Annotated in this window: 72 protein-coding genes and 1 other RNA gene (1 of these 73 running past the window's edge); 11 read left to right on the plus strand and 62 right to left on the minus strand. The window is 37.2% G+C overall.

What is annotated here, in order from left to right:
- Positions 1–1,245 precede the first annotated feature (1,245 nt).
- The 7 genes from A9G45_RS11375 to A9G45_RS11405 form a co-directional block, all read right to left on the minus strand.
- On the minus strand, positions 1,246–1,473 hold the full coding sequence (locus tag A9G45_RS11375; protein ID WP_065566671.1) for a hypothetical protein: 228 nt from the start codon (positions 1,471–1,473) through the stop codon (positions 1,246–1,248).
- Between the two features lie 286 nt (positions 1,474–1,759).
- Complete coding sequence (locus A9G45_RS11380; protein ID WP_141672018.1) at positions 1,760–2,098, minus strand: YggL family protein; 339 nt, start codon at positions 2,096–2,098, stop codon at positions 1,760–1,762.
- 17 nt (positions 2,099–2,115) lie between these two features.
- Positions 2,116–3,435 carry an ATP-dependent RNA helicase RhlE gene (gene rhlE / locus A9G45_RS11385; RefSeq protein WP_081297910.1) on the minus strand — a complete coding sequence of 440 codons (1,320 nt, stop codon included), beginning with the start codon at positions 3,433–3,435 and terminating at the stop codon, positions 2,116–2,118.
- A gap of 394 nt (positions 3,436–3,829) precedes the next feature.
- Positions 3,830–4,198: an MmcQ/YjbR family DNA-binding protein gene (locus A9G45_RS11390; protein ID WP_065566669.1), complete on the minus strand. Its 369-nt coding sequence runs from the start codon at positions 4,196–4,198 to the stop codon at positions 3,830–3,832.
- A gap of 327 nt (positions 4,199–4,525) precedes the next feature.
- Complete coding sequence (locus tag A9G45_RS11395) at positions 4,526–4,957, minus strand: hypothetical protein (RefSeq protein WP_065566668.1); 432 nt, start codon at positions 4,955–4,957, stop codon at positions 4,526–4,528.
- A gap of 583 nt (positions 4,958–5,540) precedes the next feature.
- A complete protein-coding gene (locus tag A9G45_RS11400) occupies positions 5,541–5,747 on the minus strand; it encodes a hypothetical protein (RefSeq protein ID WP_065566667.1) in 207 nt (68 codons plus the stop codon).
- Positions 5,748–6,329: 582 nt separating this feature from the next.
- Positions 6,330–6,935, minus strand: coding sequence for a riboflavin synthase (locus A9G45_RS11405; protein WP_065566666.1), 606 nt, complete (start codon positions 6,933–6,935; stop codon positions 6,330–6,332).
- A 212-nt stretch (positions 6,936–7,147) separates the two neighbouring features.
- Between A9G45_RS11405 and crcB the strand changes: the two genes are divergently transcribed.
- Together crcB and A9G45_RS11415 are read left to right on the plus strand one after the other, a co-directional pair.
- A complete protein-coding gene (gene crcB, locus A9G45_RS11410; protein WP_065566665.1) occupies positions 7,148–7,525 on the plus strand; it encodes a fluoride efflux transporter CrcB in 378 nt (125 codons plus the stop codon).
- 105 nt (positions 7,526–7,630) lie between these two features.
- Entirely contained in the window at positions 7,631–8,047 is a 417-nt protein-coding gene (locus tag A9G45_RS11415; protein ID WP_065566664.1) for a cell division inhibitor SulA, read from the plus strand.
- Positions 8,048–8,340: 293 nt separating this feature from the next.
- On the opposite strand, the gene A9G45_RS11420 is transcribed toward A9G45_RS11415, so the two are convergent.
- Positions 8,341–8,922 (minus strand): hypothetical protein, encoded by a 582-nt coding sequence (locus A9G45_RS11420; protein ID WP_065566663.1) that lies wholly within the window; start codon positions 8,920–8,922, stop codon positions 8,341–8,343.
- A gap of 116 nt (positions 8,923–9,038) precedes the next feature.
- Positions 9,039–9,668: a TetR/AcrR family transcriptional regulator gene (locus A9G45_RS11425; protein WP_065566676.1), complete on the minus strand. Its 630-nt coding sequence runs from the start codon at positions 9,666–9,668 to the stop codon at positions 9,039–9,041.
- A 174-nt stretch (positions 9,669–9,842) separates the two neighbouring features.
- Here A9G45_RS11425 and A9G45_RS11430 point away from each other — a divergent pair, with 174 nt between their 5' ends.
- From A9G45_RS11430 to A9G45_RS11460, 6 genes are all read left to right on the plus strand, one after another.
- The gene (locus tag A9G45_RS11430; RefSeq protein ID WP_065566662.1) at positions 9,843–11,054 is read left to right on the plus strand and encodes a Tm-1-like ATP-binding domain-containing protein; all 1,212 of its coding nucleotides are present in this window, start codon (positions 9,843–9,845) and stop codon (positions 11,052–11,054) included.
- Between the two features lie 12 nt (positions 11,055–11,066).
- Complete coding sequence (locus tag A9G45_RS11435; RefSeq protein ID WP_065566661.1) at positions 11,067–11,897, plus strand: phosphoenolpyruvate hydrolase family protein; 831 nt, start codon at positions 11,067–11,069, stop codon at positions 11,895–11,897.
- Between the two features lie 233 nt (positions 11,898–12,130).
- Positions 12,131–12,868 carry a hypothetical protein gene (locus tag A9G45_RS14670; RefSeq protein WP_218057117.1) on the plus strand — a complete coding sequence of 246 codons (738 nt, stop codon included), beginning with the start codon at positions 12,131–12,133 and terminating at the stop codon, positions 12,866–12,868.
- Positions 12,869–13,311: 443 nt separating this feature from the next.
- Positions 13,312–13,803, plus strand: coding sequence for a hypothetical protein (locus A9G45_RS11450; protein ID WP_065566659.1), 492 nt, complete (start codon positions 13,312–13,314; stop codon positions 13,801–13,803).
- Positions 13,804–14,113: 310 nt separating this feature from the next.
- Positions 14,114–14,515 (plus strand): hypothetical protein, encoded by a 402-nt coding sequence (locus A9G45_RS11455; RefSeq protein WP_065566658.1) that lies wholly within the window; start codon positions 14,114–14,116, stop codon positions 14,513–14,515.
- A gap of 30 nt (positions 14,516–14,545) precedes the next feature.
- A complete protein-coding gene (locus tag A9G45_RS11460) occupies positions 14,546–14,809 on the plus strand; it encodes a hypothetical protein (protein ID WP_141672032.1) in 264 nt (87 codons plus the stop codon).
- 144 nt (positions 14,810–14,953) lie between these two features.
- Here A9G45_RS11460 and A9G45_RS13915 read toward each other — a convergent pair whose 3' ends face one another.
- From A9G45_RS13915 to A9G45_RS11660, 43 genes are all read right to left on the minus strand, one after another.
- Complete coding sequence (locus tag A9G45_RS13915) at positions 14,954–15,223, minus strand: DUF4261 domain-containing protein (protein ID WP_081297911.1); 270 nt, start codon at positions 15,221–15,223, stop codon at positions 14,954–14,956.
- A 25-nt stretch (positions 15,224–15,248) separates the two neighbouring features.
- Positions 15,249–15,845, minus strand: a complete 597-nt coding sequence (locus A9G45_RS11465; RefSeq protein ID WP_081297912.1) for a hypothetical protein — start codon at positions 15,843–15,845, stop codon at positions 15,249–15,251.
- A gap of 686 nt (positions 15,846–16,531) precedes the next feature.
- A complete protein-coding gene (locus A9G45_RS11470) occupies positions 16,532–16,717 on the minus strand; it encodes a hypothetical protein (RefSeq protein ID WP_065566656.1) in 186 nt (61 codons plus the stop codon).
- Between the two features lies 1 nt (position 16,718).
- Positions 16,719–17,699, minus strand: a complete 981-nt coding sequence (locus tag A9G45_RS11475) for a phage tail protein (RefSeq protein ID WP_065566655.1) — start codon at positions 17,697–17,699, stop codon at positions 16,719–16,721.
- Positions 17,699–18,280, minus strand: a complete 582-nt coding sequence (locus A9G45_RS11480; RefSeq protein WP_065566654.1) for a YmfQ family protein — start codon at positions 18,278–18,280, stop codon at positions 17,699–17,701. The genes A9G45_RS11475 and A9G45_RS11480 overlap by 1 nt, the downstream gene beginning before the upstream one ends.
- Complete coding sequence (locus A9G45_RS11485; RefSeq protein WP_065566653.1) at positions 18,271–19,329, minus strand: baseplate J/gp47 family protein; 1,059 nt, start codon at positions 19,327–19,329, stop codon at positions 18,271–18,273. Before A9G45_RS11485 ends, A9G45_RS11480 begins: the two co-directional genes overlap by 10 nt.
- Positions 19,330–19,340: 11 nt before the next feature.
- Positions 19,341–19,757 carry a phage GP46 family protein gene (locus A9G45_RS11490; RefSeq protein ID WP_065566652.1) on the minus strand — a complete coding sequence of 139 codons (417 nt, stop codon included), beginning with the start codon at positions 19,755–19,757 and terminating at the stop codon, positions 19,341–19,343.
- Complete coding sequence (locus A9G45_RS11495) at positions 19,758–20,312, minus strand: phage baseplate assembly protein V (protein ID WP_065566651.1); 555 nt, start codon at positions 20,310–20,312, stop codon at positions 19,758–19,760. It lies immediately after the preceding gene.
- A 2-nt stretch (positions 20,313–20,314) separates the two neighbouring features.
- Positions 20,315–21,388, minus strand: coding sequence for a phage baseplate assembly protein (locus tag A9G45_RS11500; RefSeq protein ID WP_065566650.1), 1,074 nt, complete (start codon positions 21,386–21,388; stop codon positions 20,315–20,317).
- On the minus strand, positions 21,381–22,730 hold the full coding sequence (locus A9G45_RS11505) for a DNA circularization protein (RefSeq protein WP_065566649.1): 1,350 nt from the start codon (positions 22,728–22,730) through the stop codon (positions 21,381–21,383). Before A9G45_RS11505 ends, A9G45_RS11500 begins: the two co-directional genes overlap by 8 nt.
- Positions 22,730–24,586 (minus strand): hypothetical protein, encoded by a 1,857-nt coding sequence (locus A9G45_RS11510; RefSeq protein ID WP_065566648.1) that lies wholly within the window; start codon positions 24,584–24,586, stop codon positions 22,730–22,732. The genes A9G45_RS11505 and A9G45_RS11510 overlap by 1 nt, the downstream gene beginning before the upstream one ends.
- Positions 24,570–24,710, minus strand: coding sequence for a hypothetical protein (locus A9G45_RS14505; RefSeq protein ID WP_176700869.1), 141 nt, complete (start codon positions 24,708–24,710; stop codon positions 24,570–24,572). The genes A9G45_RS11510 and A9G45_RS14505 overlap by 17 nt, the downstream gene beginning before the upstream one ends.
- A 4-nt stretch (positions 24,711–24,714) precedes the next feature.
- Positions 24,715–25,056 (minus strand): phage tail assembly protein, encoded by a 342-nt coding sequence (locus A9G45_RS11515; protein WP_065566647.1) that lies wholly within the window; start codon positions 25,054–25,056, stop codon positions 24,715–24,717.
- Complete coding sequence (locus A9G45_RS11520) at positions 25,057–25,404, minus strand: phage tail tube protein (protein WP_065566646.1); 348 nt, start codon at positions 25,402–25,404, stop codon at positions 25,057–25,059.
- 12 nt (positions 25,405–25,416) lie between these two features.
- A complete protein-coding gene (locus A9G45_RS11525; RefSeq protein WP_065572413.1) occupies positions 25,417–26,883 on the minus strand; it encodes a phage tail sheath C-terminal domain-containing protein in 1,467 nt (488 codons plus the stop codon).
- Positions 26,884–26,895: 12 nt separating this feature from the next.
- A complete protein-coding gene (locus A9G45_RS11530; protein ID WP_065566644.1) occupies positions 26,896–27,063 on the minus strand; it encodes a DUF2635 domain-containing protein in 168 nt (55 codons plus the stop codon).
- Entirely contained in the window at positions 27,056–27,607 is a 552-nt protein-coding gene (locus tag A9G45_RS11535; protein WP_065566643.1) for a phage protein Gp37, read from the minus strand. The genes A9G45_RS11530 and A9G45_RS11535 overlap by 8 nt, the downstream gene beginning before the upstream one ends.
- Positions 27,607–28,056, minus strand: a complete 450-nt coding sequence (locus tag A9G45_RS11540) for a gp436 family protein (protein WP_065566642.1) — start codon at positions 28,054–28,056, stop codon at positions 27,607–27,609. Before A9G45_RS11540 ends, A9G45_RS11535 begins: the two co-directional genes overlap by 1 nt.
- Positions 28,057–28,058: 2 nt before the next feature.
- On the minus strand, positions 28,059–28,553 hold the full coding sequence (locus A9G45_RS11545; protein ID WP_065566641.1) for an HI1506-related protein: 495 nt from the start codon (positions 28,551–28,553) through the stop codon (positions 28,059–28,061).
- A 15-nt stretch (positions 28,554–28,568) separates the two neighbouring features.
- Positions 28,569–29,492 (minus strand): Mu-like prophage major head subunit gpT family protein, encoded by a 924-nt coding sequence (locus tag A9G45_RS11550; RefSeq protein WP_065566640.1) that lies wholly within the window; start codon positions 29,490–29,492, stop codon positions 28,569–28,571.
- Positions 29,492–30,694, minus strand: a complete 1,203-nt coding sequence (locus tag A9G45_RS11555) for a phage protease (RefSeq protein WP_065566639.1) — start codon at positions 30,692–30,694, stop codon at positions 29,492–29,494. The genes A9G45_RS11550 and A9G45_RS11555 overlap by 1 nt, the downstream gene beginning before the upstream one ends.
- Before the next feature lie 178 nt (positions 30,695–30,872).
- Positions 30,873–31,340: a phage virion morphogenesis protein gene (locus A9G45_RS11560; protein WP_081297913.1), complete on the minus strand. Its 468-nt coding sequence runs from the start codon at positions 31,338–31,340 to the stop codon at positions 30,873–30,875.
- A 143-nt stretch (positions 31,341–31,483) separates the two neighbouring features.
- Positions 31,484–32,803, minus strand: a complete 1,320-nt coding sequence (locus A9G45_RS11565; RefSeq protein WP_065566637.1) for a phage head morphogenesis protein — start codon at positions 32,801–32,803, stop codon at positions 31,484–31,486.
- Entirely contained in the window at positions 32,796–34,382 is a 1,587-nt protein-coding gene (locus A9G45_RS11570) for a DUF935 domain-containing protein (RefSeq protein ID WP_081297914.1), read from the minus strand. Before A9G45_RS11570 ends, A9G45_RS11565 begins: the two co-directional genes overlap by 8 nt.
- The gene (locus A9G45_RS11575) at positions 34,382–35,974 is read right to left on the minus strand and encodes a terminase large subunit domain-containing protein (protein WP_065566636.1); all 1,593 of its coding nucleotides are present in this window, start codon (positions 35,972–35,974) and stop codon (positions 34,382–34,384) included. The genes A9G45_RS11570 and A9G45_RS11575 overlap by 1 nt, the downstream gene beginning before the upstream one ends.
- Positions 35,974–36,543: a DUF3486 family protein gene (locus A9G45_RS11580; protein WP_065566635.1), complete on the minus strand. Its 570-nt coding sequence runs from the start codon at positions 36,541–36,543 to the stop codon at positions 35,974–35,976. Before A9G45_RS11580 ends, A9G45_RS11575 begins: the two co-directional genes overlap by 1 nt.
- Complete coding sequence (locus A9G45_RS15075; protein WP_065566634.1) at positions 36,536–36,835, minus strand: VpaChn25_0724 family phage protein; 300 nt, start codon at positions 36,833–36,835, stop codon at positions 36,536–36,538. The genes A9G45_RS11580 and A9G45_RS15075 overlap by 8 nt, the downstream gene beginning before the upstream one ends.
- Entirely contained in the window at positions 36,832–37,158 is a 327-nt protein-coding gene (locus A9G45_RS11590) for a DUF2730 family protein (RefSeq protein WP_065566633.1), read from the minus strand. Before A9G45_RS11590 ends, A9G45_RS15075 begins: the two co-directional genes overlap by 4 nt.
- Positions 37,155–37,373 (minus strand): TraR/DksA C4-type zinc finger protein, encoded by a 219-nt coding sequence (locus A9G45_RS11595; protein WP_065566632.1) that lies wholly within the window; start codon positions 37,371–37,373, stop codon positions 37,155–37,157. The genes A9G45_RS11590 and A9G45_RS11595 overlap by 4 nt, the downstream gene beginning before the upstream one ends.
- Positions 37,357–37,521: a hypothetical protein gene (locus tag A9G45_RS11600; protein WP_218057119.1), complete on the minus strand. Its 165-nt coding sequence runs from the start codon at positions 37,519–37,521 to the stop codon at positions 37,357–37,359. The genes A9G45_RS11595 and A9G45_RS11600 overlap by 17 nt, the downstream gene beginning before the upstream one ends.
- Positions 37,522–37,531: 10 nt before the next feature.
- Positions 37,532–37,897: a hypothetical protein gene (locus A9G45_RS13920; protein WP_081297916.1), complete on the minus strand. Its 366-nt coding sequence runs from the start codon at positions 37,895–37,897 to the stop codon at positions 37,532–37,534.
- A complete protein-coding gene (locus tag A9G45_RS11605; protein ID WP_065566630.1) occupies positions 37,890–38,132 on the minus strand; it encodes a hypothetical protein in 243 nt (80 codons plus the stop codon). Before A9G45_RS11605 ends, A9G45_RS13920 begins: the two co-directional genes overlap by 8 nt.
- Positions 38,116–38,388 (minus strand): hypothetical protein, encoded by a 273-nt coding sequence (locus A9G45_RS11610; protein ID WP_065566629.1) that lies wholly within the window; start codon positions 38,386–38,388, stop codon positions 38,116–38,118. Before A9G45_RS11610 ends, A9G45_RS11605 begins: the two co-directional genes overlap by 17 nt.
- Positions 38,388–38,750, minus strand: coding sequence for a D-Ala-D-Ala carboxypeptidase family metallohydrolase (locus tag A9G45_RS11615; protein ID WP_065566628.1), 363 nt, complete (start codon positions 38,748–38,750; stop codon positions 38,388–38,390). The genes A9G45_RS11610 and A9G45_RS11615 overlap by 1 nt, the downstream gene beginning before the upstream one ends.
- Before the next feature lie 85 nt (positions 38,751–38,835).
- Entirely contained in the window at positions 38,836–39,219 is a 384-nt protein-coding gene (locus tag A9G45_RS11620; protein WP_065566627.1) for a hypothetical protein, read from the minus strand.
- Complete coding sequence (locus A9G45_RS11625; RefSeq protein ID WP_065566626.1) at positions 39,216–39,662, minus strand: Mor transcription activator family protein; 447 nt, start codon at positions 39,660–39,662, stop codon at positions 39,216–39,218. Before A9G45_RS11625 ends, A9G45_RS11620 begins: the two co-directional genes overlap by 4 nt.
- Positions 39,652–40,164, minus strand: a complete 513-nt coding sequence (locus tag A9G45_RS11630; protein WP_065566625.1) for a hypothetical protein — start codon at positions 40,162–40,164, stop codon at positions 39,652–39,654. Before A9G45_RS11630 ends, A9G45_RS11625 begins: the two co-directional genes overlap by 11 nt.
- The gene (locus tag A9G45_RS11635; protein ID WP_065566624.1) at positions 40,161–40,748 is read right to left on the minus strand and encodes a gp16 family protein; all 588 of its coding nucleotides are present in this window, start codon (positions 40,746–40,748) and stop codon (positions 40,161–40,163) included. The genes A9G45_RS11630 and A9G45_RS11635 overlap by 4 nt, the downstream gene beginning before the upstream one ends.
- A gap of 1 nt (position 40,749) precedes the next feature.
- Complete coding sequence (locus A9G45_RS11640; protein WP_065566623.1) at positions 40,750–41,400, minus strand: DUF3164 family protein; 651 nt, start codon at positions 41,398–41,400, stop codon at positions 40,750–40,752.
- A gap of 15 nt (positions 41,401–41,415) precedes the next feature.
- Positions 41,416–41,700, minus strand: a complete 285-nt coding sequence (locus A9G45_RS11645) for a hypothetical protein (protein ID WP_141673677.1) — start codon at positions 41,698–41,700, stop codon at positions 41,416–41,418.
- A gap of 29 nt (positions 41,701–41,729) precedes the next feature.
- Positions 41,730–42,635, minus strand: a complete 906-nt coding sequence (locus tag A9G45_RS11650) for an AAA family ATPase (RefSeq protein WP_065566622.1) — start codon at positions 42,633–42,635, stop codon at positions 41,730–41,732.
- Positions 42,636–42,645: 10 nt separating this feature from the next.
- Complete coding sequence (locus tag A9G45_RS11655; protein WP_065566621.1) at positions 42,646–44,622, minus strand: transposase domain-containing protein; 1,977 nt, start codon at positions 44,620–44,622, stop codon at positions 42,646–42,648.
- Between the two features lie 9 nt (positions 44,623–44,631).
- On the minus strand, positions 44,632–44,844 hold the full coding sequence (locus A9G45_RS11660; RefSeq protein ID WP_065566620.1) for a helix-turn-helix domain-containing protein: 213 nt from the start codon (positions 44,842–44,844) through the stop codon (positions 44,632–44,634).
- A 247-nt stretch (positions 44,845–45,091) separates the two neighbouring features.
- On the opposite strand from A9G45_RS11660, the gene A9G45_RS11665 reads away from it, so the two are divergent.
- Positions 45,092–45,787 carry a S24 family peptidase gene (locus A9G45_RS11665; protein ID WP_065566619.1) on the plus strand — a complete coding sequence of 232 codons (696 nt, stop codon included), beginning with the start codon at positions 45,092–45,094 and terminating at the stop codon, positions 45,785–45,787.
- Between the two features lie 843 nt (positions 45,788–46,630).
- Here A9G45_RS11665 and ffs read toward each other — a convergent pair.
- From ffs to thrS, 9 genes are all read right to left on the minus strand, one after another.
- Positions 46,631–46,726: signal recognition particle sRNA small type (gene ffs / locus A9G45_RS11670), an RNA gene on the minus strand.
- Positions 46,727–46,863: 137 nt separating this feature from the next.
- Entirely contained in the window at positions 46,864–47,157 is a 294-nt protein-coding gene (locus A9G45_RS11675) for an integration host factor subunit alpha (protein WP_065566618.1), read from the minus strand.
- 4 nt (positions 47,158–47,161) lie between these two features.
- Complete coding sequence (gene pheT / locus A9G45_RS11680) at positions 47,162–49,549, minus strand: phenylalanine--tRNA ligase subunit beta (RefSeq protein ID WP_065566617.1); 2,388 nt, start codon at positions 49,547–49,549, stop codon at positions 47,162–47,164.
- Between the two features lie 16 nt (positions 49,550–49,565).
- Positions 49,566–50,549: a phenylalanine--tRNA ligase subunit alpha gene (gene pheS / locus A9G45_RS11685; RefSeq protein ID WP_065566616.1), complete on the minus strand. Its 984-nt coding sequence runs from the start codon at positions 50,547–50,549 to the stop codon at positions 49,566–49,568.
- 81 nt (positions 50,550–50,630) lie between these two features.
- On the minus strand, positions 50,631–50,687 hold the full coding sequence (pheM, locus tag A9G45_RS15080; protein WP_141671930.1) for a pheST operon leader peptide PheM: 57 nt from the start codon (positions 50,685–50,687) through the stop codon (positions 50,631–50,633).
- Positions 50,688–50,754: 67 nt separating this feature from the next.
- Positions 50,755–51,108: a 50S ribosomal protein L20 gene (gene rplT / locus A9G45_RS11690; protein ID WP_024496189.1), complete on the minus strand. Its 354-nt coding sequence runs from the start codon at positions 51,106–51,108 to the stop codon at positions 50,755–50,757.
- 32 nt (positions 51,109–51,140) lie between these two features.
- Positions 51,141–51,338 carry a 50S ribosomal protein L35 gene (gene rpmI / locus A9G45_RS11695; RefSeq protein WP_034945602.1) on the minus strand — a complete coding sequence of 66 codons (198 nt, stop codon included), beginning with the start codon at positions 51,336–51,338 and terminating at the stop codon, positions 51,141–51,143.
- 84 nt (positions 51,339–51,422) lie between these two features.
- Positions 51,423–51,962, minus strand: coding sequence for a translation initiation factor IF-3 (gene infC / locus A9G45_RS11700; RefSeq protein ID WP_065566615.1), 540 nt, complete (start codon positions 51,960–51,962; stop codon positions 51,423–51,425).
- A gap of 27 nt (positions 51,963–51,989) precedes the next feature.
- The gene (gene thrS / locus A9G45_RS11705; RefSeq protein ID WP_065566614.1) at positions 51,990–53,915 is read right to left on the minus strand and encodes a threonine--tRNA ligase; all 1,926 of its coding nucleotides are present in this window, start codon (positions 53,913–53,915) and stop codon (positions 51,990–51,992) included.
- A 262-nt stretch (positions 53,916–54,177) separates the two neighbouring features.
- Here thrS and A9G45_RS11710 point away from each other — a divergent pair, with 262 nt between their 5' ends.
- Complete coding sequence (locus A9G45_RS11710) at positions 54,178–54,639, plus strand: YaiI/YqxD family protein (RefSeq protein WP_065566613.1); 462 nt, start codon at positions 54,178–54,180, stop codon at positions 54,637–54,639.
- A gap of 29 nt (positions 54,640–54,668) precedes the next feature.
- Here A9G45_RS11710 and recO read toward each other — a convergent pair whose 3' ends face one another.
- Positions 54,669–55,361, minus strand: coding sequence for a DNA repair protein RecO (gene recO, locus A9G45_RS11715; protein WP_065566612.1), 693 nt, complete (start codon positions 55,359–55,361; stop codon positions 54,669–54,671).
- 156 nt (positions 55,362–55,517) lie between these two features.
- On the opposite strand from recO, the gene A9G45_RS11720 reads away from it, so the two are divergent.
- Positions 55,518–56,816, plus strand: partial view of a Na+/H+ antiporter gene (locus A9G45_RS11720; protein WP_065566611.1) — the 5' portion only. Its footprint extends 330 nt past the window's final position; the window shows 1,299 of its 1,629 coding nt (coding positions 1–1,299); its start codon is at positions 55,518–55,520; the stop codon falls past the right edge of the window.

The raw sequence follows: 56,816 nt of genomic DNA on the forward strand, positions 1-56,816 counted from the left end.
TGTTGTCTGTTGTCTGTTGTCTGTTGTCTGTTGTCTGTTGTCTGTTGTCTGTTGTCTGTTGTCTGTTGTCTGTTGTCTGTTGTCTGTTGTCTGTTGTCTGTTGTCTGTTGTCTGTTGTCTGTTGTCCAAGATTGTACTTCATAACATCCCACCTTACAAATAAAATATTGTTTTATGATTATTAGCCTATAAAAAAGCTAATTTAATTTTTAGCTTTAAAATTATAATGTTAAAAAAAAGCTTGGCTAGTTTTTTTGGTGATTTTTTGTAAAGGAATGTAAAAAAAACATATTAAGCTTTAAAGAAAGCTTTAAGACATTGAATTTTTTGATTTTTGTAAAAAATAACAAGGTAAAAACATAATAAAATCAATACGCACCTGACTGTTTTTATGGTTTTCGGGTTTGGGTGACAGTATTTGACTATAATTTGTGTGATTGGGTTTCGGACATGTTGAGCTTTTTGTAGTGGAAGCAATAGCAACAGTGACAACGGTCGAGTTAGGAAATTAGCAAATTCCTTAACACCCCTCACTTTTTTACTCGTATCATCCTGATACTCGCCTCTTTGATGCCTTCTTCACTTTGCTCAGATGTTCAAATTTATTCCTAACAAAGCCCAAACTCACCAAACATCCATACTTGCCGTGCTAACCTTGCTTAGTTGTCGACGCATTCTAGCGCGGTGAAAGGGCTGCTGCTATATTGTCCTTGCAATATTATAGGAACATTTTTTACTATAAAAACCTTTCATTTATCAATTTGATTTTACTTAACATTTAAAAATAACTACAATGATAATATTCAATCCAATTGTGATCATTTAAATTTCTTTTAGCAACTCATTAATTTGATAAGAAGATTAAAAAATTAAATACATATCCCAAAAAACGTGGTTTTAAGCGTATTTGTTGTAACAACGAAATAAATAAGTGGGTATTTTAAGATAAAAAAATACCCGCTATAAACAGGCTATAGGGATTCGGAAATTGGCTCCTCTAACAGGACTTGAACCTGTGACATACGGATTAACAGTCCGCCGTTCTACCGACTGAACTATGGTTGTGTTGTGTCTTTCTACCATAACCCATTCAATTTATCAATGCATTGTTTAATATAATATTTTTATAGTACATTGGTTAGTTTTTATAAAATCTTTTTTATATTAACGGCTTGCATAAATGGAAATAACTTCTCCTGAATCCATGTCTATATCAACATTAATATCATCTATTACTATTCCTCCTTAACCAATATCCATCCAATTATTTTGTGTTACTTCTTCTGAATAAAACCGTATTGTGTAACATTTGGCTCCATTATTTATCTTTATATGGTGACTAAAAGATATATAAAAATGATCGATATCGTATTTGTGTTTGATCACAAATTCACTTTTCTTTGCTGCTTCTATCGCTTTAAATAGAAAAGATGTATATTTTTTATCAAGCTTGAAAATAGTGTTTTCACTCATAATGTAATTGAGCCCTGCCCAAATAGTAGACTGTAATTATCTTAATGATAGTTTTTTACTCACCGAGGTAATCCACTTATTATTGGATATATTTTATCGTTTGTATGATTGTATTATAAATAGCCATCCTTAAGAAGATGTAAATATAATAGTTGATGTAGTTGATATTAATATAGTTAATAAAAAATAAATTAACCAGTAGCACGATAAAATTCAGTTATAAAAATAGCCACATACGTGACTACTTTTATTTAAGAATAACGTATATTTAAAAATAACGTAATAATTAAAATGCTAGCTCATCCCACCAAATATCAATAAGTTGACTGGTTTTAACATTTTTTAAACCATGATCTTCCAACCATTTTGTGACAACGTCACGATGTTCTTCAGTACAATTTCCTAATTTTTGGGTGCAAATAATACCTTGCCAATTTAAATAACCACTCCCCTCATAAGCTAAACCATTTGGTTGAATGGCTTCAAGAATAAACTGATCAACAATGTTATCTAAAGTCTCTTCGCTTGTGCCTTCGTCAAAAGACCAGCTAACAGTAAAGCCTAATTCTTTGAACTCTTCAATATGTAATTTTTTTCGTAAACGCTTGCTACGATTTACCATAATAGTTTCCTTCTACTTTGTTAAATATTAGTTTTTTTATTATTAGAGTGATTCGATCTATTTGAAGATTTAATACTCTTTTGATTAGAGTGCGACGATCGACCAGCCCCCGTTACATTTGCTCTTTTTGGTGATGCTCGCCTTGGCGATGATTTTTTTACAGGCTCAGCTTTAATTTTTGGATCAACTTCAAACCCGTTAGTTGTTAATTCTGGAATCGGCTTTTTTATTAATTTTTCAATCGCTTTTAATTGAGCCAGTTCATCAATACACACGAGCGAAATAGCCTGCCCTTCATTTTGTGCACGCCCTGTTCGCCCAATGCGATGTACATAATCTTCAGCAACTTGCGGTAATTCATAATTAACGACATAAGGCAACAGCTCAATGTCAAGACCTCTTGCTGCAATATCAGTAGCTACTAATGCTCTAATTTGCCCACTTTTGAAATCGGCTAAGGCTTTAGTTCGTGCCCCTTGGCTTTTATTTCCATGAATAGCAGCTGCTTTAATGCCATCTTTAGTTAGCTGTTCCGCTAAGTGATTTGCACCGTATTTAGTGCGGGTAAAGATTAATACTTGTTGCCATTGGTTTTTACCAATTAAATAAGACAATAGCTCTCGTTTACGGCGTTTATCTACTCTATGTATATATTGGGTTATTTGCTCTGAAGCGCTATTGGTTTTAGCTACTGCAACAGATTCTGGTGAATGTAATAGAGATTGCGCTAACACTTTTATCTCATCAGAGAAAGTAGCTGAAAACATTAAATTTTGGCGTTTTTTCGGTAATTTAGCAATTACACGACGGATATCATGAATAAATCCCATATCTAACATGCGATCGGCTTCATCCAACACTAGCATTTTAACGGTTGAAAGATCCACGGCATTTTGTTGTACTAAATCAAGTAATCGTCCCGGTGTTGCAATTAATATATCCACACCGCCCCGTAATTTCATCATTTGAGGATTTATACTTACACCACCAAATACTACCAAAGATCGAATCGGTAAATAACGGCTATAGTCACGAATATTTTCGCCAATTTGGGCTGCAAGCTCACGTGTTGGCGCTAAAATCAAGGCATATAAAGAACGTTTATTTTTTTTGCTATTTGGATTATTAGCGTCTTTAGTTTTCTGCTCAAGCCATTTTTGTAAAATGGGCAAGCCAAAGCCCGCCGTTTTACCTGTCCCTGTTTGTGCACTCGCCATAAGATCTTTACCAGATAAAATGACCGGTATAGCTTGTTGTTGAATGGGCGTCGGGCTGGTATAGTTTTGTTCTTGAATTGCTTTTAAAATCTCGGCATCTAAACCAAGAGAGTCAAATGACATGAATTGATTCCTAAATAAATGGTAAATGGATTGTCCTTAGGCATTATAATGCAATTGAATAATATTTTCTGATAAATCTTATTTTAAACAATAAGATTTATTGTCCTGTTTGTTGTTCTAAAATAAAATCAAACTTCTATATATAACATAATTCCGTGTGATCCAGTGACTTCTTATTTAAAACATAATGATTTTCAATATGTTTTTATAAAAATACCGGCGATATTTACCTCGCATGCTCTATAGGGGATTTATCATATAACTACTCATAGATTGTGAGAAACAAAAAACAGTTGTTGAGTAACTTGGCTTAGATCACTTTTTTATAGCCGTTTTTCATGAATTACACGGTTATTTATTTGTCGAGACAGTCATTAGATATATCAGTGCAAATTCAAACTTTATCTTTATTCGTTAAATTATAACTGTAGTCTAATAAATGTATTATTTGTTCTAGTGGCACAGATCCATCTAGCATTATGGTAATCCAGTTATTTTTATTCATATGATATGCTGGTAATAAACCAGTGCTATTTTTTATTATAGAAATTAATTCAGGATCGGATTTGACATCAATGATTTCCACAACCTCTTCCGAGTTGAGACCTAATTTATTTTTCTCTACTGACATAATGAGGCCAAACCACTTACCACTACTTTTGTGTCTAAGAACTTGATAGTCAGGAAACTTTTTGAAAGGATTATCAATTTGAACATTATTCAAAGTCTGCGTGTATTCAACTAATCTATTTTTAAGGCTCATCATTGTTTCCCTTTTTCTGGTTCACTCAATATAACATCACCTTAATCACATCTTTAATTAGCAAGATATGCTAATTAGTACATGTTGTGATAATAATCCAAAAAGACGGCGGTAACAATGATAATAAATCAATAAAAAGCGAATATGCAGTACAAAATTTGAAAAGTGAATTATGCTATTATGCAAAGGTTTAGTTATGTAAATAGAAAATCTAAAAAGTTTTTTCAAAAATAACTTAATAAATCAGCTGGTAGTAACTTTGAATAAAGTAAGCTCGCAAAATGAGCGTTAATTTTACGAACTACTTGGAACGATGGCCAAAGCTATTTATTTTGGCTCTTCACAAATTTCATCAATTGACAATGTTGCTGGTACATTTCGATCATCATTGAATTGGAAACGGAACAAGAAGCGAATGTCATAAGCCCGTAATACATCAACCACATCTTGTTTACTACAAAATTGTGCATTGAGCCCAAGCCTAATTCCTTCAGTAATATCTACAATGGAAACGCTTTGGCTATCAGTTGGCATACTATATTCAAATACGACGTTATTCAGATTATAAAAAATATTAGTAACTTCGTAGCCCGCTTCAGTTTTAATAGGAAATTTTCCTCCTTCGCCTAATATTGATCTTTTAGCACTATCAGCGAAAGCTTTTGTGATATTTGCTGACGAGGGTAATTCCGCGCTATAAGCGTTCGAAATCATCAAAAATGAAGAAAGTAGCACAGCCAATTTTATTCGTTTTTTCACTTCGGTATTCCTTAAATTGAAACTTAATCAAGTTATGTTATTTTAATCGCATAAATAGCACAACATCCATTTGCTTTTAGCATAATTTAATTGGTTACTAAAAATTGCCAATACTGAGTCAATATACCCCTTATTATTAATTATTGTTGATTGTAACAATTCTAATTAGATCATCATATTATACAAAATCGAAAAAATAATTAAATATTAAGTTAATTAAGATTAATCCCAAACAGCAGCGAGGAAATATTGGTAATAAAAATATATCAATGAAAAATAATTTTTTATCATCAAGTATTTTATTATAAGTGACAATGTCACGTATTTATATGACTTAATCATAAACACATAACAAATTGCAAAAGCAATGTGTGATCTTTAAAAATTGATTTGATGATTCTTAATTTCTTATTTTCCATCGATTATTTTAATCAATGTGACTCTTATAATTCACTTAATTTTTATATAAGAATTAATGTGTTACTTTTTAAATCATATAGCCCTATAATGTTAGGAATTTAATTTTAATGCGGTAAAAAAGGTAACCTAGTCGGTTACCTTTTGATGGTATTAACTTATAAGATTATTTTTTATCTGGATGAGGATCTTTAACTGAATCCCCTTGTCCAGACATAATATACCAACCATTTTTGCTATGCGGTGTTTTATTATGATCAGGGCAAGGAGGTAACGATTTCTTACTTTGGTTTGAATAAACATACCCACAGTCGGCACACTTATAAGTGCCAGACGAGACATCACTACCGTACGGAGCAAATTTTTGTACCATTATAAGTTCCTCCAAAGTTAAATGAGTGATAAGCACCATGCTCATCACTGTTATATATAAGCGCTGATTTGAGAAAAAATCAAGTCTATTTTTTAAACAAACTATCGATCAATAGCCTGCTTGATTAGAGAAAAAATCATTCAGAAAAACCATTGATTTTATTAAAGTTTTTTTGGTTGTTTTGAAGTGGTAATTGGCATATATTTAAATAACAGACTAGCGATATTGCTATTATTTTACAAAAGTAAGTATTGCTTATCTTATTTAGGGTTAGTCAATATTACAAAGATACATTATTCTTTACAATTAAAGGCTTTAATACAAAAAACGTCGTTATTTGATCGGTTAATTACTCTCATCTTTAATTATTAGCATCTTGCCGTGATAAATTAGGCCCTGGATTAGCTTAATAGTTCTTATTTAGCCAATCTATTAATTACTTAAAAAAGTAGCCCAGCGCCTTGAATTTTTAACTAAAATTGATTATTGAATGATAAAACGCAATTAGTCTGTGTGGTTTTAATCTTTATTTGTTCATGAGTATAAGTATTATTATTTATCGCCTATTCCAATTATTTAAGATTATTTTGCCGCCAGTACCCGTTCAACGGTATCAACAATAGCTTGTGTTTGAGCATCAATTTCAATATTTACCTTATCTCCTACTGTTTTCGAATCTAACGTGGTAATAGCTAACGTTTCAGGGATTAAATGAATCATAAAGCTATCTTTATCTATCTGCCCAACCGTTAAACTTGCACCGTCAATACCAATAAAACCTTTATATAATACATATTTGCTAAACTGAGATGGTAACTGTAATGTCATATGGCAATTAGTTGCTGTTTTTTGAATATCAACAATTATTGCTGTGCAAGATATATGCCCTGACATAATATGCCCACCCACTTCATCACCAAATTTTGCGCTTCGTTCTATATTTACAAAATCGTTAATTTTTTTATCACCTAATGTGGTTAATGCTAACGTTTCTTCCATAATATCAAATGATACTACGCCATTATCAAACTTCGTTACAGTTAAACAGCAACCATCATTGGCTATCGAAGCCCCAATTTCAATTTTATCGGTTAATTGATGCGGTAACTTCACTTTATAAGTTCTTAATTTATCTTGGTCTATAATATCAATAATCTGACCAACACCTTGAACAATACCCGTAAACATATCTATACCCCAATTTTTTACTTAATGATGAACATTCTATCGCAACTTGGTCAGAAGTTCCTATTTGTATTTTCAACTGGTATGATGACGCTATAATTTTATGGATTTTGATTATTTAAGAAATGATTTTTATTGTAATTAGCAATAAAAGGCCAATACTAAGATTTTGTTAAAGTTAATTTGATGTTTTTTATCATTAAGGATGTTTTATCATGCTAAAACTGGTGTTAGCCATTTCAGTGGGTTCTGTAGCTGGCGGTTTATTACGGTGGTTTTTATCACTTAAATTCAATGCGATCACTTTTGCTATCCCATTAGGTACACTACTATCAAATTTAGTTGCAGGCTACATTATTGGTTTTGCGATTGCTTTTTTTAATCATTCTAACCTATCGGCAGAATGGCGGTTATTGGTTATAACGGGTTTCTGTGGCGGGTTATCAACGTTTTCAACCTTTTCAGCCGAAATTGTCAATTTTTTACAAGAAGGTCGAATATCTTGGGGGTTGGCAACCCTATTTATACATGTAATTGGTTCTGTTTTAATGACTTTTTTAGGAATATTGTCATATCAATGGTTACGTTCTTAAAGTTGAATAGTTGTAAATAATATAAAAAACCAATCAAAATAAAGTTTACAAGCGGGAAATACTGTACTAACATACACTGTATATAAAAACAGTGTTAAGATTATTATGCTTATTGAACATTCAACACAACAACTTATGGCGATTAATTTTGAATCGCCTTTTCAACAAGTATTACAACAACAACGGCCTTTATTAAAATCACTTAACAAAGCTAAAAAATGGCAATTATGGCTTTCGACCCGACCAATGTTAAAGCGTTCATGGATTAATATCGCAGGTTTAGATAAAAACAAAGTTGTTCATCTAGCAAATTTAAATAACGCAAACTTAATATCAACTATTGAAAAAGCGTTACAAAACAAAACTTGCAGTTATGTGGTTGCTTGTATCAATAAACTTAATGAGCAAGACAAAGCTCGCTTACAACAAGCGGTATCATCAAGTGACACATGTCTACTTTTAGTACATGATAAACAAATAGTACATGATGAACAAAGTGAACACCCTATTCAATATCACTAACGATAAGCATAGTGACTATGCACAAATAAGTGTGCATTTTCAAATTTAGCAAGTAAAGTTAAAATGTTTAATAGCTATTAAAAAAGGGCTGAGCATATTTAAAATACTCAGCTTTTTGGTCATTAATAATAGTAAATTATAACAACACATTGGCTAGCTTTTTTGTTCTACTTTTCCACTTCAAATCATAGGCAGTAGATCAATTATTCTCATTTTCCTAGCATGTGATGGCGAACTTTTTCTACACAGAGCTTTTATGCATAGCTTTTATACATAGCTTTTATACATAGCTTTTAACAAGGTCCCATAATACAACTAATCATCATTAATGGAATAAAAACTGGCAATATAATTAAACCTGCTACATCACCTGTGATGTCCTCACTAGCTTTTATTTCATTTCTAGGTTTGACTAATACGGTAATGGGGGTTGGTAATAAATATTGATCAGATAGCGTATTTGCTTGCTTATAGGCATTTCCTTTTGTGCTAAATGACACTTGATAATAACCATCTTTTAACACCCATTCTGATTTAGACTTCATTGAAAAATTGTTATTGTTTAAAACTGTTTTTTCTGGGATAAGATTACTATACCGAACGATCATTTCATCGCTTGCATGTTCTCGGAAAAAAGTGATAGAGACTTTTTCAATATCATTTTTATATTCTGCTAAAAAATTACGGTAGCTTTTGAGCTTGTCTATCGCATCGGCACTTGTAAATTGGTATGAGTATGTTTGTGATTCAGCAATAATACCTATTTTTTCATCACTCTTTAATTTGATAATGGTGTCACTACTGGGTAAAATTTGCGTTTGCTTATGCACACACCCACAAAGACAAAAAATCAGAATAAAAACAAGCTTTTTCATTATCGTTTTCCTACTTTAAACACGTGAATAAGGATTAATTTTCACAAAATCATTTATTTTTATCATAGCACTAGCGATCAGCAAAATTAGGCTAACTAGCTATCATAGCACATCAATCAAAATTTTGAGGCATCTTGTTTAGCTTGGTTAATGACTGATTTAGCTATCCATTGCGATAGTGATATTATAGACTGGTCATCAAGCATCCAGATATCTTTGAGTACCATAAATATTTCAGAGCCATAAATAATCGAAATTGCATAAATAACCTTATTATATAGTTCATCAGGGAGCTCGGCTTTAAGAGGAGATAAAATTGTTGCAAGTATTTCTTTGCGATTACCTCGCACCAATTTTTCGGTTTGTGGAGATAATGACGCTCGTTTTGTTGCCCATTGTTGTAATGAAACCCTTAGTGCTGCGCGTAGTGCCCCTTCATGTTTTAACATTTGCGGAAAGGCAAAAGCTAAAAAATCATTGATGCGTTCTTCTGCATTTTGTTTTTCTGATCGCCAACTAAAAATCGGACCTAAAGCGCTTTCAACAGTTGCAGAAATAAGATCACTTTGTGTTGGGAAATAGCGATAAGCGGTTGCTCTTGAAATCCCCGATTTGTCAGCTAATTCGGTTATAGACAGTTCAAAGCCCTGCTCTAATGCTTCTAATGCTGTATTAATTAAACGTTCATAAGTCTTCTTTTTGGCGCCTGTATATTTTGTAGAACACAATAAAGTCTCTTGAATCATTAGATATATTGTTATATTTGAATTCATCATCAAATAATACTGCATTTTAATCATTAAGTTAAAATTAGTATTATAAAAATGAGACTTATGTCTCATTTTGAGTATATAATGTATGACTATTAACCACCCTTTTGGTAAAAGTATTACCCTTATTAACCTGCTTAGGAGCGATAAATGGCATCAACTAGCACAATTTATTTGGTTACGACACTAGACACCAAAAGGGAAGAAATCATTTATATCAAAACCCTTCTCGATTTAAAAAATCTTAATTATAAAATTATCGATATTTCCACACAACTTCATCAATTTAATCATTTAGCAACTATCACGTCAGAAATGGTTGCAAGTTACCATCCACATGGCAAATCGGCTATATTTTGTGGTGACCGAGGTAAAGCGATTGTTGCAATGGCAGATGCATTCAAACTATTTTTGATGGCTCAAAATGATGTAGACGCTATACTAGGATTAGGAGGCTCAGGAGGAACGGCATTAATTACCCCTGCTATGCAATCACTTGCTGTTGGCATTCCTAAACTCATGGTATCTACAATGGCATCTGGCAATATTTCTGATTATATTGGCGCAAGCGATATTGCAATGATGTATTCAGTCACAGATATTGCAGGAATTAATGTTATATCAAGAAAAGTCTTATCAAATGCGGCTAACTTTATTGCAGGTTCAGTTCTTTTTAAAACCCAAGAAACGATCGAAGATAAACCTGCAATTGGCTTAACTATGTTTGGTGTTACAACCACATGCGTTCAATCTATATCAGCCAAATTGCACGATCATTATGATTGCCTCGTTTTCCATGCTACAGGCAGTGGAGGTAAAGCGATGGAAAAGCTAGCTGATAGCAAGTTATTACATGCAGTACTGGATATTACCACAACAGAAGTATGTGACTATTTATTTGATGGTGTTTTAGCTTGCAATGAAGATCGTTTTGGCGCAATTGCTAGAAGCCAAATTCCATATATTGGATCGTGTGGAGCACTTGATATGGTTAATTTTTCTAGCCCTGAAACTATTCCTGAAAAATATAAAGATCGTTTATTTTACCCACACAATCCACAAGTAACCTTAATGCGAACAACGCCGGAAGAAAATAAAAAAATGGCTAATTGGATAGCAAATAAACTTAATCAATGCCAAGGTTACGTTACTTTTATTATCCCTGAAGGTGGCTTTTCAGCATTGGATATTGAAGGAGGAATTTTTTGGTCACCAAAAGCGAATAAAGCCTTTATTGATGAATTTGAAAAAACATTTATTCAGACCCCTAAAAGAAAATTAATAAAAACACCTCATCATATTAACTCGCCCCATTTTTGTGATCTGATTATTAATGAATTTATTCAAATAATTAAAAATTAAGTGGAGAAAACTATGAAAAACCAACGTTCACAGTTACTAAAGAAATTTCATGATATGATCGCAAAAGGACAACCCATCATTGGTGGAGGTGCTGGCACAGGTCTATCGGCAAAATGTGAAGAAGCAGGTGGCATTGACCTTATTGTCATTTATAACTCTGGTCGTTATCGCATGGCAGGTAGAGGCTCATTGGCGGGATTACTTGCCTACGGTAATGCGAACGAAATCGTGATGGATATGGCTAAAGAGGTGTTACCAGTAGTTAAACACACGCCAGTGTTAGCAGGCGTTAATGGAACAGATCCATTTTGCCAATTCGATCAATTTTTAGATAAATTAAAGGAAACTGGATTTGTTGGCGTACAAAACTTCCCAACCGTTGGACTAATTGATGGTAACTTTAGAGCAAACCTTGAAGAAACAGGTATGGGATACGCTTTAGAAGTAGAAATGATTCGCAAAGCACATGAAAAAGATCTGCTAACAACACCTTATGTATTTAGTGAACAAAACGCAATCGATATGGCTAAAGCTGGCGCTGATATTTTAGTACCCCATATGGGATTAACTACGGGCGGTAGTATTGGTGCTGAAACGGCTTTAAAGCTTGCTGACTGTGTGCCTTTAATCAATCAATGGGCTAAAGCAGCTAAAACAATTCGACCAGATATTATAATTTTATGCCATGGTGGCCCTATTGCTACTCCAGAAGACGCTAAATATATTTTAGACAATTGCCCTGATTGTAATGGATTTTATGGAGCTAGTTCAATGGAACGTTTACCAACAGAAATAGCACTTAAACAAACAACAAAACAATTTAAATCAATTCAACGACACTAACAATAATATAAGCAATAACGGTGCGGCTAAAATGTCGCACTGCTATTTTTTATGTTGCACTAAAAATACCCACCAATTTCAACCAACTCAATACAAGCAATAATATAATTATCGATTAATCTTATTGCATTACCTAAAAAATAAAATAGACTACATATCATAGATACAATAAAAATATATTTTAGTAGCAAAACCTTAAATCAATTCCAATATATGGTAATAAGTAGGAACAAATGGATACCCCCAAAAAATGGCTAAGATTTTTAATTGATGAGCAGTGTTCATTCGAACAACTATTAGCAACACTAGCTCAAGCTTTTGACAGTAAATTCAACTATCAAAAGGATAGTGATATAGCTAAAGCAAACCTCGATGGTTTTACTATTTGGGTTTATGACAAAATCGATCCCAATTTTGATATTACTATACGTTCATCTTATATTCTTACTGTCATCATTACTGCAAATGAATACCTTAATTGCCACTTTGAAGATCATATTCAAACAATCTTAACCAATTACGGTCTCGCTAATCAGCGCTTACAGGACAAGGATTTTGCCTACCCAGTTGAGCTTCCTTACTGGCAAGCCCCCAACGATGATCTTGTTATAAAGTCTAAAGGTGATGAGTTAACTGCCTATTGTAAAATATGGTATAAGCCAGCAAAATATTCTAAATTTACAGGTATATTTGAATTTTCTAGCGTTTGGGCAATGCGTTTTGAACGAAACAAAAAACTTGCCTATTATAATCATTGTGATAGCGATGATTTTACTAGTTGTTATTGGGTTATTCCTGAATCATCATGGCTGGCGCAATTAGCCAGTGAACGGCAATCTCATTTTCCTGATTGGCGACACTACGATCGTGGGGATTATTGGCATTATATTATTCAAAGCGATTCATTCTATGTAGAAGTCATTGCTAAACAGATCAAAATATCAAAAAAACAATTAAAAGGCATTTTTTAAGATAAAATGGCAATATATAAAGGTCAAATCATAACTTGATATTCAATATGCTATGAATCATCTAAATTTTTTTATAAACAACTTTATAAAGCAAGATAAAAAACAACGATATCACTTTCTAATTAATGGAAAGTGGCAGAAATTTGCCAATAATATCAAACATATTGATAAACATTTGAATCACCATTGTGTAAAAATTGATAACAATGCTTTTGAAAAATTTACTCAAATTATAAAACAATATACCATTAAATCAGGATATTATTATGATGCTTATACCAATGGATTGGAAATATCAACCCATTGCCTAGATAATATTCATGATGATAGCCTACTTATCTGCCCCGATAACAATATTGCATTCTATTTTCATCATGATAATTGGATATGGTTTTGCCAGATAAAACCTTAAGCAGCATCATAAATAAAACAGGTAACAAAAAATGCACTCATTCAATGAGATAAATCAGCTTTTAACCGACTGCATTAATCTACAGGATAATTTATTAGATAAACTCTATTTATTAGCTAATGAGCCTAAAACTGTTGAATTACTTAAAACACATTTAACCCAAAAGTTTGATCCTTTATTATTACATTTGATCAAACAATTTCCAGAAGCAATCAAAATAAGCTTATTACCTGAAATTATTAACATTATGCAATATTTAGATGGCAATACAAAATTATGCCAAGAGATTATTTTAAGTATCAATACGCAGTGGCTAGAAAAACATATTTGGAATTATATTACCCCTATTTTAGGGCAACAGGATTATCAAACATTTGGTATATTGATGTATTTATTCAATTCATTTAGCCAGAAATTATCAAAAAAATTGGCAAATTTAGCTTTACAAAGTGACGATAAAGATGTGCAAGAAATCGGTGAGTTCTATTTATCAAATAATAGACACCTTTTGGATGATGTTTGAAATAGCTAATGATGCTAATTGAGTGTGATAACATTTACATACTACTTTGATTATTTAGAGAAACTGTATGTTAGATATCAAGTATTTAAACGATAAGAAAACAAACCCCAATCAACGCCACGATTGGAAGCGCTGTACATGGGGTTTGAGGCTTTGGTGGAAACTACCCATACATGCTTAAACTTAAACAAGTATAGGTGAAAAAATGAATGGCGTAAATGTTAAGTTTAATATAAAAACTTTCTTGATATATTGATTACAATAGAATCGTTTTTTGAGTTAACTGTACAAAGTAAAAAAAGGGTTAATCATGCAAGGATTTTTTGATAGATTAATGCTCGGTGAACTAAAGGATGTCATGATCGCTGGCTATGTTGATTATGCTACTCTGCCGATTTTTCACCCGCTTTATGATAGATTATATTTTATTATTGATGAAGTTATTTTTGAGTTATATCTCAGTGAAGCAGGTATTATACAATATAATGAATTAACAGAAATTAAAGCATGGTTTACGTTAGATGGCGATGATCATTTTTCATTAATGTCAATTTATTCGCAATTATTCAAAACCGAGCAAACTGTAACTATCACCGAAATAGCATACTCATCAATACCCTTTTCCTCAATGAGTATAAATTACCTCAATGGCCAAGACTGTGGTAATTTACTTTTTAACCCAAATCATTTTTTTGGTTTTACATTTTTATAAAGGTTATAAATGTTAGATATTATTAATTTTATGGAATCATCGTATAAAGATAATCCAGAGTTAAAACACAAACTAGAATTAGTCAAAAAATTAATTACCTACTTGTCTGAACATGATATTGAAAGATCTGTTGGTGAGATTATACCTATCTTAGGCAACAATACAGGTTATAGTGAGTATCGAATCATTAATGACTGTGAATCGGATAACCCTGCTCTGTGGTCGGAGTACCAATATAATGGTGAAAAGGTAAGACTTAATACTGGCGATATTGTAATTACAATGAAAAAATAACGTTTTGATAATGGGCTAGCACTATCGATAACGATAAGTAAATTGAACAATAAATTAAGTGATAAAATTAACCTACAAAATAAACGCACTATTTAAAAATAGACGTTTATTTTATTAGATTAATTTTGCTGGCGAGTTAAGTATTTATTCAGTTGCATTATTGCTATTTATTTCAACGACTAAAACGTACCCTTCATCTTTTAAAAAACTTTCATCATCACGTGGTGTGCGTAAAGACATCATTTTATTATCGCCAACTTCCATTGTGTCACCAGAAGCCATTGTTGTACCACTATCGCGTAAATACTGTAGAATATTGCTAAACATATCAAAATAGTATACGCCTTCATCATGGCTATTAGCTAATACAGCAAAATCAGGTAATCCAAAAGCGTCAGCGCCATACGTGCGCATCCACACACCTTTAACATTTTCTATTTCATATTTGACAAAAACCACAATAAAACATTGGTAAGCAATGACATAACCCTTCTATTCCACCTTTTTCTGTGGCTAATTGACGAATAACTTTTATTGGTAATGAGCTATGCCCTTTTCCATTAATCAGCGCTAAACCATTAAATGGTTCAAAACTAGCTGCAAAACGAGTTAAAGCCAAGTATTGCTCAAGTATATTCTTTTCATATCCAGTATAATATAGAATGATATAACTATCATTTTCACGAACTTGATCTTTAATATCCTGACTGTAATGTGCTGGTGCCACGCATATTTCTAAAACATCAGCAGGATAAGGAGCATTGATGCCAATTAATTTAATGACATGATTTTTCCAACCAAATAAAGCATAACATCCGTCATCTAACTTGCCATATGGCATTTGGCATCGAATATTTTTCATTGATGAATCAATACTACGTAATTGCTTTAATAAATTATCTTGATCTAAATAGAACTGCCCCTTAAAAACAATGCTTAATGCTAATGGCGCTTGAATATTTGGATTTTCAATTAATGCTTCATCAGCTTGTTGTAATTTTGATTTCTTACCAAATAAGCGTGAAAAAATATTCATTTATACTCCTTAAATTAACCCTTCCCAAAATACGTTAAAAATGCTACTAGTAAATCTGCTTTATTGCTGATGGTTACTTAGCTAGGTGTTTTATCACCCATATTTCACTACATTCTTTTAAAAAAATCTTATTCTGATGGGGAAAAATAATAATATTTTTTACTTTTGGTATCTTCTGTAGTGTGCCAGCATGTATTTTATTAATAGTAGATCGTAACTAGCGCAATAAATTATTATTTTCCTTTATCGTAAGACTATTGACAAGTATGGAAAACTCAGGCAAAGCAAGCCAAAAGCATCAGTACCATACATGCGCATCCATACCCCATCGCTATTGTCGGTATTTAATGCCACAAATCCAACAAAAAATAATGGTAAGCAATTGCGCAACAAGTAAATCCTTTTTGCCCATTTACCAGTGCGCTAGCAACATCTATCTGTAAAATTTGATTACTTTTGCATTAATAATGTGTATTCATATTAAAATGCACAAAGCCTGCTGTAAATTGAGCTAAAACAAGGCATTACTCAATTACATTATCATCAAATCTAACATAATACAATATCACATGGCTTTTATGATTGTAGCGGCTTATTTAAAATAAAAACAAATATCACTCAGAATAAAAATCACTATAATTATTATTCTGAGTGACTCATTATCGATACCATTATTGCTCGTAGAGCTAACGCTCTACTTTTTTTGCTGTTGGTTTTCCATCTTTATCTATAATAATTTCATACCCAGTTGATTGTTTTTCCAACAAACTTTGATATTCAGATTGTGTTATTTCAACAACATCATCGGGTATATTAGTATGTATAACGTCAAAATAAAACCCCATGGTTGATCCACTAAAATATATTTTCATATTAATGTCCTATGATTTCGTAATGAATTGTTAATGCAGCGCCAAGAACAGGAGTTGTAACAGCGAGCGTCAATCTTGATGGACTGCCGCTTAAATTCGCAGTCACAAATGTGCCAAACATTGATGACTGAACTTCAATTGTACTGCAGGCCATCGTCACATTCACCGTGTCGGAGTTGTGAGGAAACGCTATCGGCAATGATATCTGATAATAGTTTGTATAATATTTCGTGCCGCCAATTACAACAGAATTGTAATCGCCCACGGGCGGCAATTGAACCGTTCCCCACTGTCTTATCAGTCCTTTTGGCGTCATTTCAAAACCTGGGTTGCCAACCATAGTGTTAAAGTCGAATATGGATAGTGCCCCAACATCAGCGGCACTTAACGAAATATCAGCATCTAATTTTTTTCCATTGATTTTCTGAGTTTTCTGAACTGCATTATGATTCGCATGCCACTGAGCTTGCCCCGCCAAGTCGCGGGCTAATTTTACAGCTAGAGGTGTTGCCGCTTCCGTTTCTGATGTGCTGTCTACCGCCGAACTGAGCTGCACGCGACCAACAGAGATTGTTGTTGCGCGCGCCTCCGCTGCCCTTAGCGCCATTTCGGCTTGATTATATGCTGCCTGCGCTTTCTCGTCTGAAAATTTAGCATAATTAAACGCATCTCTGACCGCCTTTGATGTTGCCGCTTCTGTTTCTGATGTGCTGTCTACTGCCGAACTGAGCTGCACGCGACCTTTACTAACGAGCGCTCTGATAGCGATAGACAATTGATTTAAAGCGTCTTTTTTGGGTGAAATACCAGCCTCTTTTAATATATTCAATAACTCAGCTTGCACTATATTAAACCAATCAGCTCCGGGGTGGCTCGGCGGTGTTTTTGTGTCACCTTCAGTAAACCATTTTGATTGATGCGACAAAGCTTGCTTTATTGCCGGCATCACATCGATGCCGCTATTGTTATCTAAGTGAAACATTAAACTTCCTCATAAATTAAATTGATGTGAGCAGGTTTGTAGCGTTCAAGTAAACACTGCAAATCACCATAGTCATTGACCTTTAGATATGTTTTTACGTTATCTAATACAGTCATGTAATGCGATGCGTAATTAAAAACTTTAACGTATGCAATCCACCAGTTGTGCCATGGGTGCAGCGGGTAGTTAATGTCGCGCATACAGTGATGCGGGTATCTATCTATAACCTCGATTGTGTAACCACGATCTGCGGCAATTTTTTCCAAAAATTTTGAGCACAGCGATGGCGTCATTTTTATTTTTGCCGATAGCGCTTGGTGGCGCATTTCAATAGTTGTGGTTTCGTCAGTTGTGCAGTCCGGTAGTCCTGCAAACGCTTCCCATTCTTTTAGTAGTAACATGGAATCACAGGGAACAACTTCTTTTAGTAGCAACTCTGCAGTTGATTCAACGCGTGAAAATTCATAACCGAATCCGAGCTGTAGCCTTGCATTTTCGCCATCTAATTCTTTATTCCATGCATAACCAGAAGGCAGCAATTGCAAGCCCGCATTTTGATAGTCTTCTGGTGTCATAGCCATGTCACATTACCCAGTACAATCAATTCGTCGCTTGATGCTTCGATATCAGTCGTTAGATTAATTTGATGGTCGATAACATCTTTAGCATTTGATACTGCAGCGCGAATATGTGAAAGATATATTTTTTCGCCTAATTGCGACTTATACAGTAATTCAACCAGTGCGTTATAAACTGCTGTACGCGCTTCAGGCGTGTCGGGAAACAATCGAATTTTTGGGTTAATAGCCTTTGTTTTTGGTGCTTTTACAATTAACTCTGCAGCTGGCGGCTTACCTTCAAATTGATTAGTAACTGGATTGATATGCCCGTTGATATACTCACGCACTCGGTTTAAGTCATCGCTAGATGGTAAGATATTTGCTTGTTCATCAAGCACAAACACGACAGTAACATAATTACAGTAGAGCGGGGCAGGAATGCACCAAGCACGCGTAACACCAGCGCATTCACGTGCCCATCTGATATAATCCCATTTATTGCCTCCTGAGGGCGGGTATTGAACTCGAAACAGTAAACGAGCGCGTAACGAGCTAATGTTTTCAATATCAGCGCCACCAGTCATGCCTGTCTCACTTAAAACCGCTTTACTCTCAACATTGGCAATAGGTGAAATTAATTCAAACTCAATGCCACCACTAATATTGCCAGCTGCTCCCTCCTCAATTGCAACAACTCCAACAGCCGCCGTGCCTGTCCTCAGTAAAACAGATTGAGCGCATTCAATAATTAATCCTGAGTTTGTTTGCCACTGAGTGCCCGCGGTGATAGCTGTATCACCTCGAACCGTTAGAAGAAGCGAACCTTTAGCTTTGCTAGGCATTTTTCTTTGAATACCCCAGAATTGGCAAAATAATAACAAAATTTCCTCATCAGCAAGATGTGGCACAATTTGCCTTGAGATCCATCCTAAAAATTCATACAACCCATTAGTTTGCCCTGCATGTGCCATTGCAATTGCATCAATTAATAACGAGCGAACACCAACAGCGTCAAAGTCACCTTTTGCTCGCTTAATTAGTTCGGTTAGTTTTGGCGGTGTGTATGACATTTAAACCCCATTTAAATATTATTTAAAGTCGCAGTAAAAGAATATTCCGGCACATCCTTGCTGTTTAATAAAACAGGACGAACAGTTAACATTAAAACGCCATTTGACGGGTTTGCTGCTACAACTGTTACAGATTTAATTAAACGTTCTTTAATCATCCATTGTAGTGACTCTTCAGCATATTCTTGCGCACGTTTTAACACTGATGACAATTGTTTTTCACGACTTAGCAACCACAACCGAGAACCAATTTTTTTATCACTGAATGAATTACCCCACCAGCCACGCTTGTCAGTGCCACCACTAGGTAACGCGTCATCATCATGCGCACGTGCATCAGTAAACAATGATGCGATAATATTGGTTAACACTTCGTTACCGCAGATATAATCGATATCTGCAGCGTGTTTGTTCCATGTTAATTGCATTTATCCTGCCTGCGGTTTTGATGTTGTTGAGCCACATTTTTCGCAATAGTGGACATGATTCAAAAAACTAATATCCCCACTGATATGATCTGCAGCCGTGCTTGTTCCTGATGCCTTACTGTCACCGCCAATAATATCAACATTGCCTGTGAATTGGGTTTGTTGTGTTTCAAACAAAATTTTTTCATCAGCTTTTGCGTGAAGGTTTTTACAAACTAGATTTACAAGTTGCTCTTCAGTTAATAACAAATAGTGACCATCTAAGTGATAGAGTGCGCTATCACCGCTTTTAAGGTCTTTTAATCGCGATGATTTACTATCAACAACCACCGCTACAAGATGCTGTCTTTTACCGCCGACCGATAAAACAATGGCTTCAGAGCCTGCAGGGGGCACAGATGTGTGCCCGTAATTTTGAAATCGCTCAACGTCATCAGCAGTTTCACCGTCAAGTAAATTGATTTGCATATTTTGTTGTTTGAGTGAATCGGTAACAATATTGACGACTGCGCGTGATACTAATAATTTTATTTTTCGTTGAAGCTGCTTAAACATTGTTATCTCCAAATTGCACTGTTACCGCCTCTTTTGTCCGGATCGGCGGGAGCCAGAAATCCGTCACGCGGCATCAGTAGTAATTTTGTTGTTATACCGTCATCATTACCGATGCCAAATTCAGCCTCAACAATCAGCAACTCTTCAGCGAGCAGGTCATAAATTTCAGCCGTTAAAAAGACCTGATGATTTGGTAACCATAAATTGATATCATCATAAAGCCAACCTTGAACAGTGGCCGTGATTGGTTGGCTGTGTGCTGCGGCTCTTCGGCGTTCCCAGTCGCCACGTACAGCTGCATTTTTTTTGTTGATATTGTCATCCGACATAATGATAGTAGGGCGATAGCGCGTAATCGACTCATCAGTTACATTTGCATAAACCGCTGTTGATTGCACTGCTGTTTGAGTTTCACCCCAAATCGCCCCGCCCGCAGAATCACCCAGAACGCGATACAGACTGAATCTATCGCGCCATGAGCGTGTTATACTTAAATTTTTGATATTATCGCCGAGCGTTAGTATTGCTATATTTTTTTCGCCTGCGTTTGTGAATACCAGATTGCCGTAAACATCACTTGTCATGAGTATGCCGCGTTGACGTGCAGCACGTGCCAGTATTTCAAAAACGGTCTCGCTCGGCTCTATTTGCATCCACCTGAACGGTTCGCTTGCCTTACTGTCGTTCACATCCCAGATGACATCAATACCGAATGGCCTACATAAATCTTCGGCAATTTTTTGAAGTGACGCATTACGCCAGCGTCCTGACGCGTGAGTTGCCGCACAATCGATTAAATCAGCAGTTTTATCACGACCAACAACTGTGATTGTGTGCTCTGTATCACTAATATCAATGACAACATCATCAATATAGCCCGTAATAACTCGATTGCTATTAATTTCAACATAACACTCAGCACCCGCTTTTATATCTCCGTCATTAACATCAGTTTTTGACGTAAGTTGCAAATTAAAAGAGCCACTCATGTCTTCTATACTGCGAGTTATACGCACATCAGTCCAACCGCTGTATATCAATTGCCCAACATAGAGCTCAACAATTGGTCTATCCATTATTGATTACCTCGTAATTTTTGCCACCTATTGAAAAAGTTGGATGTTTTAAATTATTTCTACGTGTAAATTGTCCAACTGGTACAGCGTTACCCGTTTCACGGTAGAGCATGACAAGCGCCGGCTCTGTTTGTGATGCAGCAATAATTTTTCCAGCCGGCAATTTAGTTGATAACTTTTCTAGCTGAGTAACAAATGCGTGCTTAACATCTTTTAACGCTTGCGCTGTTTGATACCAGTACATATCACTACTAGCAATAATGAGTGCTTGCAACTTATCACCATGACTTTTGATTGCTTGCTTACAATCGTCATAAGTCACAATCGCTTCAGATTGATTTTTCTTAACTGCTGCTGTTGCATCTTGAATCACTGCTTTTGCAACTTCTGTTGCGATAATTACATCGATAAACATCTGCAATGCTTTTGTTACATCATTTTTTGGTTTTGTTTCAGTTGCATTTTTAATATTCAATTCAACAGATTCGAATACCTGTACCGCTCCCTTATTTAAATCACTTAACAGCGGAGTGGGTGGGGTTACTGTTTTTTGGTCTCTGCTTTGCTTTTGTGTTATTGGCGCATTAGCTAGATTTGTTGATTTATTGCTTTTCTTTTGCTTGCTATCGTTGCGTAAATCACTTATGCTGCCTAGCAAATCACGCAATTCTTTGGCCGTCTTTTTTGGTGATTTAAATAAGTTTTTTAGACTTGCTTTATATGAAGTAGCTTTTCCCAGCAGCGATGACAACCCCGAACCACTCGCAATACCACGAATCGCGCCAGTAATACTGTTTACTATTGCTTCGCCAAATTCCATACAATCTTCAACAAACTCTATTGCATCACTAACAGTATCGAAAATAGCTACAAAATCATTAACAATATCAGCACCAAGAATATCAGACAGAACCCCCATAATAGATAAGCCATCTGTATCAGCAACGGGAGAGTCTTCATCTGTGTCAGGGGTGAATGTTATTGTAAAATAGACAACACGCTGCTCGCTCGCGACAGTTCGTGAGCTCCATTGCTCAATATAGACTAATTGCGTTTTGTAATCAGGATGCTGTAACTCGCCCGACTCTGAATTATCAAGCGCGTCAATTAATGCATCAGCTTGCTCTTTACAGTTATTACCAACAACAACTGCATTGATTGTTGTTGATGCTGTACTACGCCCCATATTTTCAATTTTGCCCACATCGCGCAGTGGGTATTCATGCTTAATTAATCGATTGCCGCCACTACGTTCAGCGTTATCGATAATATAAAATGACACGCCACGAAACGAACCTTTTCCTGTGTTTTTTGCACCAAAGTTTTTCAAAAAATCCAGCATCAATACATGCCTCCGCCGCGGCCATATGTTTTACCAGTATTCACAACAATATCTGTATCTGCTGCGCTAATTGATTTTGTTTTAACTGTCAAGCCATCGACCGATTCGATTTTTAAAACAATTTCTGATTTTTCCGTCAGCGCCGGAACATTACCTTTTATTGCTTGCTGATCGTTGTGAACGATTGAAGATGATCGAGATTTTCCATCAAGTGAAAGTGATTCACCTAGAGCTGCAAATGCATTATTCAATTTTTTTCCTAGATTCTGCATACCGTTATCAAGTGCGGGACTTACAGAGCCTAGCCAACCTTGAGTGTTTCCATCATCATAAAATGACGCCGGATCGTTCTCGACGCGTTGATTATATTCAAATAACTGTTTACGTTTATCATCATCAGGCAAGTCTTTAACTTTATCTTCTGTTAATCGTGATGCTTCATAGATTTGCTGTGTTAGCGCCCATTGCTTTAACAAGTTACCTCCAAGTAGATTCATTCCGCCTGAGTTGTTATTGCCGCCCGAGCTTCTACCTCCTTTCTGTTCATCCCAGTTTGTCACATAAACCGGCGTCGCATCCGCCGATGATATTGCTGAATCAGCAGCATTTCCTAACTTACCCTTACCTCCACTTAGCACGTTTTTAATACTCTTGTAGCCTCGATACGCATAACGTGCCGCAATTGCTCCGCCGATGATTTTTGCACCCGTTTCTAGCTTGCTGGTGTACTCATCTAATTGCTCAGGTGTGAGCGAGTTAATTGCATCTGCCAGTTCTTGGATTGGTTTTGCAAGTTTAAGCTGCGCCCATCTTTCCCCCGCATTTGTCAGTGACGTCAATGCACCGTTAAAGGTATTGATATTTTTTGATGTTTTTTCTTCAAGCAACCCGTCTTCAATTTTTACACCACTAAGAAGTTTTTGTTGTTGCTTAGAATCAGCAAATGCTTGCGTTGTCTTTATTAAATTTTCCGGAAAAATCGTTTTTAGATTATGCTCTTTGAATTTTGCTCGATTACCGATCTCGAGCATTAACTCGGACGGATCTTTAAATTGAGTTTTATCTTTGTCGCTATAAACATTAATGCCATTAGCATGCAAGACTCTCTGAGCTTGTTTATCTTTAATAACTTTACTAAAAGACTGCATTGCAGTAGCCGCATCAACGCTATTACCAAGATGTGAGTCACTTAACCGTTGAATAGCTAATAGTTGCATTAATTGCTCGGGTGATTGCCATTGCGTGTCTTTTGTTAGTTCAATTATGCCAGCTAGTTGTTCTTTGATATCGCCTGTGCCAATCCTTGATGCTGATGCAACACCGTTAAATAATTTATTAATATTGTCAGATGTAAAACCTTTATTCATTAATTGTGCAACATGCGCACCGGCTTCATCTGCATTTAGCCCAAGACCTTTTATAGCCTTAGCAATATTATCAACATTACTGATACTACCAGACACGTCATTAGTGCGCTCTAACATTTTATCCAGTGCTGTAATTACATCGCTGTACGGCATTTTGTATGCTGCGCCAGTTGCGTACACAGTATTTAAAAATTCATCAGATTGTTCAGCAGTGAGATTGTAACGCGTGCCAAGTTCCGTGAGTTGTTGCTGCCAGTCACCAACTTTTTTTGCAGCCATGACTAAACCGCCACCTGTCGCAAAGCCAACGAATTTATTGTCAAATTTATCTAAAATTTTATTGGACGTAGACATTGCAGATGATATCAAACGCATCGAGCGAGAGCCACTCTTGCCTATTTGCGATATAGCAGAGCCAAACGATTTTGCTTTTTGAGCAACATTACCCGTAAGGTTCACAACAAAATTTGCTTTATTCTCTACTGTCACTTTTAAATGTCCAAGTTAAGTATCTATAAAAACGGTCGAGCGGCAACTTTAAAATCCACTCAGGGCTTGCGTTAATTCGAGCGCTAAGCGATAGCGCTGCTCGTTCGAGCTTACGAACGAGCATGAGCTTATCGCCCCTCTTTGCTATTTTCAGCCACCTCATCGATTATCGGATTGTTTAGCTCGTTATACTTTTTTCTAAGCAGATCATAATCAACAATTGATAATGATTTAAGTTGACCCATCGATAGTGGGCCATCTAAATCACCAATTTTTGCAACACTGCGACGATATAACTCGGCTGACATAACAGCAGAGCTTGCAATTAACTGATGCCCTTGCGCTGTCAACTTAACTTGCTCTGCCGCGACTTCACTATCGAGTAAATCGCCTGTTGTTATCTTACGCAGAGTTAATTCAGTAATACGCTCATCACCAACCAATAAACCATCTTTTAATTTAATTTGCATTTAAATCTCCTTTGCCTCACATGAAGTAAAGCCACAAGTAATATTGCCTTCTCCATTAACGCTAGCGTTGCCGTTTGCCCAAGCATTTGGCATCAACCATTGTTTGCCCGCATCAGGAACAAATGTGATAGTGACATCCGTCATATTATTTAGATCAGCGATTGACGTGTTAGCGCTATTGGGAATAGTCATGTTAATTGTTGCCTCAATAGGGGTTTGATTAAACCCGTAAACCCGCGCACCTTTGACCGACTGGCGCGTAAACCCGCCTGTTGTAAATGTTGCACCAGTTAATGATTCGATTTCTCGACCATTAACGCGAATAATAGCAGTACCTTGATATTGCATAATTAACCCTCGTTATAGTAAAAATTGGATTGAATGTGCGTAAATGCGGAACTGATTAACCAAATCATCATTACTGAGCACGTTAATGCGATTTCTATCATTTGCATCACGCTCGACAATTAAGGCCTCCTTATATGCATCAAAATTCTCAAGCAACCCCTGAATCTCAAGCTCTGTAAATAACGCAATCAACTCTGCCCGAATGGTTGCCGGTGTTACAATCGGTTGACCGACACCAAAACGCGTACCATCATCGGCCAACTTGTGACGCGGAAATTTTTGCGTAATACGTGCGCGTATTGCGTAACGTATATATGACAACGTTTTAATTGTTTCGACATCTAAATAACTGACATCTTCAACGTTATACTTATTTACACGATACATTGTGATAACGCGATCTAACTGTACTTTGCCATTTGCATTGACGTTATAAGCACTTAATCCGTCAAATAGATGCAAATTGCGCTCATTCCATTGCCACCTGTCGGCAATTGCTGGTGGCTTAATACCCGTTAACTCTAATGTTTGTACAGGGCGAGCAGGGTCGATATTTAGCGCATAAGTACAAACTGCAGCATTAACAGAAGCCCATATGTATGGCGGTTCTGGTGGTATGTTTGTTGGTATGCATGTAAATAAATAATCGTTGCGTGCTAATGCAAATGTACTCGCTTGCGCGTGCGTGCCTCGGTACGCAATCCAGCAGAGTCCATCAATTTGACGAATACCGTCCCACCTCGATTGCAATTCACCACTTAATAAATTTAGATTAGCGGTGTCTGTGAATGGGTTAATAATGTCTGTCCACCACGTGTCGCCTAAAGCTGCAATAGCTTGCGATATATCTGGATTACCCGCACCACCATCCATTTTTGAAATATCAATAGCAACGCCGGTTGGCATGGTCTCACCCGCATAATAATTAATGCGAACATCAATATCATTGCCCGTTATGCCACCCCAGCGACATATTAGCGCCACATCTGCATCCGCCGTGCTCGCTGTGACAGGTAGTAATGTATTAGCATTAATTGCTGCAGCAATTTTATTTGCAATTGTTGTTGCTGTTTCATTTTGACGAACAGAAACAGGGATTGATATACCCGCAATCATCAATGCAATTTGCCCTGCAGCGCTGCATGTGCCGGTGACGGTAATTTTACCCGTTGCGTGTACCGAGTCATCAGCATCATCAAGTGCTAACGCATATAAATCAGCATAGGGATTTGCGTGCAAAAAGGCCTTTAACATTTCAGCAAGCATCGAGCCACGCCCAAAAGCTGACTCGGCTTGCTCTTTACGAGTAATACGCGTCGGCTCTCCCGCGTTAACCTTGCCCGTTGGTAGACGCAACCCAAAAACTAGGGTTTTATTGTTTTTAACTGGTGTACCCGTAATCGCTTGCGAGTTATCAAACTCAACATAAGCAAGCGGTACGCGCGCTGTATTGGGTATTGTGTTAAATGAAACAGCCATTATTCAGCTCCTTTACTTTTTCTTCTTTGCTTGCTCAACGACTTCGATGTCGCCATCGTTCAATCTGCGAAGCCAATAGCTATTTTTAGGTTTTAACTCGCCGCTTTCTGCTAACGGCTCTAATGTTTCGGGGTCACGAACTGTGACGCCACTTGATGGTTTAATAAAAAATTCAGTCATTATTATTGTCCTGTGGCAATGTATTTAATGATTCCCAGTTAGGGGTTACTGATATAAATTTGTGATAGTAAGTAATAAAATCATCGATTGTGTGCTGCTCATCATTAGCCGGCAGTGGCATATCAACAGTGAAATAGAGACCATAAACAAACAGCCCACGCTTTGCTGATAAATCGCTGAACAAGTTTGCAGACTGACTAAATTGCATTGCACGAGCTGCACAATTGAATCGCCGATTGTTAAGTAGCTTTATCAGATAGTCGTGTATTAGAAATGCTTTTTCTGGTTCAATTCTGATGCCATTAAGCACGTTGACAGAAACAAACAACGCCCATGTTTGCTTAACACAATAACGCAAATCACTGGGCGAATTACCGATAAATACAATATAGACCGCCGGTGCAACCTTTAACAGCGTTCGCATTGTTTCATCAGTCCATGCGCCACCCAATGCTTCTACCGTCTTAATTTCACCCGCAAAATGACTTTTAACGCAATCAATCAGCTCTTTTTCAAGTGCAGCGGTTGGTGATAGCTGGTTCATCAGATAAATCCTTTCGAACAACTACGAGCCCACACCGAGCCGGCGCTAGTAACTACAGCAACATCACCGACCTCAGCAAGCTTTTTGTTATCAACAGATAACCCCAGACTAATTTGCCCAGCTGCAACTTTTTCTAAAAAGCGAACGACGTCATCTTTATCTTTTTCGGCTTTTTCAGTGGCAACAGCATCAGACAGATTGTAATACGCCAGCACACAAACAGCGCGAACCAGCACAGCCGGCACTCTGTCAACAGGTAACGTAATACGCCCGCTGATATATCCGTCAATAGCTGCAGATGCGTCAAGAATTGCATTACTAATAATTTGCTCACGAGTTTGTAATAGCTCGCCAGTTTCGTCATCAACATCAACTTTACTATCAGCTAACTGATTAATAGCTGTTTTGCCGTACCTGTTATACATATCCTGCGCTGTTGCGTACATCATTCTTACTCTCCCGATTTTGCAGCTTCAATCGCCTTAATCACTTCTTCTTTTTTTAGCTCAGTGTTACCTGTTATCTCGCGCCATTTAGCAATTTTCGGCGTACCGTCCTTATTGAAGAAAACAGACGTATCAGATTCAGCTAAGGCAACCACAACTGCTTGAGATAACTCAAGATGTGATTGAGGAACTTCCGGAGTTTTAGCGCCACTTTCGCCACTTGCTCCATCAGCTTCGTCATCGCTTTTTTCTTTTTTACCGGTTTCATCCGAACCCAAACCTGAATTGCTAGCAGAGCTGCCAGCACCGCAATTATCACCAGAATCTTCATTTAATTTTTCCACATCGATGATTGTCACAACCAACTCAGGATCAGCTTGCAGCATTTTGACTTGCTCGTCAGTTAGTTCTGAAAATTCATTTTTGCCTCTTTTAAGCGCTATCGCAGCTCGGCGATAACCGTCGTGTCGATTATTGATAACTTCAATTTTTGGTTTCATTTTCACATACCTTAATTAACCAAGATAATCAGCGACAACAAGCTCAAGACGATCTTGCAACTCGTTATCAACAGTTGCGCCTTGCTCCACTGTCAAACCTCGCTTAAGTGCTTTCGTTGCTGCTTGTTCTAGCGAAGTTGGCACAACCAGATGCGTCGGCTTAATACCTAATTTCTTATCGCCATCACCACGAATTGCTCGCATATTTTCAATTGCTCGCCAGATGTTGTCGCCGTTTAATGGTGCTTTAACCGCATAAGCAAGTTGCCAGAATGAATAGCCTGCAACACAACGAGAATCAACACCAAACCGCAGTTCTTTGCGCATAAATAGCGCTTCGTCCTTGTCATCACTCATGATGATAAGATTTGGTTGCTGACGCTCTTGAAAAATAAGCGGCTTAATCACTCGAGAACAATCGAGAACGTACCATGGCTGCCCCGTATAATTCGGATCTTCTAGCACATTACTCACGCTAACCACACTGCCAGAACCATCAACTTCTTTGTAAACAGGGTGATCTTTATCAAAAAAGTTTTGACCGTCATAACAGAGCGTAGTAAATCCCTTTGTCAATGCCGTAAAAACCAGCTCGTCGGGCAAGTTTGCTGCCGAGTTTCCCATCTCCTCAAACATCATGCTATACACTCCGACTTCATCATCTGCGATAGCGTTTTTTGGAACAACGACAGTGCCCTCGTAGTCATCATTTGTTAACTGATAACCATGCTCTTTCATGCTTTTCAGTACGCGCTCACCAATCCATTTACGCATCGCCGGAAAATCGCCGAGCCACCCGTAAGTAGTTGAGCGTGACGTACTAGGCGCAACAGTCGCAACTTTTGAATATTGATGTTCAGCACCAGACAAGCCTTTTTGAAAATCGCCTTTCCATGCGGTAAATAAGTTTTGTACCAGCTCATTAGTTACAATAGCCATTATTTTGCTGCTCCTTTTTTACGTTTTTGAAATTCAGCTTCAGTGATGCCGAGCAATCGCGCTGCTTCTTTTTCACTAGCAGACAAGACTGCAGTCCCCGCTTGCTTGACCGGCTTATTAATCGCTTTAGTTTGTTTTGCTGATAGCGCAGTAATTGGCGGGATAGCATTAATTGCAGCAGACAGTGCAGCAACACCATGCTTGCGACCAACGGCGGTTAGATAGCTGATATTCGCATTAGTAACCTGCCCACGCTGCCGCCCGCGTCGCAATAACTCGCTAATACTTGAATCACCAGCACTTGCACTTAGCGCAGCATAGCGTGCGGAAAGTCTCTGATATGCCGAAACCGGTACAGCTTTTCTTAAATCAATACCGCTTAGTGCTGCTTCTTCAACGATAATTTCTGCTTCTTCAATTTCGCTGAGTGAGCTATCAACAACATCAACAATCTCGGTGATAGCAGATTCAGTTGTTGTTGCACTTTCTAGCGCATTACTTACATCAACAGCAGCTTTTGATGCTTCTATTAGCGCATTCAACTTTTCAGCAGCTTTGTTTGCAAACTCTGTTATGTTTTCATCATTTAATTCAGTTGAATCATCAGAGCCCAAAACACCGAGCTGCACCAGAATGCGTCTTAATACTTCATTCATTTTTATTTCCCTTTGTTCTTTTTCGTTAAAAAATTCAGCCGCAAGCGCAACTAACGATTTAATTTCAAGCAACGCTGGGTCGTTAGTTATTGCAGCCATCCGCAAATAAAGCGGATGCCCTTTCTCGTCGTACGGAAAAACAGCAGATAACTCACTGAATTGCTCGTCAGCAATCTCAGATTCAGCAATAGCAGTCCAGCGCGGCTTGATATATATTCCATCTGGCATCCATTTTATATCCCGCGACGGGTTAACAATCCGTCCAGCAGCGGGCGCTTTTTGCCCATTTTCATTTTTGTGAAGCGTTTGGTGGTCGTAATCGATAAGAATCGGCTTACCTTTGCTTTCATCGATTGTGCGTTGAATGAATGCAGTAGCTATATTTTCATCTAAAAACCAGCAACCACTTTCAATATCGAAAGGGCGACCATCGCGTGCTTTAAATTCGCCTGCTGGTAGCAACTGATACCAGCCATCGCCAGCCGCATTTAATGTTGCTGATAAAATGGCGATCTTGTTTTTGTTAAGTGTGTTTTTCGTTTTCATGCCGCTAGATTAACGGCAGGGAAAATTTATTGGGTTTGTGGCGTTTCAAACATTTTTAAGGAAGAAAACAAACAAGAAATAAAAAGAGGGGAGGGAAGCAATAACTAAACTACGTTTAAAACACGTTTAAAAACGTCCAGAATCATTTAAATATTTTTGTATGCAATATCTATCAACTCTAATCCTTAATCGCGTTAGAGAGCGTTATATTAATTATATCGATAATATCCCTGACACCGTATTGAGATAATCCCATGTAGGGGCGTGCAGGGACAGCTGCAGGGGCGCTTGACATGTCAGACGTACCGCCTAGCTGATGAATAGCCGCATAAACTTTATTTGAACCAATAACCGCGCTAACCGCATCAAAATCAGTAGTTAATGACATTGCAAGTCCACCCATTGTTCTATTTAGCATTTTACCTGTCAGCCCTTTGGCCGTTAACTTGGCAGCGTAATTCGGCGTAAGTTGTTGCCATTTTTTCCCAGTTGTAGGGTCAGCTTCCTTTTGAAATGCATCATCAGCCTCGCTTGCAAGCACTGCAGCAATGCCACGAGTAATGGGCGTCATGTCTGTGCCAAGTTCTTTCAAGCGCTTTATACTCGCTTGGATTGCTTCATCACTGAACTTATAATCTATTTGCATAATATTTAATCTTGTTTTATAGTTATCACTAAGCTGTGTACGGATAACGGTAATTCGGCATAAGCGCTACACTCAGCGCCACATGTTTATGTGGGTTCAACTCCCACCACGGCAATAAGCCCTGCACGTCAGGGCTTTGTTATTTATATCCCGCCCTTTAGAACAGCATACTGCCCGCCTTTTACGCTCTTCTGCAAATCAACTATGCTGGCTTTGTATGCGTTAATTACGATATCAAGCGCGTCTTTCTGTCCCTTCAAATTATATGGCGCATTAATAACAATTTTCATTGTGTCGCTACCTTTTGCTATATAAAGCAAATTATTCTTTTGCTTATCCCACAGCACAGCTTGTGCATCAGCAATCAATTTAGGTAATGATTGATAATCTTTTAGTGTTAATTTAACGCCGGTTTTTTGGTGTTTTAGGCTGTCAGCATGCAATATATTTTTTTCACTCACAGCAAATAACCTAGCTGGCTCAATCCCTGATATTTTTTTGACTTGCTCTGCAATATCATCAGTCATAAAACCTAATGGTTGCACAGCATTACCAGCTCGGCGAGTTGTTAGTATATTGCCCACCCACTCAGCAAACGCGTTCTGCCGAACTGGCGCATTATTTAATGATTGAATAACCTGCTGACGTAGTTTTCTGTTTTGTAATGTTGTAAGTTTTTTGGCAATATTGATATCTGACCCCATCGCAGCACTACCAACATTGCCCGACCAGCCGGCATCAGTTCGCATTGTTTGACTGCCAGACTTATACTGAGTCACTTCAGATTGATACGCTTCGCCTGCTGCATCATCAGCGTCAGTATTTACTTCATACGTTTCCAATTTCCCGTTACTTGACTCAACAGTCAATCCTTCATGTTCAACTTGCGACTTAGTTAACGCACGAACACGGCAACGACAACCCCAACCGTTGGGTGGGTAGAGCTTTTGCCAAATTGAATCGTCATATCTGAATACCTTCAAATGCAATGCAGCATGAGCTGCCCGCGTTCTATTATCCATGGTTGCAATATATTGCCAATAGGGGTGCGTTTCGCTACTAGCTAATTGTTGCTGATAACGGCCTGCCTGATACGCAGTAGCAAGATTTGTGCGATAGATAGTACTTAGACGCTTTGGACTGCCAAGTTGCACCTCTTCGGCGTCTCCGCGGCTGTTGACATTAATCTGCTTACCCCACCAGCCGAGCTTTTGAAGAACGGGCGTTAAATTCTTTTTAAACTCTCTTTCTGTTATTCCCATTGCTAGCGCTCTATCAAGCTCTAATTGAATGGACTCAAGCACATCAAGCGAGGTTGCCTTTGCAACCGTGAATGCTTGAGCGTGTGCTTGTGTTGACATCTCTTGCCAGTTCCACGTGATTTTAAAGCCCTTAGAGCGAAAGTAATCAACCGCCAGTTTTGGCTCTAACTTCATTGCATAACCAAGATCTATATCAAGCATTTAATCGACCCCATAACTGAGCAACAAAGATACCACGAGCAATCATATCTTGAAGCTGTTCGCTATCTAAATCACTATACAGATCTTCAATTTTATTTTTAGCTGTTGCTAAATCGTTTTGCATAATAATATCAACAATTGGCTTTAAAACGGGGTCTATTGTTTGTTGCCAGTCATCACCAGTAATTACAGCAGGTGCTGCTTTTAACGGGTCGACCTCTTGACTAGCATTTAATGTTGCAAACCCTTTGGGGGTTTTAGCACTTAAAAACGCAGGCATTTGTGGCTCAGCTGCTTTAAGAATGTCATCATCTTCAGAAGCTATAGGAATTTGTAACTTATCATGCACCCACGCCGTTGATATTTTCATGCCCATATTGACCAAGGTCGGCAAATTGCTGGCGTAGGTTGTTAAATCCTCGGGTTCACTTAAATCAAACTCAAAACGAGGATGACGATTCGGATCGTTAAACGATTTACCGTTTAACATGTACAGCGGCATAATTAAATCACGGGTTAACGTTGCAGCTAATTGTTTAGCATCACTATCACGAACTTCAAAGCGCACTTCGTTGTGCACGTTCCCTAGTGCTTGTGAGCCAACACTACCCGCCTGACTTGTTAACGTTCCACCCAATATAGCTTTAGACATACTAAGCTCTGCCCAGTTAACCATAGCGACGAACGGCTCTGCACCGCCTTCAGCTGCACTTTTAAAATCCAACTCCATGCCGGTCGGGATGATACCGCCGGCATTATGCCCGATTTGCATGACAGCTTCTAGCAATGTATTTTTTTCTTTGTCAGTAGCACCCGCCGGATACTTACCGATTCGTATCGGTAAGCCATAAATCTCGATAAACTCAGCCAAATCGCGTATTGAATAGTTTTTAAAAATAAATGGCCACACCAAAGTACGAATCAATCCTATTCGTGATAGATAACCGCTTTTTGATTTTGCGGTATGAAATATCCAGTTGAACGATGCAAGCTCCTGCCCTTCAAGCGACCCATCACGTAATCGCAGTTCATTTTTATTATCAGGATGACACTGAAACCAACTTGGGTCGCGATATTCAATACCAGTCGGCAACATTAATCCATCTACTTGCTCCCAACCTGTAAACTCCTGACAGCTAAAACCCTTCAAAATTGCATCAGTTGCATCATAGATACAATCGTCAAACCACGTAAAAGACTCTATAATTTCGGTCAATAACTCCGCATCCCGTTGCTCCGCTTCCGTTGCACGGGGTGGGGGGACTATATGCCAATTTAAACCTTGCACCGCTCGGCGACGCTTACCTAGCTCAGATTGTAGATGGGTATCTTTTTCTTCCATATCCTCAGCTAGCTCGCACTGAGGGTATAGTGTGCCACGCTCAGCCTCTAGCAATATTGACGCTGCTCGAGCAGGCGTCAAGCCCACAGACGGGTGAGTGCTTTCATGCCGCTTTATAACTATTGTACTGTCATTCCGCCTTTCCGTTTGCGGTACTTTATTTGTTGTCGGCAAACTAAATTTGGGTTCGGTTCGCTCAATAAATTTTGATTTGTTGCGTTTCAATAAATTCAGCATCACCAGCATCCTTTTTCGTAATTTGGTAAATCATCATATCTATTATTTCGACCTGTTTTTGCTCGTTCACGCTCGTGCTTACTTGGTAGCGTAGTAAACTCAGCAACAAACCCATTCATATAGCTTGCGCGTACCGCCATAATGTAGGCAACACAACTATCGCCGTGGCGCTTCTGACCATCACTACCTTTATCTCGTGATTTGTCGATTTTGGGTACACCACGAATTATCTGCAGATGTCGTTGGTCAATAATAATATCTTCGTCTTTAGGTATCTCGATAAAACCAGATTCGTATAACGCCTTATATTTTGGCGACCACTCTCGATAAAAGTTCTCAGTAGTATGCACAGCATCAACCATTGATTGACCATAGCGTAATAGCAGCGCTTCACCCAGATAACCACCGTTACCCGTGGCATCTGTTGCAATACCAATAACGCGAGGGGTGTGGTCGATAATCAAAAAAGCAAGCTCTTTTTGCTGGTTATATGGCACATCATGAAGCTCTATTGTTAATCGTATCTTACGAGTTGTGCTTTGTTCGATACTCTCAATCGCTATTGTTGACCTATCACCGTTTCGTGCAAAGTCTTGACCGTAAGCATGGCGAGTTTCTTTATTTAATTTATCAAGTATCGGTTTGATTTTTTCATTAAAAAACGTAGTTATTTCAGTTGTCCGAGCGGGCTCAGTCCAAAGCATGTGACCCTTAGGCATTTCGTAACGCACAACTTTATGCTCGGCTTTAGCTGCGTTATCAATAAGAACGCGAGAGATATAAGCACCACCACCATTTTTGGGTACGCAATAATATTCTTCAAGCGCATCGTCTTCCGTAAAACAGCCTTTTAATAAATCAGCTTTCCATTCGTCTTCTTTTTCCTGCGTCCAATCAATATGATTAACTTGGCAAATTCGACGATAAAGCCCATCTTTACACGCATCATCCAATGTAATTGTATGCACTGAGCCTTTGCGTTTGCTTTTTCTTATCTCTTGGATCAGCTCATTAAAATTATTATCAGTGCCATTGTGTGTTGAGATTATACGAACCTTTGCCCCCCACATCGTGAGCGCCATAGCAGCCTTGAGTAACTCCGGCAAATATTCATGGAATGCTGCTTCATCTATTACTACGTTACCTTGCATACCCCGCAGGTTTTTCGGATTTGATGAAAGCGCTTGAATTTTAAAACCTGATGAAAAATAGATAACAAACGTTAAAACGTCCGTGCGCTCATTTTTAATAATCAACGCCTCTTCAACAATTTCACTGACAGCATAATTAAATGTCTTGGCCCACATTGCACATGCATCAATAAACTCACGCGCCATATCTTTAGATGAGCCAACATAAAACGTATTACGGCCACCTGCGTCACGACTTATTGCGCCCGTAAGTGTTGCATCACATGCCTCTGCCCATGTAAGACCTGTACGCCGAGACTTTTCAGCGACCTTTAAAACGGACGAATCAGCAATCCAACGCTTTTGATAACCAAGCAAAACATCATCGGGGTTAAATTCATTATTTAAAATGGCATTAACTGATGCTGAAACAGTTGTTATATCAGTCTTAAACTCAGTCATTACGCAATACCTAAAATCATTTGTTTAATATTTTGTGCTGTTTCGGCACTCATGCCAGCTGTTCTTACCGCCTTTTCAGTTGATTCGGCAACTTCTTCAGCAAATGCAGCACGGATTTCTTTTTCTCGCTTATGACTAGCCATTGCTGCTTGCTCTACACGTTGAATTGCTAACGCCATTTGTGCTAATGCTTTCGGCTCTACAGCTTTGCCTTTTTCACTCATGTGCATCGATGTTTCAAAAGCTAATGTTCTAACAATTTCTTGTAGCAATTTACCGACGTCAGACGTCGGCGCATCCCCGAGCTTTGCCGTCCATGCTTCTGCTACCTCCCTCGATTGACGGATTTTAGCGCCAATATCTTCCATGCGGGTTGCATAGCGATTTAATCCGGTGCGGCTTAGTTTCATATCATCACTAAGACCATGCTCATCAATAAGCTCATTAATAGCTACACGAATATCTTGCTGTGTCATGCTTTTATCACGTAGTAGCTTATGTAGCTCATCTTTGATGGCTTGCGGTAGCAAGTCAACTTTAGACGGTCGCCCGCGTGTTTGTTTAGTCATAGTCGCTTGCTCGTGGTTTTTTTACGCCGATAACAATTGCTCGACCAGTTGCAACATCTTCACCGCGTCCCGTAATATCAGCAACAAAGCAGCCGGCCACATCTTGAAGTTTTATCAGATTTTGCTCAGCTAACCAGCTCATGTATGAGCGCATTGAGTCGCGACTGATGCGATGACCGTACTGATCCAAGCATGTTTGTAATACCGATTCATTTGCTGAGCCGCCACAGTCGCATAAAGCACGAAGTGCAACTAGTCGACGATCCTCATCTAGTAATTGTCTAAAGCTCATTTTTTGCTTTCCTTTAATTCGTTTTCTAATAAAAGATTGCTGATCCGCTTTACTCCAGCCAGCTCGGGCTTTATCTCTTTAATATCACCGCGCAAACCTGATATCTCTAAATTAAGCTTATGAATGTCATCTTTTGTTGGTAACGACTCAAGCTGACCTTGAATAGTCGAGACATCTTTTTTTAGTTTTGATACATCACTAGCAATAGCATCCAGCTCTTCACGTTTTGCAAATTTTGTCGCTAAAAACATCACTAAAAACGACAATGCAAACGCACCCAGAGAGCTAAGCGTCGACCAGTGTTGCCGTAAAAAATCAATCATAATCGCCCCTGTTTTTTCTTAAGTTCATATATGTACTGACAATCAATACAGCGAACGATATAACCACCTGCATTTAATCGCTCAGTGGGTATTAGTTCATCACAATCAATGCAATTATCACTAATCCGCTGTGGACGAACTCTATTAATATAGTTATCAATCTCTGTATTACGCAGCAATTGTTCTGCATCATTACTTTTATCGACCAAGTCCATTTTGTAGTTTTCCCCACTCTGTAATAATTTTTATGTTGTTTTCTAATTGCTGGCAGTAAGTGCCGTATTGTGTAGCAAACCGCAACAGTTCAGCGGGCTTGCCGTTTTTGGGCGGCAACGGCCTTACTGGTAGCGTCACGGCCGACATCGGCGGCGTGTTATTTACAATCGTAGCCATGGGCTCTTTTGTAGATGCACAAGCTGTCAGCACCAATGCCGTTATAAGTGGCGCCATCTTTTTTAATCGCATCATCTATCGCACTCTCTAATTGCTGTAACTGTTCTGTGATTTGGTTTTGTTTTTCGATTAACTTTCGCGTTAATTCATCATTAAGCTCCGATCGTCGTTGTAGTTCGATTTTATGAGCATTAGCAATCGCTAATCTTTCTTGCGTAAAATTCTCTTTTAAAGTTGCAATTTTGGACTCCAACTTTTGGCTTTGTTGCATCCAATAAAAACTAATTATCGAAAGTGCAAACAGCACAATCACAGTAGGGGATAAGTTTTTTAAAAATTTAATCATTAGAATCATCCTTCAATTCAACTGAAGCACGCTTAATTGCAGCACGCTTGCTAGCTTGTGATTGCGCAACCCAAGCTGCCAAATAAGTACCGAGCAACAGCTCGTTTTGCTGATAATTAAAGCATTGGTAAAGCACAACAATGCTAGATACAACAAAAGCCAAGCTTACCGCACAATCTGATGATGATAATTTCCCTGTTTTGGGGTTTGTAATTAATTCAAGTATTTTTTTCATACTTTGATTTCCTTAAATCCATAAGAGCTTTTTGTAATCTGATATCTTGCTCACTAACACTTTGCCAGCCCTTTGTAAAAACAGATTGATAAGTAGCATCATGACTGTATAACGGGACTACCTTGTAGTTATCGCCACTTATCGCACAGTTCATTGCACACTCACGTGCAAACTCAAAAAGTTCTAAAAATTTTTTATTACGTAAAATTGGGTACATTTTGACGTAATCATCAATTGAGTGAGCAGACTCAATCATTAGTTAGCACCCCAGCGACTTCGGTTTTTGCGCACATCAATATGGGTAAATGATTTATAGCGACCTAGGCCGTATTTGCCTGGGTATTTTGAGCTCAAGTAATCAGCAACATCTTTTGGCCGAACACCTTTAACGACAATGTCAGCCGCATTGCCGTTCATGTGCTGGCTGAGTGGTGAACCACCAACCGCTTTATTATGAGATGAGCAGCGATAAGCGCTATTGATGATGACCGGTGCATTGAAATGTTTACGGACGTCTTCAAGCACATCTAGCAGCTCGTAAGCATATAAAACATTGCCGCAGCCACATTTGCACATGAACTCGGATTTTTTAAAGTGCGGGGATAATTGGTTTTCCATTTTCTATCCTTTAATTAGTTTAATAATTAAAGGATAGGGCAATTAAAGAATTGTTGGGTTTGAGGTAGCTCTAAGAAATTTAGATTTAGTTGATACTAGTGATTGTTGTTAAAAATGCATCCTTTTTATCTTCAATAATTCTATTGTTATATTTTATGTGATTAGTCGTTTTGATATCACCTTGCTGTAATATCACGTCAGCCTCGCAAAAATACGCACCGACACTATTTTTATCTAAAGTGATTATATTAGATAACTTTAAATTAATGCGAGACACTTCATCTTCAGTCATTCCATCTTGTAGAGCGCCTTTCTTTAAAATAGAAAAAACGTTATTAACAGTTTCTTTTGCTCCGCACGTAGGAGCATTCGTACCTATAAAATGAGTGACAGCAAGATAAATAAGATATATTGCCAGTAATATATAAATAAAATTTCGAACCTTTATAAATTTTTCTCTTATTGTCATTGTTCCCTCCTTTCAAACATGTCTGGTTGATATTTTTTTCTATGCAATGCTAATTGCTCCCGTATAATAGAATAAACATGACTATCTGTTAAATTATATTTTTTTGCTAGTGTTGTTATATTTCCGTCGCTAACTTGATAATCAAGAAAAATTCGATTATCGCGTATCGCCTGCTTTAACTTCTCACCATTTGGAATATAACAAACACGCCCACCAAAATAATTACCGAGTACGCAAACGAGCTTGGTTGCCGTGATTATTGCTTTTTCATTTTGCATACCTTGCCTAACAAGCTCCGCACAGAATAAATCAACAAACTCAGATAAAAGTTTTGGCCAGTTTTTTCGAATCGTTATAACATCAGTCATATTGTCTAATGTATCCAGTGCAAATCCCAGTTCCTCATGATCATCGTCGAACAGTTTTAAATTATCATCGACCATCTCTCTTCCTCCTTTTTTGGTACCATTCTTGCGCACCTTCGACATTTATTTTTGAAAAATCAGCTTTAGCACGATACATTTGCTCAAAATAAACTTCGTTGCTTTCTTTTGCTGGCGCATCCTCTTTACTTGTCTCAGTATACAAAAATAAGTGCGCAGTTGAATTATAAACTGTTTTTAAATAATTATGATTTGCAAGTGGCTTAATTTCATTACTGATTGCTCGTTTTTTTTGAATTTGCTTAACCGTTTCATTTAATGCGTGAGCTAAATGGCGACTTGGTTTGAATTGCTCAAGAACTTCTTCCATCAATTTTGCTGTGCGTGAATTACTAAGATTGGACTTGGCCGGTCGAAATAAACCGACATAAGCAACAACTGGACGTGCGCAGTTATGTGTAAACTTAAGTAAAAGACTTAAAACATCACGACCAGCCTGATCCTCAATAATTGAATCTAAATGCAAATCGCTATGACAAATAGGGCAGCGTCCTAATTTCATTTTTGCTTCCCCTTATATCTCTTTTTAAGCACGTCTTCATAAAGCCCTCTAATTTCATCATACCCGCTGTATGAAGTCCTATCTGGCAAATAAAGCACATTATCTTTATAACATACACCGCTAACTAACAAAAATTTATCAACCATTTCACGTATATGCCAGCTCTTTAAAGACTCCAAAACATGCTGAGCTAAATAAGAGTCAAGCCATGCATGAGTTTTAATGCCAAGTCCGCTAGTAAATTTTTTTGTCATACGCTCGACAAATGCATCTAACGCCTTATCACGTGAATCAGAAATAAACCCTTGATGTCCCATTGTGATCCAGATAGCGCGGATCTTTTTTATGTCATCACGCCGATCTGATGTTTTGACAACCGGTGCACCATACTTCTTTTTTACGCCTGTATACTCAAACCCTTTCAATTTCATTGTTTCGTAAACTTTCTCAAGCTCATGTTTTAGCATTTTAGAGCACGAGCTTTTTTTAGTTTCAGCGACAAGCAAAGCGCGGTACGTTTCATCATCTAAGCCAAGCTTTTGCTTGGCTATATGAATAAGTTTAATTAATTGTGATTTTGTCATATTAAACACTCGCAATATCTAGGGCGATTGGTCGATACTCGTTACTATCACCGACTCGTTCATAAACACGAATATAAGAACGACTGCCCACAACCTGCAATGAGTCTGTTAGAGCATCAATTGCTTTTTGCCAGCACTCATCTTTAATGTCAAGACGTCGTAATTCAAGCAAACGACCAAGCTTCAAACTTCCATCATTGTCGGTAGTAAAAGCCCTGTTAACTAATGCCTTCAACTCCGGTCTCGCATTTTTAGTCCAACTATCAACACAATCAATGATTAATTGTTTTGCAGCTAAAACGCACTCATTCGGAGCAATACAATCATGCATTGAGCGCTGAATTTTATATTTACCATCAAAACTAAACAAAGTGATATTGCCTTTTTTACCCCCAATGTTAACGCCATAACAATCAGCTGATAACTCCACAAAAAAGGATATATCGCCAAAAGCTTTAGCTTTGAATAGTGCTAACTCTTTATTAAGAGTTTTGGCATGCTCGATAATATCAGCAACAACGATTTCACGCTCCATATCAACGTCCTTGATCACCTCCTTAGGAATTAACGCACCTTTAGCATCTTTCCAATATCCATCAATTACCGTTTCGTTAGTGTATTGTTTGCAAGATTTATCTTTATTTTTGTTCATTTTTCTTTCCTTTAATCAAATCAAACTTTCAGACCAAACCACACGACATCCAGAATATTCAAAAACGCCCTGCTTAATTGGCATGACATTATTAAAATGCTGATACGACGCTTTACCGGATATTATTAAATCTCGGCACTTGTCATTGCTAAATAAAAAAATAGTGGGGCGTAGAGCATTACCGATTACAACTTTATTGACCAAAAATCCTTCACTCGATAGCTGCTCTATAATCTTTGATACATCATTCATTGTTAGCGCGATTTCTTCAGCACTGTACGGCTTACGTTGTTCTTGCATGATTTCCCCCTCATCAAATTGATAAATAATCAAACACCTTCCAAATCTCTAATTGCCGCACTAATGTGTGTTTCATTGATTGCTGCGTTACTACTATTTGCAAGAATTGCAGCAAGTGATAACGTCATTTTAATGATACGAAGTGCGCCCGCCTTTTTACCTAGCTGATGAACTATTTTTCTTTCTCTATCTCCATGAATACCCCACGCATCAGCGATTGCATCAACATCACCTTCGGTGGTATTTAAAATCGCCACTTTTTTAGCAATACGTGAGAAGAGACGGGCAAAGTCAGTTTTACGAGAGCCATTGCCTGATAATTTAGAATAGATTTGATGGTTACCGCACAGTACAACACCGACCCCCGTCATCTCTTGAATCAAACGAATTTCTTCGAGCGCATCGTAGGGTAAGTGGTCAGCCTCATCAATTATTAGCAAACCCTTGGTCTCTCGCATTTTTTTACATATAGCACTACTTAATGTACCGAGCCTTTTTGGTGCATAATCAATATCGAGTGCGCAAGCTATGTCATATAAACATTCAAGTAACTTTGCTGATGAAGGTCTAACGGTAATCAACCACGTATTTGGTTGCCTAGCATATTCAGTAATTGCGTTAGTTTTACCAACACCACTATTGCCATAGACTACGACAAAACAACCCGCAATTTTTGCATAATCAAGCGCATTAAATATCTTTTTACTTGTTGGAGTTTCAACAAAACTTGGTGCGGTTTTCAAGTTGTTCGCTTTCTTTTTGTTATCAAGCCATACTGTTAACTTATCAGCAATTTTCTGGTTGTCGCCGCTATACGAATCATTCATAAACTGACTGAGTGCTGTAGGTGAAACATCGCTTTGTTTCGCAATAGCGCTATATTTTTCACCATTTTCAACCGCTGCTTTTATTTCATTTCTAATACCAGTAAACATGACTTACTCCTTATTTTTTTTGGGCTGCTAATTTTTTTATGCCAGCTTCAAATGCTGAATCAAAATCAAGTACATCAGCTTTCGCCTTGCTCATGTCCTCATCTGTCGTTGTTCCATTTTTTGATTGCTCAGCTTTTAAAATCTCAATAACTTTTGAATCTGGTTTTTCTGATACTTCAATATCGGGCATGAGCGATTGAACTTCTAAAATCGACATGCGTTTTTGATTTTCGGCTGCGCCCTTATGGCGTTTAACGAACTGCGTACGTTGACGTTTATGTTCACGAGCGGCTTGCGTATCACCGAACGCAACACGATCTAAACACTGAGCATCACAGATAAAGCGACCATCCAACGTATAAACAAGCACGCTATCGTGTAGGTTGCGAGGGTCAAATCGAATAACAACTTTATTAGGTCGAATGCCAATTAATTTTTCATTGTAGTAGCGGTTTTTAGCGCCACGAATTGAGCCACCGGCATCAATCGTAAACGCGCCATCAAAGCGAACGGTCACCGCTTCAGAAGGTAGTAACAATAATCGGCGTTGTTCTGCTGTAGCTTTTTTAATGGCGCCTGATTGATAGCTAGCATTAAATGCATCATCAAACGACATCACACCACCACAGACCTCGGTATTGCGGTTCGGTTTACTGTTAAACATAGCAATACCTTGCTCAAGCGCTTTTAAGAACACATCAACATCAACAGCATTCTTGCTGTTATAGTTATCGGGCTTTTCAAGCACATTTGCCCCTGTATACGCTCCAGCTAACAAAGGGTGCTTATCAACCAGCTCACCAAGCCCACCGTGAGAAAATGCACGCTCAATCGGCTTTGCTTGACCATGCCCTTTACCAAACATGACACTTGACCAATGAAGCTGAATGCCAAGCATTGGAATAATCCCCATCGGCTCATCTGGTTTAACTTTAAAGCGGTAACGATTTGGTACGCCACCAGTCAACCATTTGTTTGCTGCTGCTCTCGTGTTATCGATAGTGACATGCTTTGGTATGCCGTAATTTTCAATTACATCAGCAAGCGATAGACGAATTGAATCGCTATTCTCTGAAATATCACAGTAGTAAGCTAAGATTTTGCGAGTACGAACATCTTGCCAGATCCATGTCTTAGGTCGCAAAATCTCGCCGTTATACCACTTAACAAACACGTTATGCAGGTAACCGTCACCGTTAATCCATTCGAGCGCATCAAGCTCAATAACGCTACGTTGCTGTGCAGGATACAACTGCATTAGTGCATGCTCGCCCTTACGCCACAATACTTGCTGTTGTGGTGTGATTTCACGTTCAATCTTTCGGCGCAAGCTTGATTTGTGTGGAATATCCCAACCCCGTTCTTTAGCGACATCACACAGCATTTGATAGCACGCATTAAATGCCGGTTGCTCAGGTCTGAAATAGTTAGCAACGAAAAAGTCCCAAGCTTCAGGTGTCATTTTGTATTGCCGAGATGAATAATCACGATCCATGTTGCCAGTTATTAATGCCGGCAATAAATCAGACTGCTCAATTTCTTTAACTTGGTAAAACCAACGCCTAACATTGCCGGATGGGTGTTTGTGTGTTATTGCAACAATATTAAAAGCTTCAACAGTTTTTGTGCCGGTAGCGACTAACTGCCTGACCGCAACAACAGCTGCAACTTTAATTTTTGCTTCCTCTTTTTGCTTGTCTGTCGCTTTATCACACCGAGCCCACAGAACTTCAGCGCAATAGCTTTTCTCTTTTGGCTCTGGCTTATCTATCATCTGATTACCACCAATCATAATTTTGTTTTTTGACTTCAAAACACGAGCTTGGTCGTAGATAGATAAAGAAAAGATGTTATATTCAAAAGCACCGCCACGAACACCCTTTACTTTACGACGCTCCCAATTTTCAACCTTAGCTTTATATAACACACCTTGAACTGTGTTTGGCATCCCTACAATCTGGGTTAAATCTTGTGCTGTAATCCACATAAAACCACCTTATTTATATTGATAGCGAGAAGGCCAAATTTCTCTAGGATCTAAACCAAGTGCGTCAGCAATTATTCTCTCAGCCTTAGGATAAGAAACCCTTAAAGCGTTATTTAAAGTATTGGGAGCCAACCCAGCTTTAATTGAAAGTGACTTTAAAGTAATTCGCTTTTTACGCAGTGCGCATTTTATATCTTCTAGATGCCAATCTTGTTTTTCCATATTTACCACCTCTCAAAAAAATGTAACAATACCAATTAGCTCTAAACTTAAAAATTAAGTTTAAATCTAACTTGTAAGTAATGATAATTCACTTTAAAGTTAATTGCAATGCATCTTTAAAGTAAAAATAACATAAAAATTTATATTTTTCTTTTGTTTGGTTTTATTTAAATAAAAAACAATAAGATATAAAAATATAAACTTTTAAAACAAACTTTAAAGTTAACTTTAAATATAAGGCGCAAACATGAAAGAGATTTGGTTAACACCGAGAGAAATAGCTGGTAAATACAACTGCCCTAAAACTGTACAAGGGGTAGCTTTAAGAGCAAAGGCCGAAAATTGGGAAAAACGCAAAGCTAAAGGAAAAAAGGGGGGCGGATTTGAATATGAAGTATCTAACATCATAAACAAATTTGAACTATTACAAAATCACGAGAATAGCTCTGATAACAAATTACAAGGATCTGCGGCAAACTATAACGTAAGAAAAGTATCGGTTGATGAAGATTTTTTCAAAGGGCATACAGTAATTGGTGAGCTAAAAGTTGACACATCAAATATTGATGATATCAAAATATCAACAGACGGGGCGGCATGGATAATATTATCAAACGAATTTGTTGAGAGACAAGGGCTATCAAATGTAGATCTAGCAACATTCACAGCAACAGATGACAGCATGTCAGACGCAATCAAAAATGGAGACACGCTATTAGTTAGCATCCACAATGACAGCACAGAACAAGCAAAAGCACTGGGAGGTATTTACATTATATTATTTAATGGTGTGATAATGGTGAAGAGGTTACAGTACAACCCCGTTGATGTATCGTATAGCGTCATCAGCGACAATCAAAATTACCAAGCATTCACCGTGCAAAAAGAAGATCCAAACTTCAAAGTAATAGCAAAATTAGAAAGGGTTCTATCAAAAAGATAAAGCATTTAAATTATTTTTAAACGCAATTTAAACGGCTAATAAGCATTTCCGCACTAACCGAAATTTTACAGCCGTTTTTAATTTTATTTCCATTCTGCATTTTTTCCGCATTTTTATTTCAATTTTTTTTCAATCCCTTTCCGAACAAGGCTTAATCCCATTTATTCCCGCGCAATTTTATTTATTCCCTTATTTTCATTATCAGTGATTCATTACAATGATTGTGAACTTTCTGTTTAAAGAGAGGTGTCATATGGCTATGACTAATACATGGATCAACGATTTTGTTAGAAAAAAGTTAATTAAACTCGACCATTTTGATAATATGTTTACTCCACGCAGCTAAATTTCAACACCCTGATCAATTTGTTCTATCGACGATTGTAAACAAATCTTTTTATTAACGAATCAAATTTGCATAATAAATTTAGTAATTATTTTAATTAAAAGAGAGATTGTCACCAAATAGAAATACCAAAGACAAAGGATTTTCAATAGATGAATTTGCAACTAAAGCATCAGTGGATTATTTAGTGATATTATCGCGACGGCAAAAAAGCGGGAAAGCAAGCTCATCTTATGTTTTTTATTAATGTTATATTATTAATATTTAATGATATAACTAGCGCAAAATTATTTAATTACAATCTAGTATTTAATAGCATATTATTTACATTGCAGTTATTGTTGAGATAAAGGATGGATATGACAAAATAACTTTATTTGTTATCAAGAAGTTATTTTTTCTTATTTTCTTAATATGTTGTAAATTATAAATAACACCTAATTAGTTATAATTTATAAGAATAGGCAAACTTACTGTAAAATAAGTTTTGGAGGAGACTCTATCAGCCACATCCCACACACATATTTTTTACTTTGGCTGCTTCCTTCCGGACCTGACCTGATGAGCAAAAAAATGTTGCAAGAGGACCCATAGAGCCTCCATTGAAGAACGGTTATTATGCTTTATTTACGAAATTAATACAAGCATTATTTATAAATAAAATAGCCTTCCCAGTGTTCTTAATAAGAGAAAGGCTATTATATTAAGCAAGCAGAATAAGAATTTAATATTAAATAACTAAATTTTTTTCTACACGCTCTCTGAATTTAATTCCAGGTCTAAAGGTAACAACTCGGCGAGCTGAGATATCAACACTTTCCCCTGTTTTAGGATTTCGACCAGGGCGTGAGTTTTTATCTCGTACCGAAAAATTACCAAATCCAGATAATTTTACTGGCTCCCCTTTTTCCAAAGCCACTCGAATCTCTTCAAAAAAGAGTTCAACAAGGACTTTAGCTTCTTGACGATCAATGGTAAATTTTTCGGCAAGACGATCTGCAATATCAGCTTTAGTTAATGTCATATTATTATTCTCTTAATAGGGCTTTAAAACGATTTTGTAAAGCAGTAACGCATTTACTTACAATGTTTGTTATATCTTCTTCTTCAAGTGTACGTGATTTATCTTGTAAAATCAAACTGATAGCAAGACTTTTTTGATTTTCTTTGATATTTTCACCTTGGTAAACATCAAACAAATTAACTTTAATAAGTTGCTCACCACCAGCCCGCTTACACTCAGAAATAATATCAGCTACTGGAATTGTATTTGATACCACAATAGCTATATCTCGTTTGTTCGAAGGATACTTTGATAAGTCTTGAGCAACAGGTACTGTCTTGCTATTAATTTTAGCTAAATTTATTTCAAAAACAAGTGTTTTACTATTTAAAGATAATTTTTTTTCAATTTCTGGATGTAAAACACCTAGATAGCCTAATAGCTCATCATTCAAATAGATAGTAGCACTTTGTCCAGGATGCAAGGCAGGTAGTTGAGCTTTTTTAAACTGTACTTTATCCGCACAGCCTAAAAGAGAAAAGATTGATTCAATATCACCTTTAAGATCATAGAAATCAACATTCCTTTTAGGAAGTTGCCAATGCTCTTCATATAAGCTACCTGTAATAATGCCTGATAACATTAACTCTTGGCGTACACCTAATTCATCTTTTTCATCAGGTATAAAACGCAATCCTGTTTCAAACAATCTAACCCGAGATTGCTGGCGATTTTGGTTGTATAGCACTGCATCTAATAAGCCAGACCATAGTGATAAACGCATAACTGACATTTCACTTGAAATGGGGTTAGGTAATGTGATCTCTTGCTGCTCAGGGTGAAGAATGTGTTGAATTTTGGGGTCAACAAAGCTATATGTTACGGCTTCTTGATATCCTCTATCAACTAATAAGTCTTTTATTCTTCGCAATGATATTTGGCTTTCAGGCTTTGGTTTCATTACTGACTCAATTTTTAAATTGGCATTTGGAATATTGTTATAGCCATAAATACGCGCAATTTCTTCAACTAAATCTTCTTCGATTTGCAAATCAAAACGCCAACTTGGTGATTTTACAGTCCAAACATTGCCATTGTATTCGACTTCACAACCAAGCCTAATTAAAATATCGGTGATTTTTTGTGTCTCAATTGCATAACCAATGATACGATCAATTCTATTGCGACGAAGTTTAATTATTGCTTGTTTTGGTAGTTCACTTTGTTGTGTTACCTCAATAATTGGACCAACTTCACCACCACAAATATCAATTAGTAATTGACTCGCTCGTTCCATTGCAACAAATTGTAAAGATGGATCAACACCACGTTCATAACGATGCGAAGCTTCAGTATGTAAGCCATATTCACGAGCTTTACCTGTTATTGCTAATGGACTAAAAAATGCAGATTCAAGAAATACATCTTTAGTTGTTTGTGTTACAGCCGATTTTTCACCACCCATAATTCCGGCTAAAGCCAAAACCTTTTGGTGATCGGCAATGACTAAAGTTTTATCATTAAGGTTAACTTCATTACCGTTAAGTAAGACCAGTTTTTCATCATTACTTGCGTAACGAACAACTATTCCCTTTTCTATCTGAGTCAAATCAAATGCATGCATTGGATGACCAAGTTCTAATAATACATAGTTAGTTATATCTACAACTGCATCAATTGAACGAATTCCACCTCGACGTAATTTCTCTTTCATCCAAAGTGGAGTGGCTGCATTAACATTAATATTTTTGATTACACGTCCCAAATAGCGAGGAGCGGCTTGAGGAGCATCTATCTGTATTGATAAAGTATCGGTAATGGTTGCAGGCATACTGTCAACTTGTAGTTCTTTCATTGGAACGTTGTTAACTGCAGAAATATCTCTAGCAACGCCAATAATACCAAAGCAATCTGCTCTATTCGGTGTTACGCTGATATCAATCATGACATCATTTAAATTCAAATATTCACGAATGTCTTGTCCTAACGGCGCATTATCAGGTAATTCAATAATACCATTATGTTCATCAGAAATTCCTAATTCAGAATAAGAGCACAACATGCCTTCTGATGGCTCTCCCCGCAATTTAGCTGGTTTTATTTTAAAATCGCCGGGCAATACAGCGCCTACCGTTGCACAAGCAACCATTAAACCTTTACGGCAATTTGGAGCCCCGCAAACTATATCCAGTAATTCAGCTTTACCAATATCAACTTTTGTGACACGAAGTTTGTCTGCATTAGGATGTTGCATACATTCAACGACTTTACCGACAACAACACCTGTAAAATCGCCTGCTACTTTTTCAACATCATCGACTTCTAAACCAGCCATTGTTAATTGATCAGCTAACGTTTCGCTACTAATTTCTGGATTGATCCATTCACGTAGCCAACTTTCACTAAATTTCATGTTTTGATCTCCAGAATTAATTAAATTGCTTTAAAAAACGTAAATCATTTTCAAAGAAAGAACGCAAATCAGTGACACCGTAACGTAACATTGTTAGCCGCTCTATCCCCATACCAAAAGCAAAGCCACTGTACACTTCAGGATCAATGCCTACATTACGTAATACATTAGGATGAACCATCCCGCAACCTAACACTTCTAGCCACTTGCCATTTTTCGCTTTAATATCAACTTCTGCTGACGGTTCTGTAAATGGAAAATAAGCTGGTCTAAAACGAATTTCCATATTATCTTCAAAAAAGCAATGCAGAAAATCATGCAACAAACCTTTTAGATGTGTAAAGCTGATATCTTTATCAACAAGTAAGCCTTCCATTTGGTGGAACATTGGCGTATGAGTTTGATCGTAATCATTACGATAAGTTCTTCCTGGAGCAATGATTCGAATTGGTGGTTTTTGGTTTTCCATTGTGCGAATTTGCACCGTTGAAGTTTGTGTTCTTAATAATCGTTTTGCGTCAAACCAAAATGTATCGTGATCAGCTCTAGCTGGGTGATGAGCAGGAATATTTAATGCGTCAAAATTATGATAGTCATCTTCAATTTCAGGCCCCGTTTCAACAGCAAAACCAAGTTCGCCAAAAAAATCGACTAACCGATTAATCGTTTTTGTCACTGGATGTAATCCACCTAATTCAATTGATTTTCCTGGCAACGTAATATCAATTGTTTCATTAGCTAGTTTCGCATCAAGAGCCTGACGCTCTAAAAAATTGCGCTTATGATTTAATATTTCAACAACTTTTTGCTTTGCATCATTTATTTTTTGACCGACAGCTGGGCGCTCATCAGCTGGAACATCGCGTAATGAAGCCATTTGCATTGTAAAATGACCTTTTTTACCAAAATACTCCACCCGAATTTGTTCGATCGAATTAATGTCATTAGCATTTTCAATAGCGGATTTGGCATTATTTACCAGTTCAACTAATTGAGGCATACAGTTCTCCTGCTTATTGTTTATTGCATAAAAAAAGCCTCTTTTGAGGCTTTTATAATTATTTTTCGTTTTTTCTTTGCCTCACAAAATAGTATTGCTAAAGCAATCAAAAAAGAAACGAAAAATAACTAACTTCATAATTAATCAACCCTTATAATAAAAATGAAAATATAAAAGCCGAGATAACTCGGCTTTTATAAAGCTATTATAGTGCCGCTTTTGCTTTCTCAACTAATGCAGCAAATGCATTTTTGTCAAATACAGCAATATCAGCAAGGATCTTGCGATCGATTTCAATTGATGCTTTCTTTAAACCATTGATAAAACGGCTATAAGAAAGACCACATTGACGAGCTGCCGCATTAATACGGACAATCCATAATTGACGGAATTGACGTTTACGTTGACGACGGTCACGATAAGCATACTGTCCTGCTTTAATTACTGCTTGGAAAGCAACACGGTATACACGTGAACGTGCACCATAGTAACCTTTTGCTTGTTTTAAAATTTTCTTGTGACGTGCACGAGCAATAACACCACGTTTAACACGAGCCATAAATTATATCCTCTAAATAATTAACCAATAACTTAAGCGTATGGAACACACGCAGTAACTAAACCTAAATCGCCTTTTGACACGGTGGTCAAACCACGTAAATGACGTTTACGCTTAGTTGATTTTTTAGTTAGGATATGACTTTTGTTAGCTTGCTTATGCTTAAAGCCACCAGAAGCTGTTTTTTTAAAGCGCTTTGCTGCGCCTTTTACAGTTTTAATTTTAGGCATTTTATTAATTTCCACTTCGCATTGTTAATAAAAATAAAATAATGGTGTAATCTTTAATGAATCAAAAATTAACTTGTAAAACCATTACTTTTTCTTCGGCGCAAGCACCATAATCATTTGGCGGCCTTCAATCTTAGTTGGATAAGATTCAATGACAGCCAAATCAGCTAAGTCCTCTTTAATACGATCAAGCATTTCAGATCCTAACTGTTGGTGAGCCATTTCACGTCCACGAAAACGCAACGTAACTTTAGCTTTATCGCCATCTTCAAGAAAGCGAATCAGGCTGCGGAGTTTTACCTGATAGTCGCCTTCGTCTGTACCAGGTCGGAACTTAATTTCCTTAACCTGAACAATCTTTTGCTTCTTCTTCTGCTCTTTTGTTGCTTTACTCTTTTCATAGAGGAATTTGCCATAATCCATAATTCGACAAACAGGTGGCTCTGCATTAGGGCTTATTTCGACTAAATCAAGAGTTGCTTCTTCAGCTTGTTTTAAAGCTTCGTCTAAGCTTACTATACCGAGCTGTTCACCATCGACGCCGGTTAACCTCACCTCACGAGCAGTAATTTCATCATTGATCTTATGCGCGCGTGTTGACTGAATACGTTTACTGACTTTAATATCTCATTCCTCCAAAGTAATTTATCATTAATTCATTTGTTCTAATGAACGACTATGAATTTCGTTAAGCAACAATTCTATAACATGTTTCACTTCAAAGCTACCAAGATCTTTACCTTGGCGTGTTCGAACTGAAATTGTTCCTGATTCCATTTCTTTGTCTCCACAAACAAACATATAAGGAACACGTTTAAGAGTATGCTCACGAATTTTAAACCCTATTTTCTCATTTCTCAAGTCTGCTTTTGCTCTAATACCAACTTTTTGTAATTTTTCGCATAATTGTTTGGCATATTCAGCTTGATTATCAGTAATGTTTATTACGGCAACTTGTAATGGAGCAAGCCATGTTGGAAAGAACCCCGCGCAGTTTTCAGTTAAAATCCCCATAAAACGCTCCATTGAGCCCAAAATAGCTCTATGGATCATAACTGGAATATGACGTTCGTTATCTTCACCTACATAAGTTGCATCTAAACGTTCAGGCAACATAAAGTCAAGCTGAACAGTACCACATTGCCATGCACGACCTAAACAATCATGTAAAGTAAACTCGATCTTCGGTCCATAAAATGCGCCCTCACCTGGTAAGTACTCAAATTCTATGCCATTTTCAGTTAAACATTCGGCCAAATCTTTTTCCGCAAGATCCCATGTTTCATCTTTACCAATTCGTTTTTCTGGGCGAGTTGATAACTTAACCGTAATGTCAGTAAATCCAAAAGTACTATAAGTATCATAAACCATTTTAATACAGCTGTTAACTTCGCTACGAATTTGGCTTTCCGTACAAAAAATATGTGCATCATCTTGCGTAAAGCCTCGAACACGCATTAATCCGTGCAAAGATCCTGACGGCTCATTTCGATGACAACTACCAAATTCTGCCATACGCAATGGTAAATCACGATATGATTTTAACCCTTGGTTAAAAATTTGCACGTGCCCAGGACAATTCATTGGTTTAATACAATATTCACGATTTTCAGATGAAGTCACAAACATTAACTCTTTATAATTACCCCAATGCCCTGTTTTTTCCCATAAAATGCGATCCATCATGAAAGGGCCTTTGACTTCTTGATAATCGTATTCCTTTAATTTGGTGCGAACGAAAACTTCAAGCTCACGGAAGATAATCCAACCATCATTATGCCAAAATACCATACCTGGTGCTTCTTCTTGCATATGGTAAAGATCAAGTTGTTTACCTATTTTTCGGTGATCACGTTTGGCTGCTTCTTCTAAGAATTGTAAATAACTATCGAGTTGTTTTTTATCAGCCCATGCAGTGCCATAAATGCGTTGTAACATTTTATTATCACTGTTACCACGCCAGTAAGCGCCGGCGACTTTTTGCAATTTAAAATGGTGGCAAAAACGCATATTAGGCACATGTGGCCCTCGGCACATATCAATATATTCTTCGTGATGATAAAGTGCTGGTTTTGAATCTTTAGGAATATTTTCATCTAAGATAGCTATTTTATAGGGTTCATGTCGTTTCCAAAATACTTCCCTAGCTTGCTCCCAACTAACCACTTCTTTTTTTACTTCGTAATCTTTTTTAGCCAATTCATGCATACGTTTTTCTAATGCATCAAGATCTTCTTGCGTCAAAGAGTGATCTAAATCAACATCATAATAAAAACCATTATCAATAGTTGGACCAATGGCCATTTGCGTATCAGGCCATAATTGCTTAATAGCATGACCTAATAGATGCGCACAAGAGTGACGTATAATTTCAAGACCATCCTCATCTTTTGCCGTAATAATGGCTAATGTGGCATCTTGTTCTATCAAATCACAAGCGTCTTTACGCTCACCATTTACACGTCCAGCTATACATGCTTTTGCTAGCCCTGCACCTATGCTTTGTGCAACTTCTAAAACAGTAACGGCTTTATCAAATTGACGTTGACTTCCGTCAGGAAGAGTAATTATTGGCATAATAAATCCTTATAACAGTGGTGCGCCACACGAAAGCGCACTTGCATACATAAATAAAGTAGACCGCATATACTATCACTTATCATTAAGATTTTAAATAGAAACAATTGCCGCGACATCAACACGAATATGAGCATAAAATAGACTGTAACGTATCCTATCTCTGTAATACTTTTACAAAAAATAATTGATTATTTTTTTATAATAGACGATATAATCACTAAATATTGGAAGTTTTAATTGAATATTGAATAGAGTAACTATGAACATTTGGATTGATGCTGATGCATGCCCTAACCCAATTAAAGAGATTTTATATCGAGTAGCAAATCGAAAAGCCATTAATACAATATTAATAGCTAATCAACGATTAACGATTCCCCTCTCACCTTACATTCAAAGTTTACAAGTTGGAAAAGGATTTGATGCCGCAGATAATAAAATTATTGAGTTAGTTAAAAAAAATGATTTAGTTATCACATCCGACATTCCACTTGCATCAGATGCATTAAATAAAGGCGCTTTAGTACTCACACCACGAGGAGAACAATATACACTCGATACGATAAAAGAGCGGCTAACTATACGCGATTTTATGGAAACTATGCGAGCTAGTGGCGTACAATCTAAAGGCCCTTCTCCTTTTTCAATTAAAGATAGAGAAAAGTTTGCCAATCAACTTGATAAATTAATTCATCACTTTTCTAATAAATCTTTCTGTTAGTATTATGTATAAATTGTAATTGGTAAAAATTAGAGCTTCAAAAATAGTTCTCTGCTTTTAAAAGGTTTTGAACCTACATAAGGTTTTAATGCCATTCGAGTAAAACGTTTTGCGGCTTTCAGTGTATCATCACTATTAAATTGGCGTTTTCCTAGTGCCAAAACTTGTTCACCTGTAAAACTGGTGCTGTTTTTTAATAAGCTACTAATAAACCCTTTTTCACTTTGATATTGATAATTCATCGATTCGACAATACTATCGCCAGTGGCACAGCAGTGAAAAAAATCAACACAATAGCCTAAATTATCTAATAAGGATAATTCAAAAGCTCGTAGCACATTTTCAGCAGAAACCTGTTGTGCTAATTGTTGCAAGCTTTTTAAGTAGTCATCAAAAAGTGTTGGCATTTCAGTTTCGGCGACTAAGACTCGGTGTAATAGTTCATTTAAGTAAAAAGCACTATATAAATAAACAGATGCTAATGGCAAAGAGAGAGACATTGCTTCAACTTGACGCAATGTTTTTATGTCACCTTGACCTGAATATTGTACAATTAGTGGAGTAAAAGGTTGCAACATCCCTTTTAATGATGAACGTTTTCTTTTTGCTCCCTTAGCTAAAACCGTTATTTTTCCAACATTTTCAACAAACAAATCAACTAATAGGCTGCTTTCAGTATAAGAACGAGTGTGTAATATAAATGCCCTTTGCCAACTTTCCATCAAAAATACCTGTTAATTAATTCGATTATTTTCTAATTAAAATTTGTATCTGACCAAAATTTAGATGATTCTGCGAAATTTTCACCTGAAATTTAACTAAAGATCCTGTATAATCAATATAATCAACAGGATTATAGGATAAATAGAAGGAAAACTATGGAACTTTTTTCAATAATTTTACTCTTGGTACTAATTGTATCACTTTCTGGTGTCGTTGTTAAAATGTTGCCAATTCAAATTCCATTACCTTTAATGCAAATATTACTAGGTTGTATATTGGCAGCATTTAATGTTTATGTAGAATTTGATCCAAAATTATTTCTCGTTTTATTTATTCCCCCTTTGCTTTTTGCTGACGGACGCAAAACGTCAGTGAAAGATTTTATCTACAATGGTAGAGAAATCATCGGATTAGCTTTAGTTTTAGTTGTTATTTCGATTATTGCATTGGGTTACATTCTTTATTGGATACTACCAAATGTTCAGTTAGCTGCATGTTTAGCCTTAGCTGCTGTGTTATCGCCAACCGATGCTGTAGCATTAAGTGGAATTGTGGGTAAAGGTCGAATAGAAAAAGAAAAAATGGAAATCATTGAGGGCGAAGCATTAATGAATGATGCTTCCGGCTTAGTTTCTTTAAATTTTGCTATAGCAATTGCAGTTGGCACATTACAATTTGACTTATTACAAATTAGCATGACCTTCTTTATCGTTGCCATTGGTGGTTTAGCTATTGGTGTCTTATTTACTTGGTTATATGCACGTATTTTACGTAAAATAAATCAGCTGACTCACAATGATCCAGCTATTCAAATTGTATTACTATTCTTACTTCCATTTGCCGCTTATATCATTGCAGAAGAATTCCACTGCTCAGGTATTTTAGCTGCTGTAAGTGCAGGTATGACAGTAAACCATTCAGGTATGATGCGAAATGCACCGTTAACTGCACGCTTACAATCAGATAGCACATGGTCAATGTTAACTTTTGTGTTTAATGGATTTGTATTTGTTTTATTAGGCATTCAACTACCAAGTATTTTAAATAATACTTTTGCAGAAAACCAAATAGATAAATCAATTGAAGTGTGGCAATTATGTTTAATTGTTTTATTTGTCTTTGCAGTGTTAATGGGAACTCGATTTGCTTGGTTATGGGCAATGAAGCATATGCCTGCCATGCCTTTTGGAACCAAACGTCCACTTGCATTTAGAGCATATTCAACAAGAGATCTTTTAATTTCGACATTTGCAGGCGTTCGAGGTGCTATTACTCTAGCGGGTGTATTATCCATACCAATAAGTATTAGTGGTCGTTATCAACTTGTTTTTATTGCAGCAGGTATCATTTTAATTTCATTAATTACAGCAGTTATAATATTACCTATCTTATTACGAGGTAGTGTCATTTTAGATAATTCTGAACAACACAATGAAATTTTAACAGTTAAAGGA

This window comes from Gilliamella sp. HK2 (assembly GCF_001690265.1).
GTDB classification, from domain to species: Bacteria; Pseudomonadota; Gammaproteobacteria; order Enterobacterales; family Orbaceae; genus Gilliamella; species Gilliamella apicola_C.

Bases quoted from the DNA above. Each gene is read 5' to 3' on its own strand.
- A9G45_RS11375 (WP_065566671.1), bottom strand. From the start codon at position 1,473: ATGAGTGAAAACACTATTTTCAAGCTTGATAAAAAATATACATCTTTT.
- rhlE (WP_081297910.1), bottom strand. From the start codon at position 3,435: ATGTCATTTGACTCTCTTGGTTTAGATGCCGAGATTTTAAAAGCAATT.
- A9G45_RS11390 (WP_065566669.1), bottom strand. From the start codon at position 4,198: ATGAGCCTTAAAAATAGATTAGTTGAATACACGCAGACTTTGAATAAT.
- A9G45_RS11400 (WP_065566667.1), bottom strand. From the start codon at position 5,747: ATGGTACAAAAATTTGCTCCGTACGGTAGTGATGTCTCGTCTGGCACT.
- A9G45_RS11405 (WP_065566666.1), bottom strand. From the start codon at position 6,935: ATGTTTACGGGTATTGTTCAAGGTGTTGGTCAGATTATTGATATTATA.
- crcB (WP_065566665.1), top strand. From the start codon at position 7,148: ATGCTAAAACTGGTGTTAGCCATTTCAGTGGGTTCTGTAGCTGGCGGT.
- A9G45_RS11415 (WP_065566664.1), top strand. From the start codon at position 7,631: ATGCTTATTGAACATTCAACACAACAACTTATGGCGATTAATTTTGAA.
- A9G45_RS11420 (WP_065566663.1), bottom strand. From the start codon at position 8,922: ATGAAAAAGCTTGTTTTTATTCTGATTTTTTGTCTTTGTGGGTGTGTG.
- A9G45_RS11425 (WP_065566676.1), bottom strand. From the start codon at position 9,668: ATGATTCAAGAGACTTTATTGTGTTCTACAAAATATACAGGCGCCAAA.
- A9G45_RS11430 (WP_065566662.1), top strand. From the start codon at position 9,843: ATGGCATCAACTAGCACAATTTATTTGGTTACGACACTAGACACCAAA.
- A9G45_RS11435 (WP_065566661.1), top strand. From the start codon at position 11,067: ATGAAAAACCAACGTTCACAGTTACTAAAGAAATTTCATGATATGATC.
- A9G45_RS14670 (WP_218057117.1), top strand. From the start codon at position 12,131: ATGGATACCCCCAAAAAATGGCTAAGATTTTTAATTGATGAGCAGTGT.
- A9G45_RS11450 (WP_065566659.1), top strand. From the start codon at position 13,312: ATGCACTCATTCAATGAGATAAATCAGCTTTTAACCGACTGCATTAAT.
- A9G45_RS11455 (WP_065566658.1), top strand. From the start codon at position 14,114: ATGCAAGGATTTTTTGATAGATTAATGCTCGGTGAACTAAAGGATGTC.
- A9G45_RS11460 (WP_141672032.1), top strand. From the start codon at position 14,546: ATGGAATCATCGTATAAAGATAATCCAGAGTTAAAACACAAACTAGAA.
- A9G45_RS13915 (WP_081297911.1), bottom strand. From the start codon at position 15,223: ATGCGCACGTATGGCGCTGACGCTTTTGGATTACCTGATTTTGCTGTA.
- A9G45_RS11465 (WP_081297912.1), bottom strand. From the start codon at position 15,845: ATGAATATTTTTTCACGCTTATTTGGTAAGAAATCAAAATTACAACAA.
- A9G45_RS11470 (WP_065566656.1), bottom strand. From the start codon at position 16,717: ATGAAAATATATTTTAGTGGATCAACCATGGGGTTTTATTTTGACGTT.
- A9G45_RS11475 (WP_065566655.1), bottom strand. From the start codon at position 17,699: ATGTTTCACTTAGATAACAATAGCGGCATCGATGTGATGCCGGCAATA.
- A9G45_RS11480 (WP_065566654.1), bottom strand. From the start codon at position 18,280: ATGGCTATGACACCAGAAGACTATCAAAATGCGGGCTTGCAATTGCTG.
- A9G45_RS11485 (WP_065566653.1), bottom strand. From the start codon at position 19,329: ATGTCATACACACCGCCAAAACTAACCGAACTAATTAAGCGAGCAAAA.
- A9G45_RS11490 (WP_065566652.1), bottom strand. From the start codon at position 19,757: ATGCAATTAACATGGAACAAACACGCTGCAGATATCGATTATATCTGC.
- A9G45_RS11495 (WP_065566651.1), bottom strand. From the start codon at position 20,312: ATGTTTAAGCAGCTTCAACGAAAAATAAAATTATTAGTATCACGCGCA.
- A9G45_RS11500 (WP_065566650.1), bottom strand. From the start codon at position 21,388: ATGGATAGACCAATTGTTGAGCTCTATGTTGGGCAATTGATATACAGC.
- A9G45_RS11505 (WP_065566649.1), bottom strand. From the start codon at position 22,730: ATGCTGGATTTTTTGAAAAACTTTGGTGCAAAAAACACAGGAAAAGGT.
- A9G45_RS14505 (WP_176700869.1), bottom strand. From the start codon at position 24,710: ATGCTCGTTCGTAAGCTCGAACGAGCAGCGCTATCGCTTAGCGCTCGA.
- A9G45_RS11515 (WP_065566647.1), bottom strand. From the start codon at position 25,056: ATGCAAATTAAATTAAAAGATGGTTTATTGGTTGGTGATGAGCGTATT.
- A9G45_RS11520 (WP_065566646.1), bottom strand. From the start codon at position 25,404: ATGCAATATCAAGGTACTGCTATTATTCGCGTTAATGGTCGAGAAATC.
- A9G45_RS11525 (WP_065572413.1), bottom strand. From the start codon at position 26,883: ATGGCTGTTTCATTTAACACAATACCCAATACAGCGCGCGTACCGCTT.
- A9G45_RS11530 (WP_065566644.1), bottom strand. From the start codon at position 27,063: ATGACTGAATTTTTTATTAAACCATCAAGTGGCGTCACAGTTCGTGAC.
- A9G45_RS11535 (WP_065566643.1), bottom strand. From the start codon at position 27,607: ATGAACCAGCTATCACCAACCGCTGCACTTGAAAAAGAGCTGATTGAT.
- A9G45_RS11540 (WP_065566642.1), bottom strand. From the start codon at position 28,056: ATGATGTACGCAACAGCGCAGGATATGTATAACAGGTACGGCAAAACA.
- A9G45_RS11545 (WP_065566641.1), bottom strand. From the start codon at position 28,553: ATGAAACCAAAAATTGAAGTTATCAATAATCGACACGACGGTTATCGC.
- A9G45_RS11550 (WP_065566640.1), bottom strand. From the start codon at position 29,492: ATGGCTATTGTAACTAATGAGCTGGTACAAAACTTATTTACCGCATGG.
- A9G45_RS11555 (WP_065566639.1), bottom strand. From the start codon at position 30,694: ATGAAAACGAAAAACACACTTAACAAAAACAAGATCGCCATTTTATCA.
- A9G45_RS11560 (WP_081297913.1), bottom strand. From the start codon at position 31,340: ATGCAAATAGATTATAAGTTCAGTGATGAAGCAATCCAAGCGAGTATA.
- A9G45_RS11565 (WP_065566637.1), bottom strand. From the start codon at position 32,803: ATGCTTGATATAGATCTTGGTTATGCAATGAAGTTAGAGCCAAAACTG.
- A9G45_RS11570 (WP_081297914.1), bottom strand. From the start codon at position 34,382: ATGCTGAATTTATTGAAACGCAACAAATCAAAATTTATTGAGCGAACC.
- A9G45_RS11575 (WP_065566636.1), bottom strand. From the start codon at position 35,974: ATGACTGAGTTTAAGACTGATATAACAACTGTTTCAGCATCAGTTAAT.
- A9G45_RS11580 (WP_065566635.1), bottom strand. From the start codon at position 36,543: ATGACTAAACAAACACGCGGGCGACCGTCTAAAGTTGACTTGCTACCG.
- A9G45_RS15075 (WP_065566634.1), bottom strand. From the start codon at position 36,835: ATGAGCTTTAGACAATTACTAGATGAGGATCGTCGACTAGTTGCACTT.
- A9G45_RS11590 (WP_065566633.1), bottom strand. From the start codon at position 37,158: ATGATTGATTTTTTACGGCAACACTGGTCGACGCTTAGCTCTCTGGGT.
- A9G45_RS11595 (WP_065566632.1), bottom strand. From the start codon at position 37,373: ATGGACTTGGTCGATAAAAGTAATGATGCAGAACAATTGCTGCGTAAT.
- A9G45_RS11600 (WP_218057119.1), bottom strand. From the start codon at position 37,521: ATGTCGGCCGTGACGCTACCAGTAAGGCCGTTGCCGCCCAAAAACGGC.
- A9G45_RS13920 (WP_081297916.1), bottom strand. From the start codon at position 37,897: ATGATTAAATTTTTAAAAAACTTATCCCCTACTGTGATTGTGCTGTTT.
- A9G45_RS11605 (WP_065566630.1), bottom strand. From the start codon at position 38,132: ATGAAAAAAATACTTGAATTAATTACAAACCCCAAAACAGGGAAATTA.
- A9G45_RS11610 (WP_065566629.1), bottom strand. From the start codon at position 38,388: ATGATTGAGTCTGCTCACTCAATTGATGATTACGTCAAAATGTACCCA.
- A9G45_RS11615 (WP_065566628.1), bottom strand. From the start codon at position 38,750: ATGGAAAACCAATTATCCCCGCACTTTAAAAAATCCGAGTTCATGTGC.
- A9G45_RS11620 (WP_065566627.1), bottom strand. From the start codon at position 39,219: ATGACAATAAGAGAAAAATTTATAAAGGTTCGAAATTTTATTTATATA.
- A9G45_RS11625 (WP_065566626.1), bottom strand. From the start codon at position 39,662: ATGGTCGATGATAATTTAAAACTGTTCGACGATGATCATGAGGAACTG.
- A9G45_RS11630 (WP_065566625.1), bottom strand. From the start codon at position 40,164: ATGAAATTAGGACGCTGCCCTATTTGTCATAGCGATTTGCATTTAGAT.
- A9G45_RS11635 (WP_065566624.1), bottom strand. From the start codon at position 40,748: ATGACAAAATCACAATTAATTAAACTTATTCATATAGCCAAGCAAAAG.
- A9G45_RS11640 (WP_065566623.1), bottom strand. From the start codon at position 41,400: ATGAACAAAAATAAAGATAAATCTTGCAAACAATACACTAACGAAACG.
- A9G45_RS11645 (WP_141673677.1), bottom strand. From the start codon at position 41,700: ATGCAAGAACAACGTAAGCCGTACAGTGCTGAAGAAATCGCGCTAACA.
- A9G45_RS11650 (WP_065566622.1), bottom strand. From the start codon at position 42,635: ATGTTTACTGGTATTAGAAATGAAATAAAAGCAGCGGTTGAAAATGGT.
- A9G45_RS11655 (WP_065566621.1), bottom strand. From the start codon at position 44,622: ATGTGGATTACAGCACAAGATTTAACCCAGATTGTAGGGATGCCAAAC.
- A9G45_RS11660 (WP_065566620.1), bottom strand. From the start codon at position 44,844: ATGGAAAAACAAGATTGGCATCTAGAAGATATAAAATGCGCACTGCGT.
- A9G45_RS11665 (WP_065566619.1), top strand. From the start codon at position 45,092: ATGAAAGAGATTTGGTTAACACCGAGAGAAATAGCTGGTAAATACAAC.
- A9G45_RS11675 (WP_065566618.1), bottom strand. From the start codon at position 47,157: ATGACATTAACTAAAGCTGATATTGCAGATCGTCTTGCCGAAAAATTT.
- pheT (WP_065566617.1), bottom strand. From the start codon at position 49,549: ATGAAATTTAGTGAAAGTTGGCTACGTGAATGGATCAATCCAGAAATT.
- pheS (WP_065566616.1), bottom strand. From the start codon at position 50,549: ATGCCTCAATTAGTTGAACTGGTAAATAATGCCAAATCCGCTATTGAA.
- rplT (WP_024496189.1), bottom strand. From the start codon at position 51,108: ATGGCTCGTGTTAAACGTGGTGTTATTGCTCGTGCACGTCACAAGAAA.
- rpmI (WP_034945602.1), bottom strand. From the start codon at position 51,338: ATGCCTAAAATTAAAACTGTAAAAGGCGCAGCAAAGCGCTTTAAAAAA.
- thrS (WP_065566614.1), bottom strand. From the start codon at position 53,915: ATGCCAATAATTACTCTTCCTGACGGAAGTCAACGTCAATTTGATAAA.
- A9G45_RS11710 (WP_065566613.1), top strand. From the start codon at position 54,178: ATGAACATTTGGATTGATGCTGATGCATGCCCTAACCCAATTAAAGAG.
- recO (WP_065566612.1), bottom strand. From the start codon at position 55,361: ATGGAAAGTTGGCAAAGGGCATTTATATTACACACTCGTTCTTATACT.